63 protein-coding genes, 4 tRNA genes and 1 pseudogene (2 of these 68 running past the window's edge) are annotated in these 56,777 nt (G+C 40.8%); 63 read left to right on the forward strand and 5 right to left on the reverse strand.

From position 1 onward, the window contains the following. From N7E81_RS08435 to N7E81_RS08490, 12 genes are all read left to right on the forward strand, one after another. A protein-coding gene (locus N7E81_RS08435) for a SufE family protein (RefSeq protein ID WP_263052855.1) crosses the window boundary here: on the forward strand, positions 1-37 show its 3' portion. It extends 395 nt beyond the left edge of the window; the window shows 37 of its 432 coding nt (coding positions 396-432); its start codon lies beyond the left edge, outside the window; it ends in the stop codon at positions 35-37. Between the two features lie 3 nt (positions 38-40). Further along, positions 41-355: an iron-sulfur cluster assembly protein gene (locus N7E81_RS08440; protein ID WP_263052856.1), complete on the forward strand. Its 315-nt coding sequence runs from the start codon at positions 41-43 to the stop codon at positions 353-355. 85 nt (positions 356-440) lie between these two features. Beyond that, positions 441-857: a BrxA/BrxB family bacilliredoxin gene (locus tag N7E81_RS08445; RefSeq protein WP_263052857.1), complete on the forward strand. Its 417-nt coding sequence runs from the start codon at positions 441-443 to the stop codon at positions 855-857. An 86-nt stretch (positions 858-943) separates the two neighbouring features. Further along, entirely contained in the window at positions 944-1,501 is a 558-nt protein-coding gene (locus tag N7E81_RS08450; RefSeq protein ID WP_263052858.1) for a thioredoxin family protein, read from the forward strand. A 90-nt stretch (positions 1,502-1,591) separates the two neighbouring features. After that, positions 1,592-2,410, forward strand: coding sequence for a 3-methyl-2-oxobutanoate hydroxymethyltransferase (panB, locus tag N7E81_RS08455; protein WP_263052859.1), 819 nt, complete (start codon positions 1,592-1,594; stop codon positions 2,408-2,410). 364 nt (positions 2,411-2,774) lie between these two features. Beyond that, positions 2,775-4,997 carry an NADP-dependent isocitrate dehydrogenase gene (locus N7E81_RS08460; protein ID WP_263052860.1) on the forward strand — a complete coding sequence of 741 codons (2,223 nt, stop codon included), beginning with the start codon at positions 2,775-2,777 and terminating at the stop codon, positions 4,995-4,997. A gap of 204 nt (positions 4,998-5,201) precedes the next feature. Next, entirely contained in the window at positions 5,202-5,675 is a 474-nt protein-coding gene (locus tag N7E81_RS08465) for an NADH-quinone oxidoreductase subunit A (RefSeq protein WP_263052861.1), read from the forward strand. A 31-nt stretch (positions 5,676-5,706) separates the two neighbouring features. Next, complete coding sequence (locus N7E81_RS08470) at positions 5,707-6,228, forward strand: NADH-quinone oxidoreductase subunit B (RefSeq protein ID WP_263052862.1); 522 nt, start codon at positions 5,707-5,709, stop codon at positions 6,226-6,228. A gap of 2 nt (positions 6,229-6,230) precedes the next feature. Continuing rightward, a complete protein-coding gene (locus N7E81_RS08475; RefSeq protein ID WP_263052863.1) occupies positions 6,231-6,734 on the forward strand; it encodes an NADH-quinone oxidoreductase subunit C in 504 nt (167 codons plus the stop codon). Next, entirely contained in the window at positions 6,731-7,948 is a 1,218-nt protein-coding gene (locus N7E81_RS08480; RefSeq protein WP_263052864.1) for an NADH-quinone oxidoreductase subunit D, read from the forward strand. Before N7E81_RS08475 ends, N7E81_RS08480 begins: the two co-directional genes overlap by 4 nt. A 53-nt stretch (positions 7,949-8,001) precedes the next feature. Continuing rightward, complete coding sequence (locus N7E81_RS08485; RefSeq protein ID WP_263052865.1) at positions 8,002-9,543, forward strand: NAD(P)H-hydrate dehydratase; 1,542 nt, start codon at positions 8,002-8,004, stop codon at positions 9,541-9,543. A 148-nt stretch (positions 9,544-9,691) separates the two neighbouring features. Then, positions 9,692-10,075, forward strand: coding sequence for a T9SS type A sorting domain-containing protein (locus N7E81_RS08490; RefSeq protein WP_263052866.1), 384 nt, complete (start codon positions 9,692-9,694; stop codon positions 10,073-10,075). Positions 10,076-10,159: 84 nt separating this feature from the next. Here N7E81_RS08490 and N7E81_RS08495 read toward each other — a convergent pair whose 3' ends face one another. After that, positions 10,160-13,105 (reverse strand): glycosyltransferase family 117 protein, encoded by a 2,946-nt coding sequence (locus N7E81_RS08495; protein WP_263052867.1) that lies wholly within the window; start codon positions 13,103-13,105, stop codon positions 10,160-10,162. Positions 13,106-13,210: 105 nt separating this feature from the next. On the opposite strand from N7E81_RS08495, the gene N7E81_RS08500 reads away from it, so the two are divergent. Continuing rightward, positions 13,211-15,700 (forward strand): M1 family metallopeptidase, encoded by a 2,490-nt coding sequence (locus N7E81_RS08500; RefSeq protein ID WP_263052868.1) that lies wholly within the window; start codon positions 13,211-13,213, stop codon positions 15,698-15,700. Between the two features lie 46 nt (positions 15,701-15,746). On the opposite strand, the gene N7E81_RS08505 is transcribed toward N7E81_RS08500, so the two are convergent. Continuing rightward, positions 15,747-17,645, reverse strand: a complete 1,899-nt coding sequence (locus tag N7E81_RS08505) for a M1 family metallopeptidase (protein ID WP_263052869.1) — start codon at positions 17,643-17,645, stop codon at positions 15,747-15,749. Between the two features lie 255 nt (positions 17,646-17,900). Between N7E81_RS08505 and N7E81_RS08510 the strand changes: the two genes are divergently transcribed. The 48 genes and pseudogenes from N7E81_RS08510 to eno all read left to right on the forward strand — a co-directional run bounded on the left by N7E81_RS08510 (position 17,901) and on the right by eno (position 51,085). Beyond that, positions 17,901-17,983, forward strand: a tRNA-Tyr gene (locus N7E81_RS08510). Between the two features lie 43 nt (positions 17,984-18,026). Then, positions 18,027-18,099, forward strand: a tRNA-Gly gene (locus N7E81_RS08515). Between the two features lie 13 nt (positions 18,100-18,112). Then, a tRNA-Thr gene (locus N7E81_RS08520) sits at positions 18,113-18,184 on the forward strand. A 123-nt stretch (positions 18,185-18,307) separates the two neighbouring features. Beyond that, complete coding sequence (gene tuf, locus N7E81_RS08525; protein WP_263052870.1) at positions 18,308-19,495, forward strand: elongation factor Tu; 1,188 nt, start codon at positions 18,308-18,310, stop codon at positions 19,493-19,495. A gap of 113 nt (positions 19,496-19,608) precedes the next feature. After that, positions 19,609-19,681: transfer RNA gene (locus tag N7E81_RS08530), tRNA-Trp, on the forward strand. Positions 19,682-19,708: 27 nt separating this feature from the next. Further along, on the forward strand, positions 19,709-19,897 hold the full coding sequence (gene secE / locus N7E81_RS19380; RefSeq protein WP_263052871.1) for a preprotein translocase subunit SecE: 189 nt from the start codon (positions 19,709-19,711) through the stop codon (positions 19,895-19,897). A gap of 21 nt (positions 19,898-19,918) precedes the next feature. Next, positions 19,919-20,476, forward strand: coding sequence for a transcription termination/antitermination protein NusG (nusG, locus tag N7E81_RS08540; RefSeq protein ID WP_263052872.1), 558 nt, complete (start codon positions 19,919-19,921; stop codon positions 20,474-20,476). Between the two features lie 2 nt (positions 20,477-20,478). Next, entirely contained in the window at positions 20,479-20,919 is a 441-nt protein-coding gene (gene rplK, locus N7E81_RS08545) for a 50S ribosomal protein L11 (RefSeq protein WP_263052873.1), read from the forward strand. A gap of 16 nt (positions 20,920-20,935) precedes the next feature. Beyond that, entirely contained in the window at positions 20,936-21,631 is a 696-nt protein-coding gene (gene rplA, locus N7E81_RS08550) for a 50S ribosomal protein L1 (protein ID WP_263052874.1), read from the forward strand. Between the two features lie 55 nt (positions 21,632-21,686). Then, entirely contained in the window at positions 21,687-22,217 is a 531-nt protein-coding gene (rplJ, locus tag N7E81_RS08555) for a 50S ribosomal protein L10 (RefSeq protein ID WP_263052875.1), read from the forward strand. Between the two features lie 40 nt (positions 22,218-22,257). Continuing rightward, the gene (gene rplL / locus N7E81_RS08560) at positions 22,258-22,635 is read left to right on the forward strand and encodes a 50S ribosomal protein L7/L12 (protein ID WP_263052876.1); all 378 of its coding nucleotides are present in this window, start codon (positions 22,258-22,260) and stop codon (positions 22,633-22,635) included. 145 nt (positions 22,636-22,780) lie between these two features. Continuing rightward, positions 22,781-26,653 carry a DNA-directed RNA polymerase subunit beta gene (gene rpoB / locus N7E81_RS08565; RefSeq protein ID WP_263052877.1) on the forward strand — a complete coding sequence of 1,291 codons (3,873 nt, stop codon included), beginning with the start codon at positions 22,781-22,783 and terminating at the stop codon, positions 26,651-26,653. A 48-nt stretch (positions 26,654-26,701) separates the two neighbouring features. Then, positions 26,702-31,015: a DNA-directed RNA polymerase subunit beta' gene (rpoC, locus tag N7E81_RS08570; protein WP_263052878.1), complete on the forward strand. Its 4,314-nt coding sequence runs from the start codon at positions 26,702-26,704 to the stop codon at positions 31,013-31,015. Next, on the forward strand, positions 31,005-31,343 hold the full coding sequence (locus N7E81_RS08575) for a DUF3467 domain-containing protein (protein WP_263052879.1): 339 nt from the start codon (positions 31,005-31,007) through the stop codon (positions 31,341-31,343). The genes rpoC and N7E81_RS08575 overlap by 11 nt, the downstream gene beginning before the upstream one ends. A 116-nt stretch (positions 31,344-31,459) precedes the next feature. After that, on the forward strand, positions 31,460-31,840 hold the full coding sequence (gene rpsL, locus N7E81_RS08580; RefSeq protein WP_084373612.1) for a 30S ribosomal protein S12: 381 nt from the start codon (positions 31,460-31,462) through the stop codon (positions 31,838-31,840). A gap of 15 nt (positions 31,841-31,855) precedes the next feature. Continuing rightward, positions 31,856-32,323 carry a 30S ribosomal protein S7 gene (gene rpsG, locus N7E81_RS08585; protein WP_263052880.1) on the forward strand — a complete coding sequence of 156 codons (468 nt, stop codon included), beginning with the start codon at positions 31,856-31,858 and terminating at the stop codon, positions 32,321-32,323. 12 nt (positions 32,324-32,335) lie between these two features. Further along, positions 32,336-34,441: an elongation factor G gene (fusA, locus tag N7E81_RS08590; RefSeq protein WP_263052881.1), complete on the forward strand. Its 2,106-nt coding sequence runs from the start codon at positions 32,336-32,338 to the stop codon at positions 34,439-34,441. A 12-nt stretch (positions 34,442-34,453) separates the two neighbouring features. Next, positions 34,454-34,759, forward strand: a complete 306-nt coding sequence (gene rpsJ / locus N7E81_RS08595) for a 30S ribosomal protein S10 (RefSeq protein ID WP_084373615.1) — start codon at positions 34,454-34,456, stop codon at positions 34,757-34,759. Positions 34,760-34,940: 181 nt separating this feature from the next. Further along, positions 34,941-35,573 (forward strand): 50S ribosomal protein L3, encoded by a 633-nt coding sequence (gene rplC, locus N7E81_RS08600; RefSeq protein ID WP_263052882.1) that lies wholly within the window; start codon positions 34,941-34,943, stop codon positions 35,571-35,573. Between the two features lie 2 nt (positions 35,574-35,575). Next, a complete protein-coding gene (gene rplD / locus N7E81_RS08605) occupies positions 35,576-36,205 on the forward strand; it encodes a 50S ribosomal protein L4 (protein ID WP_263052883.1) in 630 nt (209 codons plus the stop codon). Positions 36,206-36,209: 4 nt separating this feature from the next. Beyond that, positions 36,210-36,497, forward strand: a complete 288-nt coding sequence (gene rplW / locus N7E81_RS08610; protein ID WP_263052884.1) for a 50S ribosomal protein L23 — start codon at positions 36,210-36,212, stop codon at positions 36,495-36,497. Between the two features lie 11 nt (positions 36,498-36,508). Next, a pseudogene (rplB, locus tag N7E81_RS19385) lies at positions 36,509-37,334 on the forward strand (50S ribosomal protein L2). A 3-nt stretch (positions 37,335-37,337) separates the two neighbouring features. Beyond that, the gene (gene rpsS / locus N7E81_RS08620; RefSeq protein ID WP_263052885.1) at positions 37,338-37,613 is read left to right on the forward strand and encodes a 30S ribosomal protein S19; all 276 of its coding nucleotides are present in this window, start codon (positions 37,338-37,340) and stop codon (positions 37,611-37,613) included. A gap of 11 nt (positions 37,614-37,624) precedes the next feature. After that, positions 37,625-38,011 (forward strand): 50S ribosomal protein L22, encoded by a 387-nt coding sequence (gene rplV / locus N7E81_RS08625; RefSeq protein ID WP_263052886.1) that lies wholly within the window; start codon positions 37,625-37,627, stop codon positions 38,009-38,011. Between the two features lie 2 nt (positions 38,012-38,013). Next, the gene (rpsC, locus tag N7E81_RS08630) at positions 38,014-38,748 is read left to right on the forward strand and encodes a 30S ribosomal protein S3 (protein WP_263052887.1); all 735 of its coding nucleotides are present in this window, start codon (positions 38,014-38,016) and stop codon (positions 38,746-38,748) included. A gap of 33 nt (positions 38,749-38,781) precedes the next feature. Beyond that, entirely contained in the window at positions 38,782-39,207 is a 426-nt protein-coding gene (rplP, locus tag N7E81_RS08635; RefSeq protein WP_263052888.1) for a 50S ribosomal protein L16, read from the forward strand. 21 nt (positions 39,208-39,228) lie between these two features. Then, entirely contained in the window at positions 39,229-39,426 is a 198-nt protein-coding gene (gene rpmC, locus N7E81_RS08640) for a 50S ribosomal protein L29 (RefSeq protein ID WP_263052889.1), read from the forward strand. A gap of 11 nt (positions 39,427-39,437) precedes the next feature. Continuing rightward, a complete protein-coding gene (rpsQ, locus tag N7E81_RS08645) occupies positions 39,438-39,695 on the forward strand; it encodes a 30S ribosomal protein S17 (protein WP_084373624.1) in 258 nt (85 codons plus the stop codon). A gap of 3 nt (positions 39,696-39,698) precedes the next feature. Continuing rightward, positions 39,699-40,067, forward strand: a complete 369-nt coding sequence (rplN, locus tag N7E81_RS08650; protein ID WP_263052890.1) for a 50S ribosomal protein L14 — start codon at positions 39,699-39,701, stop codon at positions 40,065-40,067. 30 nt (positions 40,068-40,097) lie between these two features. Then, the gene (gene rplX / locus N7E81_RS08655) at positions 40,098-40,421 is read left to right on the forward strand and encodes a 50S ribosomal protein L24 (RefSeq protein ID WP_263052891.1); all 324 of its coding nucleotides are present in this window, start codon (positions 40,098-40,100) and stop codon (positions 40,419-40,421) included. Further along, positions 40,414-40,971, forward strand: a complete 558-nt coding sequence (gene rplE / locus N7E81_RS08660) for a 50S ribosomal protein L5 (RefSeq protein WP_263052892.1) — start codon at positions 40,414-40,416, stop codon at positions 40,969-40,971. The genes rplX and rplE overlap by 8 nt, the downstream gene beginning before the upstream one ends. A gap of 1 nt (position 40,972) precedes the next feature. Beyond that, a complete protein-coding gene (rpsN, locus tag N7E81_RS08665; protein WP_263052893.1) occupies positions 40,973-41,242 on the forward strand; it encodes a 30S ribosomal protein S14 in 270 nt (89 codons plus the stop codon). Positions 41,243-41,317: 75 nt separating this feature from the next. Continuing rightward, positions 41,318-41,713 (forward strand): 30S ribosomal protein S8, encoded by a 396-nt coding sequence (rpsH, locus tag N7E81_RS08670; RefSeq protein WP_263052894.1) that lies wholly within the window; start codon positions 41,318-41,320, stop codon positions 41,711-41,713. A gap of 10 nt (positions 41,714-41,723) precedes the next feature. Continuing rightward, complete coding sequence (rplF, locus tag N7E81_RS08675) at positions 41,724-42,275, forward strand: 50S ribosomal protein L6 (protein WP_263052895.1); 552 nt, start codon at positions 41,724-41,726, stop codon at positions 42,273-42,275. Positions 42,276-42,283: 8 nt separating this feature from the next. Then, the gene (gene rplR / locus N7E81_RS08680) at positions 42,284-42,631 is read left to right on the forward strand and encodes a 50S ribosomal protein L18 (RefSeq protein WP_263052896.1); all 348 of its coding nucleotides are present in this window, start codon (positions 42,284-42,286) and stop codon (positions 42,629-42,631) included. A 7-nt stretch (positions 42,632-42,638) separates the two neighbouring features. After that, positions 42,639-43,157 (forward strand): 30S ribosomal protein S5, encoded by a 519-nt coding sequence (gene rpsE / locus N7E81_RS08685; protein ID WP_263052897.1) that lies wholly within the window; start codon positions 42,639-42,641, stop codon positions 43,155-43,157. A 4-nt stretch (positions 43,158-43,161) separates the two neighbouring features. Next, positions 43,162-43,341, forward strand: a complete 180-nt coding sequence (gene rpmD, locus N7E81_RS08690; protein ID WP_263052898.1) for a 50S ribosomal protein L30 — start codon at positions 43,162-43,164, stop codon at positions 43,339-43,341. Between the two features lie 29 nt (positions 43,342-43,370). After that, positions 43,371-43,817: a 50S ribosomal protein L15 gene (rplO, locus tag N7E81_RS08695; RefSeq protein WP_263052899.1), complete on the forward strand. Its 447-nt coding sequence runs from the start codon at positions 43,371-43,373 to the stop codon at positions 43,815-43,817. A 3-nt stretch (positions 43,818-43,820) separates the two neighbouring features. Beyond that, positions 43,821-45,140, forward strand: a complete 1,320-nt coding sequence (secY, locus tag N7E81_RS08700) for a preprotein translocase subunit SecY (RefSeq protein WP_263052900.1) — start codon at positions 43,821-43,823, stop codon at positions 45,138-45,140. Between the two features lie 12 nt (positions 45,141-45,152). Continuing rightward, positions 45,153-45,371, forward strand: a complete 219-nt coding sequence (gene infA / locus N7E81_RS08705; protein WP_073122829.1) for a translation initiation factor IF-1 — start codon at positions 45,153-45,155, stop codon at positions 45,369-45,371. A gap of 56 nt (positions 45,372-45,427) precedes the next feature. Beyond that, entirely contained in the window at positions 45,428-45,544 is a 117-nt protein-coding gene (ykgO, locus tag N7E81_RS19390; RefSeq protein WP_073122828.1) for a type B 50S ribosomal protein L36, read from the forward strand. A gap of 2 nt (positions 45,545-45,546) precedes the next feature. Then, the gene (rpsM, locus tag N7E81_RS08715; RefSeq protein WP_263052901.1) at positions 45,547-45,924 is read left to right on the forward strand and encodes a 30S ribosomal protein S13; all 378 of its coding nucleotides are present in this window, start codon (positions 45,547-45,549) and stop codon (positions 45,922-45,924) included. 9 nt (positions 45,925-45,933) lie between these two features. Further along, positions 45,934-46,326: a 30S ribosomal protein S11 gene (gene rpsK / locus N7E81_RS08720; protein ID WP_263052902.1), complete on the forward strand. Its 393-nt coding sequence runs from the start codon at positions 45,934-45,936 to the stop codon at positions 46,324-46,326. Between the two features lie 23 nt (positions 46,327-46,349). Continuing rightward, entirely contained in the window at positions 46,350-46,955 is a 606-nt protein-coding gene (rpsD, locus tag N7E81_RS08725; RefSeq protein WP_263052903.1) for a 30S ribosomal protein S4, read from the forward strand. Positions 46,956-46,990: 35 nt separating this feature from the next. Continuing rightward, the gene (locus N7E81_RS08730) at positions 46,991-47,980 is read left to right on the forward strand and encodes a DNA-directed RNA polymerase subunit alpha (RefSeq protein WP_263052904.1); all 990 of its coding nucleotides are present in this window, start codon (positions 46,991-46,993) and stop codon (positions 47,978-47,980) included. 1 nt (position 47,981) lies between these two features. Further along, positions 47,982-48,575: a 50S ribosomal protein L17 gene (gene rplQ / locus N7E81_RS08735; protein ID WP_263052905.1), complete on the forward strand. Its 594-nt coding sequence runs from the start codon at positions 47,982-47,984 to the stop codon at positions 48,573-48,575. 120 nt (positions 48,576-48,695) lie between these two features. Next, positions 48,696-49,808, forward strand: coding sequence for a glutamine-hydrolyzing carbamoyl-phosphate synthase small subunit (gene carA / locus N7E81_RS08740; RefSeq protein WP_263052906.1), 1,113 nt, complete (start codon positions 48,696-48,698; stop codon positions 49,806-49,808). Further along, the gene (gene eno / locus N7E81_RS08745) at positions 49,805-51,085 is read left to right on the forward strand and encodes a phosphopyruvate hydratase (protein ID WP_263052907.1); all 1,281 of its coding nucleotides are present in this window, start codon (positions 49,805-49,807) and stop codon (positions 51,083-51,085) included. The genes carA and eno overlap by 4 nt, the downstream gene beginning before the upstream one ends. Positions 51,086-51,129: 44 nt before the next feature. Here the strand turns inward: eno and N7E81_RS08750 are convergent, their stop codons facing one another. Both N7E81_RS08750 and lysS read right to left on the reverse strand, forming a co-directional pair. Further along, positions 51,130-52,137 (reverse strand): alpha/beta hydrolase, encoded by a 1,008-nt coding sequence (locus N7E81_RS08750; protein ID WP_263052908.1) that lies wholly within the window; start codon positions 52,135-52,137, stop codon positions 51,130-51,132. A 199-nt stretch (positions 52,138-52,336) separates the two neighbouring features. Beyond that, complete coding sequence (lysS, locus tag N7E81_RS08755) at positions 52,337-54,079, reverse strand: lysine--tRNA ligase (protein ID WP_263052909.1); 1,743 nt, start codon at positions 54,077-54,079, stop codon at positions 52,337-52,339. A 219-nt stretch (positions 54,080-54,298) separates the two neighbouring features. Here lysS and N7E81_RS08760 point away from each other — a divergent pair, with 219 nt between their 5' ends. Beyond that, the gene (locus N7E81_RS08760) at positions 54,299-54,781 is read left to right on the forward strand and encodes an Mpo1 family 2-hydroxy fatty acid dioxygenase (RefSeq protein ID WP_263052910.1); all 483 of its coding nucleotides are present in this window, start codon (positions 54,299-54,301) and stop codon (positions 54,779-54,781) included. Positions 54,782-54,820: 39 nt separating this feature from the next. Beyond that, entirely contained in the window at positions 54,821-55,363 is a 543-nt protein-coding gene (locus N7E81_RS08765; protein ID WP_263052911.1) for a DUF1697 domain-containing protein, read from the forward strand. 21 nt (positions 55,364-55,384) lie between these two features. On the opposite strand, the gene N7E81_RS08770 is transcribed toward N7E81_RS08765, so the two are convergent. Continuing rightward, positions 55,385-56,777, reverse strand: the 3' portion of a protein-coding gene (locus tag N7E81_RS08770; protein ID WP_263052912.1) for a VRR-NUC domain-containing protein. It continues 290 nt past the right edge of the window; the window shows 1,393 of its 1,683 coding nt (coding positions 291-1,683); the start codon falls outside the window, past its right edge; it ends in the stop codon at positions 55,385-55,387.

Below are 56,777 nucleotides of genomic sequence, written 5' to 3' on the forward strand. Positions count from 1 at the left end.
TTACGCATTAGCCATGAAGGCAAAAATTAATCAATAAGTTATGGCAGAAGTAAACAACTTAAGAGAAAAAGTACTAGCAGCAATCAAGACGGTCTACGATCCTGAGATTCCTGTAGATGTATATGAGTTGGGTTTGATCTATGAGATCAATGTTTTCCCAGTCAATAATGTCTATGTGCTGATGACTTTGACTTCGCCAGCTTGCCCTTCTGCAGAGGCTATTCCTGACGAAATCAAACAGAAAATAGAGCAGGTAGAAGGTGTGGGAAAAGTGGATGTGGAAGTCACTTTCGACCCTCCCTATGAGACCGAAATGATGTCTGAAGCAGCCAAGTTGGAACTTGGGTTTTTATAAAACATTCCTCTTCAATCCATCGTCTGTGGGTTGTAAGTTTGCTTGAGAAGATTTAATAAGATTAAAAGATTTTAATAATACACATATGTATCCAGAAGAACTAGTAGCCCCAATGCGAGAAGATTTGACTTCTGTGGGCTTTGAAGAATTGAAAACAGCTGACGCAGTGCAGCAGCATTTGTCAGATCACAGCGGCACCACTTTGTTGGTGGTCAACTCAGTATGTGGGTGTGCAGCAGGAGCGGCTCGCCCTGGTGTGAAAATGGCCGTAGCCAACAGCGATAAGAAGCCCACACATTTAGCTACAGTATTTGCGGGAGTGGATGCAGATGCTGTGCAAAAGGCGAGAGAGTTTACTTTGCCTTACCCTCCATCATCTCCGTCTATTGCTTTATTCAAAGATGGTGAATTGGCACACTTTATCGAAAGACACCACATCGAGGGACGTAGTGCAGAAATGATCGCTGATCACCTTACACAGGTGTTTGACGAATTTTGTTGAAATAAATAATAATTTATAGTGAAGAATGAATAGTTTCTGAGACCAAACTCATTATTCATTCTTCACTATTTTTTTATCATTAAAAAATGCCTCAATCCAAATCAACCATGATGCCGTTGGGCACTGTAGCTCCGGCATTTTCACTTCCTGATACTGTTTCTGGCAACACACTTTCTCTTTCAGATGTAAAATCTGAAAAAGGGACGGTCGTCATGTTCATTTGTAATCATTGTCCATATGTGATTTATGTACAGGATAAGGTAGTTGAGTTGGCTTGTGATTTTCAAAACAAAGGCGTTGGTTTTGTAGCGATAAGCGCTAATGATGTAGAGAACTACCCAGAAGATGCTCCTGATTTGATGAAAGAGCATGCAGAAAAGCACAATTTTCCTTTTCCATACCTCTATGATGAATCCCAGCAAGTAGCTAAAGCTTTTGATGCAGCTTGTACGCCTGATTTTTTTGTATTCGATAGCCAGGGTAAGTGCGTTTATCGTGGGCGAATGGACGGCGCCACACCAGGTAACAATGTCCCAGTTACAGGTGAAGAATTAAAAATGGCACTGAACTATTTGGTGGAAGGCCTTCCTATAGATACCGAACAGCATTCGAGTATAGGATGTGGGATCAAATGGAAGAAATAATTAACCAATAGTATTTGTGTTTCGTGAGAGTAGCTGTAAAATTGTAAAGCAACTGATACACAAAAACACTTCTTACGAAAATACTCAAAAATGTCCGTCCACCAGTCCAATATCAAGCGAGTTACTACGCACCAACTTCAAGAAATGAAAAATCGTGGAGAGAAGATCTCCATGCTTACCGCTTATGATTATTCAATGGCTCGGATATTGGATCAGGCGGGTATAGATGTACTACTCGTAGGAGATTCAGCATCCAATGTGATGGCTGGTAACGAGACGACTTTACCAATCACTTTGGATCAAATGATTTATCATGCGCAAGGTGTAGTAAGAGGGATCAGTAGGGCTTTCGTAGTAGTCGATTTGCCATTTGGTAGTTATCAAGGCAATTCATCTGAAGCCTTAAGATCAGCAATAAAAATCATGAAAGAATCTGGTGCACATTCGGTGAAGCTGGAAGGTGGTGCAGAGATTCAAGAAAGTATTGTAAGAATCTTGAGTGCAGGAGTACCTGTGATGGGGCATCTAGGATTGACTCCTCAATCCATTTACAAATTTGGCACCTATACAGTAAGAGCACGAGAAGAAGCTGAAGCAGACAAGTTGATTGCTGATGCTAAGCTCTTAGAAGAAACGGGTTGTTATGCCATTGTATTGGAGAAAATCCCAAGCAAGCTGGCCAAACTGGTCGCCGAGACCGTGAGTATTCCGATCATCGGAATCGGAGCAGGACCCCATGTAGATGGTCAAGTGCTCGTCACACACGATATGCTCGGTATCACACAAGAATTTCAGCCCAGATTCTTGCGTCAATACACCAATATCAGCCAAATCATGACAGAGGCCGTGCAAGGCTACATCAAGGATGTAAAAGCTAAAGGCTTTCCTAGTGAGAAGGAGAGTTATTAGAGCATGACTGGTGGAGTGGTTTTTTCAAGGTGGGCTAATGATCTAAGAAAAAACAATCGTGCCTTATTGAAAGGAGGGGAAGGGTCAAGTTATCAAAATTTTGACAAATCCTATATTGCCAATTTCTAGCCCTTGTTGGCCTTGTCATCAACAAGTTCCCAGCTAAATAGTTTACATAAAAAAACATTCCCTCCAGCTATTAACCAACCAATCCATCCCCCTTTCTGTAAAGATTTATTAAATTCGCCCCTTAAAACAACAGAGTCTAAAATTTGGGCAACTTCAGACTCCTGACCCCTCCAGTCTTCGGGCTGACTATTATCAAAATAAATGTTGGGTATTATTTAATTGAAGGAACAGAAAAATGGCACAAACAGCTAAGATCATTTACACAAAAACTGACGAAGCGCCCGCGCTCGCCACTTATTCATTTTTGCCTATCGTACAGGCATTCACCAAAGCAGCAGGAGTAGAAGTTGAGACTAGAGACATCTCTTTGGCCGGCCGAATCATTGCTAATCTATCGGATTATCTCACGGATGATCAGAAGATCGGTGATGCACTAGCTGAATTGGGGCAATTGGCTACCCAGCCAGAAGCCAACATTATTAAGTTGCCAAACATCAGTGCTTCGATTCCTCAATTGCAAGCAGCAATTAAAGAATTGCAAGCGCAGGGATACAAATTGCCAGACTACCCTGCCAACCCTAGCAATGACGAAGAAAAGAAAATCAAAGCGGCTTACGCTAAAGTATTGGGTAGCGCAGTAAACCCAGTCTTGAGAGAAGGGAATTCGGACAGAAGAGCACCTAAGGCAGTTAAGAACTTTGCCAAGAAAAACCCACATTCGATGGGTGCTTGGTCTGCAGACTCTAAATCTCATGTGGCTAGTATGTCAGCAGGCGATTTTTATGGAAGTGAAAAATCAGTGACCGTAGCCGAGCCTACTGATGTGAAGATCGAATTTGTAGGTGCTGATGGGTCTTCTCAAGTATTGAAGGAAAAAACAAGTCTTTTGGCAGGCGAAGTCATAGATGCTTCTGTGTTGAGCATGTCTGCGCTAAAGTCATTTGTTGGAAAAGAGATTGCTGATGCTAAGGCAAACGGCGTGTTGTTTTCTTTGCATATGAAAGCGACCATGATGAAGGTATCTGATCCTATTATTTTTGGTGCTGTAGTAGAAGTATTCTATGCAGAAGTATTCGAAAAGTATGCAGACCTATTCGCAGAATTAGGCGTAACAGCCACCAATGGACTAGGAGATGTGTACACTAAAATCGCTGGACATGCCAAAGAAGCTGAAATAAAAGCAGCGATCGAAGCAGTATATAAAAACAGCCCAGATCTAGCCATGGTGAATTCAGACAAAGGAATCACCAACCTACATGTACCGAGTGATGTGATTATCGATGCTTCTATGCCAGCGATGATCCGTACGTCAGGTCAAATGTGGAATGCAGCAGGCAATCAACAAGACACCAAAGCGGTGATTCCAGACAGATGCTATGCTGGCGTCTACCAAGAAACTATAGACTTCTGTAAAAAGCACGGTGCATTCGACCCGACTACGATGGGTAGCGTATCAAACGTTGGTTTGATGGCTCAGAAGGCAGAAGAATATGGCTCACACGACAAGACTTTCCAGTTGAATGCCGCTGGGACAGTTAAAGTCACAGATACTGCAGGCCATGTATTGATCGAGCAGTCAGTAGGTGAAGGAGACCTTTTCAGAATGTGTCAGGTGAAAGATGCACCGATCCAAGATTGGGTAAAGTTGGCGGTATCTAGAGCGAGAGCTACGGGCAACCCTGCTGTTTTTTGGTTGGACGAAAATAGAGCACATGATGCGCAGTTGATCACTAAAGTGAATGCTTACTTGAAAGATCATGATACTAATGGATTGGAAATATTGATCCAGTCGCCAGTAGAGGCTACGAAATTTTCTTTGGAAAGAATCAAAGAAGGAAAAGATACCATCTCTGTAACAGGCAACGTACTGAGAGATTATTTGACAGATTTGTTTCCTATTTTGGAATTGGGAACCAGTGCAAAAATGCTTTCTATCGTACCATTGATGAATGGCGGAGGTTTGTTTGAGACAGGCGCCGGAGGATCTGCTCCTAAGCACGTGCAGCAGTTCAACGAAGAAGGTCACTTGAGATGGGATTCTTTGGGTGAGTTCTTAGCCTTAGCAGTTTCGCTAGAGCACTTGAGCCAAACCACCGACAACGCCAAAGCACAAGTACTAGCTGATGCTTTGGACGAAGCGACTGGCAAATTCTTGGACTTGGGTAAATCTCCATCAAGAAAAGTGAACGAAATTGATAATAGAGGGTCTCACTTCTATTTGATGACTTATTGGGCAGAGGCTTTGGCTGCACAAGACAAAGACGCTGATTTAAAAGCTAAATTCACGGAAGTGTCTAAGGCTTTGGCTGCCAATGAAGATAAAATCAACGAAGAGCTTTTGGCTGCACAAGGAACAGAAGTAAACATCGGAGGTTATTATCAACCAAACGAAGCTTTGGCATCTGAAGCTATGCGTCCAAGTGCCACATTGAACGGCCTTTTAGCAACAATCATTTAATTTGAAATGATAAAAGCTTACAACATACTAACCCTTGATATTTTTGCAGCAAACGCTATTTGTTGTTGTAGTGGGTATAGGTGATATTGTAAGACGCTAGATATAGAAATTATAAACCTCGTCTTATGGCGAGGTTTTTTTGTTTATGGTAACTTAGTAATTAAAGAGGTTACTTCAAGTAACCTCTTTAATTAATTCTATAATATGGAACTAACCAATTATCAAATCTTATTATTGTTTTCCGTTGGAGGACTGATGGCCATTATAGGCCCGTTGGTGATCAGTAGCCTACTTAGGCCCAGCCGACCCAATGAAGAGAAGCTCACTACTTACGAATGTGGAGAGGACCCAACAGGCACAGCATGGGGTAAGTTCAATATTCGATTTTATGTGATTGCACTCGTATTTGTACTGTTCGAAACAGAATTGCTCTTCCTGTTTCCATGGGCCATAGTTTTTGGCAACGAACAGTTGAATGCAGAAACTGCAGGCAACTGGGGCATGCTTGCCATGGTAGAAATGGGCTTGTTTATCCTAATTCTAGTATTGGGTTTGGTCTATGTCTGGGGCAAAGGTTACCTAGAGTGGGAAAAACCAGATGTGAATATATTGGATGCAGATAGCACAGTACCCGATGCTATGTACGATTCTCTAAATACCAAATACAAGTCATCTTGACTTTTGAGTTTTAAATCTTGAATCTAAAAAAATGAAAGGCCTACTCGACCAACAATTCAGCAACGGAGGAGTGATACTTAGCAACCTCGAAGACCTTACTAATTGGGCTAGAATGTCCAGTATTTGGCCTATGGGCTTTGGCTTAGCTTGCTGTGCCATAGAGATGATGGGATCAATGGCTTCTGGCTATGATTTGGATCGTTTTGGGGTAGTACCCAGAGCCAGTCCTCGGATGTCCGATGTCATGATCGTGGCTGGCACCGTCACCTACAAGATGGCCGATCGAGTGCGTAGGCTTTATGAGCAAATGGCTGAGCCACGATATGTCATATCGATGGGTAGTTGTGCCAACTGCGGAGGACCCTATTGGGAACATGGCTATCATGTGGTAAAGGGGGTTGATAAAATAATTCCTGTAGATGTGTATGTGCCAGGTTGCCCGCCGAGACCAGAGGCTTTGATAGGGGGAATTATCAAGCTTCGTGAAAAAATAGAAAATGAGACCTTGGTAGCCCCAGAGGGATTTAAAGAGATTTTGGAAAAACAAGCCTAATCATGACTACAGAAGATTTCAAGCATTTAATTGATTTAAATCTAGGGGAAGGTACGGTACTTTCCATAGATGAGAATGCCACACCTAAGGCAGTTGTTATTGCGCCAACGCAAATAGTAGCGGTCTGTGAACTGCTCAAAGACAACGACCAAACGTACTTTGATTTGCTTTCTTGTCTGACAGCCATCGACAATGGACCAGAAGTCAATACCATGGAAGTTATCTACAACTTGTATTCCATTCCATTGGAGCATTCACTAATGATCAAAACGGTGTTAGACAGAGCGTCTCCTGCTATTGATACAGTAAGTCATTTGTGGAAAACAGCCGATTGGCACGAAAGAGAAGCTTTTGATCTATTTGGTATCAGCTTCAATAGCCACCCAGATTTGAGAAGAATATTGATGCCCGCCGATTGGGAGGGGTATCCCATGAGAAAAGATTATGAGGAACCAGCCACTTATCGTGGAATGAAAACGATCAGAGAGGAGGAAGACCCGTCATGAGCCAAGCCATAGAATATAAATACCGTCCAGAAAACCTCAACGAATCGGCACCTAATGTGCATTCAGAATCGACCTTGTCTCGCGACGAGATGGTTATCAATATTGGGCCACAGCATCCATCTACGCACGGTGTGCTCAGGCTGGAAGTGGTAACAGACGGAGAGATCGTAGTAGATGTAGTGCCACATTTGGGATACTTGCATAGATGCTTCGAAAAGCATGCAGAATCTGTAGCTATGAATGGTGTGATTCCTTTTGTGGATCGCATGGATTATGTAGGCGCGATGAATTCCGAACATGCTTATGCCATGGGTGTAGAGCGTATGCTTGGCATAGGTGAAAAAATCCCCAAACGAGTAGAATACATTAGAGTGCTGGTAGCGGAGCTCAATAGAATTGCTTCACATTTTGTAGCTATTGGAACATACGGATTAGATATTGGTGCTTTCACCCCATTTCTCTGGGTAATGCGCGACAGAGAGCACATACTCAGACTGCTCGAATGGGTGAGTGGTGCTCGAATGCTTTACAACTACATCTGGATTGGAGGTTTGTATTATGATTTGCCAGCAGGCTTCGAAGAAAAATGCACAGAGTTTATCAATTATCTCAAGCCCAAACTAGTGGAACTCGATGAGGTATTGATGAACAACACAATATTCATTGAGCGTACGGCCAATGTAGGAATGATCCCAAGAAACTTAGCCATCAATTATGGTGTGACAGGCCCCATCTTGCGTGGGTCAGGTCTTCGCTTGGATTATCGCAGAGTAGATGGGTATTCCGTCTATCCAGAGTTGGATTTTGATGTGCCGATCGGTACGGGAGCTATGGGGCAAACGGGGGATTGCTGGGACCGTACTTGGGTACGTGTGCAGGAAGTCAAAGAATCTGTGAAGATCATAGAGCAGTGTTTGACACAATTGAAAGGAGATCATAAGCGGACACGGGATTTCGATCCTCGAGAATTGGTACCGAAAAAAATTAGACCCAAAGCACAAGATTTGTACGTGCGAGCAGAAAATCCGAAAGGTGAATTAGGCTTCTTTTTCCGAACGGACGGCCGATCAGATATCGCTGTGAGATGCAAAGCGCGTGGGTGTAGTTTTTCTAACCTGTCCATTCTACCTGCCATCTCCAAAGGCTATATGGTAGCCGACCTTATTGCTATCGTAGGCTCGCTGGACTTTGTAATGGGAGAAGTGGATCGATAACCCCACTTCCTATTCAAAAATCATTAAATTTAATTACCTAATGATTTTTGGATATGGATCTCAATTTATGCCTTAAAGTACTGGACGCAGAGCAAATTCGCCAAGCCGATCAGTTTACCATTAAAAATGAACCGATACATTCGATTGACTTGATGGAGCGCGCCTCCGAGGTGTTCGTTCGCTGGTTTATACATACGTTTGATGAGGACTCGCCTATAGTAGTTTTTTGTGGTGTGGGAAACAATGGTGGAGATGGCTTAGTCATCTGCCGTTTGCTCAACGATGCAGGTTATACAGTTTCTCTCTTTTGTGTTGGTGATCCTGATTCGGGTTCAAGAGATTTTAAAATCAATTATGACATAATCCAAAATTATGATATTCCACAGACCGTCATAGATGAGACCAATCTTCCGTCTATGGGAAAGGATGTGATTATTATTGACGCTATTTTTGGCTCGGGGCTCAGTCGTCCTGTTGATGGTCTCATCGCGCGTACCATAGAGCATCTCAATGCCGAACCTTGCAGATTTCGAGTGGCAGTAGATATAGCTTCAGGCTTAGGTTGCAGCCAGCGTTTTGAGGGAGGGCCTATCATGAAGGCAACCCATACAGTTTCCTTTCAGGTGCCTAAGCTTTCTCTTTTACTGCCGCAGAATGAAAAATATAGTGGAGAGCTGGTGATCAAAAGTATTGGTTTGACCGAGGAATATTTACAATCCTTATCTTCCAATTACCACTATGCCACGCTCGCGTTTATTCAATCTTTCATAAAACCCAGAAGAAAATTCACGCACAAAGGAGATGTGGGGAAAAATCTGTTGGTTGTGGGTAGCCATGGTAAGATGGGTGCTGCAGTATTGGCTGGTCGTGCCTGTTTGCGATCAGGAGCTGGCTTGCTTACCATTCATGCACCAGCTTGTGGGCTAGATATCTTGCAGAGTACTGTGTCTGAGGCCATGGTATCTGTTGATGCTCAGGAGCAGTTGATCTCCAGAGTGGTGGGCTTGTCGCAATTTGATGTAATAGGTGTAGGGCCTGGGATAGGAACAGATAAGCTTACAACAGACGCACTTCATACCTTGTTAGAAAATTTTGATCATCCGATGGTGTTAGACGCAGACGCACTCAATATTCTAGCAGATCATAAGGACTGGATCGAACTGATTCCTGCAGGATCTGTACTGACCCCGCACCCAGGAGAGTTCAGTCGGTTGATCGGTTCATCGAAAGATGATTATGACCGATTGGACAATCAAAAAAAATTTTGCATGAAACATGGGGTAACGGTGTTATTGAAAGGGGCACATTCGAGTATATGTAGTCCTAAAGGTACTGTGGTATTTAATGCGACTGGGAATCCAGGCATGGCAACTGGCGGAAGTGGAGATGTCCTGACAGGTATCATTACCGCATTGCTTGGACAAGGGTATACGGGATTCGAAAGTGCTACGCTAGGAGCTTTTCTTCATGGACTAGCGGGAGATTTGTTTATCAGAAAGCAGGCGAAAGAGTCTTTGATTGCCTCGGATCTGATTGGGTATTTGCCTAAAGCGTTTAAGAAAATTATGAGAACGAAGCGAAAGAAAAGAATTTGATAGTGGAAATTGGTCGATGATTTCGTTACCGTTGGTAGAAAAGTGATTTATTTCGGATAGACTTAACAATAAATTAATTATATTCATAGAAACTATAATACGGCTATAGACGTATTTTGTAGAGCAGTGATTGGGGGAACAGAACTATATGCAAAAAATAAAAGTCATCGGATCTATGATCTTGCTGCTTGCAGCATCATCAGCTTGGGCACAAGATAGCACCAATACCACGGCTTTTATTGCAGAGACATTAGTTTTTGATAATGCCTCACTTGACTTTTCTAATCAAATCGAAGTTTATCCTAACCCATCTGTAGATTATATTATTGTCAATATTAAGAATTCAACTTTGCGAGATGTCTCTTTTGAACTGCACAGTATCATAGGCAATACCGTAGAAGTGGATGCGGAGAGTGTAGGGCGAGACAAGTATCGGATTAATATAAAAAATCATAACCCAGGCTATTATTTTGTGGTGGTCAAAGATGACTTTTCACACTTTAAAGAAGCCTATAAGTTTTTAAAGAAGTAGTATAATAGAAGCAAGGAGCGAAAAAGGAAAGGCCTCGAATATTCGAGGCCTTTCCTTTTTCGCTATATGACATGATTACTTGTCTTACTGGACAATGTCATAGTGCTTTCTAAACATTTCTTCATATTTCTGAGCCAACTCTAGATCGTCCGACCCTCTGAAGGTTCTGGCGAGCTCACTTAGTGAGATTAAGTTTTTCTGTAATTCAAATCTGTCCATTTTGCCCGTATCATAGAGATAGGTCAGCATTTCGTCCGATCGTTGAGAAACGATAGCTGCCATTTCTTTGGCCTTGTCTTCTTCTCCTACGAGCATAAGGTACCCTACTTGTTGTACACTGAAGTGATCATAAGGGATTGAATTGTCTGGCATGATAGTGAGGCATTTGAGTACAGCTTCTCTAGCTTTTTCAATTTCACCTTCAGCCAATAGGCTTTCTATCAATGTATTGAAACTAGCTCTGTGGTTTAGTACAAAGTTTCTATAATCTTCAGAGTAATACACAGAAGGGTTGTCAAGTTCTCTCCAGTAAAAGTTGTTCATCATGTTGTCAAACATCTTGTTCGTATCCACAAACATTTCTCCCGCTTCTTTGTTTTTGATTGGCAGCAATCGGAAGGCATTACCCTCTTGTACCATGTAGTCCTTCAGGTTGAAGTTGACACTGGAAGCAGAAGTGTTGTTGAAGTAAATAGGGCGTTCCCAATTGTTGTTTACGATCAAGTCCAAAATGGCCAGATCCTTTTTCTCTAACCCACGACCTTTCATACTCCAAGCCATTTTATCAGAAAGCCTATCTGCAAACTGCTCAGGGATGATGCCCATTTTCATTACCATAGCTGAATCTACGGGTAGATAGAAGTTTTTCGCTGGGACGGAATTATAACTGCTGATAGAAGTAGGTACAGCAAGTGCAGGGTGTTCTTCTTTGATCAGTTTGATGAATTGAGCCGCATTCATGGTACCGCCTTTTATATTTTGTCTTTCGACCAATGGTAAATAGTCATTCAAACCACCCTGTTTGTAGTTGTCAAGTGTCAGTCCAAAAGGTAGTGGTTTAGATTCGTAAGCGTCACGCATCATCTGAGCGATATACCAGTCGGTATTGAAGTAACTCAACACGATAACCCTTACATCGGTTCTGAAACCTTCTACTTCTTGCACATACCAGAGCGGGAATGTATCGTTGTCACCGCCAGTGAATATGATCGCGTTAGGTGCACACGAAGCCAAGAAGTTTTTAGCAGAATCTACAGAAAAGTATCTGTTTGACCTGTCGTGATCGTCCCACCCTTCGGTGGCCATTAAAACAGGAGCACTCAAGCAGATAATAAAAGCAATAGCGGCTGCTGGAATACCTTTTTTGATCACGGCCATCAGTCCATTGAAAATGGCAATAAAGCCTAATCCTATCCAAAAAGCATAGGCATAATAGGATCCAGCATAGATGTAATCTCTTTCTCTTGGTTCGGTAGGTGGAGAGTTTAGATAAAGCACGACAGCCGCGCCAGTCAAGAAAAACAACATGCCTACAAATGCAAAGTTTCTAGGATCTTTATAGTATTGAAAGGTCAATCCTATGATTCCTAAGATCAACGGGATCATGTAGAAGATATTTCTTCCTTTATTTTCTTCTAGCATAGAAGGCACTTTATCAAAAGCGTCGTTGAGTCCTACCCAGTCGGCTCCTTGAATATCAGAGGCACGACCTGCAAAATTCCACATAAAGTAGCGGAAATACATGGTGCCTAGTTGGTGTTTAAACATATAGGCGAGGTTGTCACCAAAGCTTGGTTTTTCTCCATTTTTCAATCCTAAAATTTCTCGATATCGCTGTACATGACCTGGCTGGTTGCTATAAGCCCTTGGGAGAATAGAGGTATGCTCAGGGTTGTAGATATACTCTAATTTGTAATCAGAAATTTCATACTTGTCTTTTCCTTTGGTGTATACAGGTGCGCCTTTCTTTTGATCTACAATGTCAGCCGTAAAAAGTTGGCCATGTAGCAACGGACGGCTACCGTATTGCTCTCTTTTTAAATAAGAGACATAGCTAAGGACATCTTCAGGGTTGTTTTCATCGATAGGAGGGTTGTAATTGGATCTGATGAGTACGATTGCATAGGAAGAATAGCCAATCACGATAAAGGCAAAACTTACCAGTATAGTGTTGAGCGTAGCATTGCTCGACTGGATCGAATAGTAAATGCCATAAATCAATCCTCCTAAAAATAAAGCGACGAAGAATATGATGCCTGAACCAAATGGCAGTCCCAAGTTATTCACGAAGAAGATCTCCATTTTGCCAGCAAAGCTGGGTAAACCAGGGATCACACCTTCCATAATAATTAGAACAATTGCACCACTGGCGATCATCGTGGTGAAGATGCCTCGGGTGCTGAGTTTTTTTCTTTTTTTGAAATAATATATAAGAGCTAATGCAGGTACAGTTACTAGGTTTAATAAGTGAACCCCAATAGAAAGTCCAACCATATAGGCAATCAAAATCATCCATCTGTTTTCGTCAGATGGATCTTTGATGTTTTCCCACTTGAGCATGGCCCATACTACAAATGCAGTAAAGAATGACGACATACCATATACTTCTGCTTCTACTGCAGAAAACCAGAAAGAATCTGAAAAGGTATAAGCCAAAGCACCGATCATGCCGCTGCCTATCACTACTAGGTTGGTATATTCGGTGTCTGCCGTTACTAGTTTTTTAGCCAAATGAGTGATCGACCAAAAGAGAAACAGTACGGTAAACCCACTGCTGATCACACTGAGCATATTGATCCAAAAGGCTACCTCAAGCACATCTCCCATGGCCAAAAAGGAGAACAATCGACCAAGTAAAAGAAAGAAGGGAGCCCCTGGAGGATGGGGTACTTCTAGTTTGTAAGACACGGCTATAAATTCGCCACAATCCCAAAAACTGGCTGTAGGCTCTACGGTGAGGGTGTATACGGTAGTGGCTAGAATGAAAATGATCCAGCCAGTTATGTTATTTAGTTTGTTGTAGTCGCTCATAAAAAATGGAAATTTAACTGGCGAAAATAGTCATATTTGGTCAAACCAAAACGTTAATAAAGGTTAACTTGGGGCGCTGAAAATGAAACGATTAAATCAGGTAGTATGAATATTTTGAAAAGTATTTTTTTGATTATTGGACTCGCAGTGGCTTTGCCACGGAGTGTTTTTTCACAATCTAATACCGAGCGAGCTACGGTTTCCGAAGAACTGATGGAATCGGAAGTGCTTCAATACCGAGGATCTACTTCTCGTAGTTGGGACCTACTTCATACCGAATTGTCTGTTTCGTTCGATTGGGACAACAGGTATTTGAATGGCATAGCAGTGTTAGATTTGAAGCCCTATTTTTATGAGCAGGAGCTATTGGTGCTCGATGCTAAAGGTATGGAGATCAAAGCCGTGGCTATTGCGGGGAGTACCGTGCCTTTCGAATACGATGGCTCGATCATCGAAATCACATTGGAGCAAGCCGCAAAACGAAAAGATACATTGCAAGTTACGATTGACTACGTGGCGAAACCCTACGAAAGAGAAGTAGGTGGTAGCGAGGCGATAGAAGAAAATAGAGGGGTATATTTTATCAATGCCGATGGTGCTGATGCATCTAAACCCAAACAAATATGGACGCAAGGAGAGACTGAGGCCAGCTCAGGCTGGTTTCCTACGATAGATGCACCAAATGAACGATGTACGCAGGTGATGAAAATCACAGTGCAAGACCAATTCAAAACATTGTCGAATGGATTGCTTAAAGAACAATACAAGCGAGAACATGGGCTGCGTACAGATGTATGGGTGATGGATCAACCTCATGCACCTTATCTATTTATGATGGCTATAGGAGAATTTGAGGTGGTAAAAGATGTGTGGCATGGGATGCCTGTTGCTTATTGGATGGAGAAAGGCTATGGTCAGTACGCCAAAGATATTTTTGGTCATACGCCTGAGATGATCACTTTTTTTTCAGAGATGTTGGGTTATTCATTCCCATGGAAAAAATACGACCAGGTAGTCGTGCGGGATTTTGTGTCAGGTGCGATGGAAAATACGACCGCTTCAGTTTTTTATGAAGCACTCAATGTGAATCGTCGGGCTTTGATCGATGAAAACTGGGATGATATTATTGCTCACGAATTGATGCATCAGTGGTTTGGTGATTTAGTGACCTGCGAGTCCTGGTCTAACCTGACTCTCAATGAAGGGTTTGCTAGTTATGCGGAGTATCTGTGGAATCAGTATAAGTATGGGCAAGACCAAGCCGATTATACATTTTTGGTAGAGCAAGAAACTTATTTTGATGAAGCTATTGAGAATCCTAAAAACCTGATTCGGTATTATTATGAAGATCAAGAGGAGATGTTTGATGCCCACTCCTATAACAAAGGAGCAGCAGTATTGCATATGCTTAGAAGTTATTTGGGAGATGAGGCGTTTTTTGAGGGACTGAAAAATTATTTACATGACAATGCCTACACTTCCGTAGAGCTGTCGCAGTTGCGAATGGCATTTGAGGCAGTAACAGGGGAAGATTTAAATTGGTTCTTTGATCAATGGTATTTCTTTGCAGGGCATCCAGAGTTGGAAGTAAGGCATGAGTACAAAAACGATACATTGACGCTGACAGTGGCTCAAGTGCAAGCCGTGGATGAGACGCCGATTTTTCAATTGCCAGTATTTATAGATATATGGAAAGGGGAAGAGCTATTCAGTTTTCCTGTGGTGATCAACGAAGCGTACGAAACGTATGACTTTCCTATGGATGAAAAGCCAGATGTGGTCATCTTCGATAGTGAGCGACAGTTGCTCGCCATGATAGATCACCCGCAGTCGGAAGAAGAGTATGTGACTCAGTTTGTCAAAGATGGTAGTTTATATAGCCGCATTGAGACAATGGATAGTTTGTATAGTTTCAAAAACAAGAAATTAATAGACCAGATATTGAGATTGGCTTTTCAAGATTCGTTTGCGATGGTGCGTCAGTATGCTGTAGAGTATTTGATTGATGAAGAAGTAAAGCTTAAAAAGTACGAGCCAGAGGTTGTGAAACTACTCAAAGATACGAGCACGCACGTAAGGAGCTATGTTTTGGCTTACTTGGGAAGGGATGGGTTTGAAAAATATCGCTCGGTGTTTGATAGAGCATTGAATGATTCGTCTTATTTAGTGGCATCTGCAGCTATAGCCCAATTTACCAGAAATGGTGTAGACTTGCCTGCTAAATTCTTGGAGAGCCAAAAGCAGGAAACCAACCTTAATATGGTGGTGATGATGGCAGATTATTACAACCATCAAGAGCATAAGGACTCGTATGAATGGTTTCAGAAACGGATAAAAGGATTGGATGGCAATACACTCTTTTATTTCATACAAGCGTATGCCGAAAAATTGCTAGATGCTCCTGAGCAATACAGAAAAGCGGCTATTCCACAATTTGATAGATTGGCACGAAACCACACCAATTATATGGTCCGATTTTCGGCTTATCAGGCTTTGGTATTGATGTCGGATATGGAGGGGGTAGACACTATGCTGAAAAGTATTCGTGAAAACGAAAAAGACCCAAGGTTGCTAGATTTTTATGAAGAATTGTAAAACAAAGCCGATTGAGATAGCTCAATCGGCTTTGTTTTTTATCTATTTATAAGCCTAATAACGCATCAATCGAGCTGCTCGCCACAAAGTGATAATTAGGTCGAGCTTTTTGGTAAATGGCTTTTGCCATTTCTATGCCCTCGGGGGTTTTTACAAACTCCTTGTATAATGGCATCAAGAACTTTCTTCGGCCTGTGTGAATCAAGAAAGACTCCAGTCGACCATAGCCAGCTTCATATTGGTTGGCAATAATTAAAATACCCCAGACGTTGAAAATTTCACTGTTGCCTGTGGCTGTGAACCCGAAGGCTTGATCTAATGCTTGCATTTGATCTGTCGATAGAGTGTCTGGCAGGTTTCGTATAAATCGCAACCATTCATGCGTACTCCAGTCATCGCTGTGATATGATGCCTGCAATTCTTCTTTGCTTTGGTTTGCGAGCCAAGTCGTAAGGGCTTTGTCTACATTCTCAAATTTGTCGGAAACAGGGTTAGGGCAATCTGCTGGTAGCCCAGGTGTGTATATCCATGCTTCATATAGAGCAGGCTGTACATCCATGTCATAAGCGTCAAAAAGCTGCGTTTGTAGTATTTTGGTAAATTGCTCGGTGGTCATGGTTTTAAATGAATTACTGGTAAAGTAATCTTTCAAAAACCCGTCGAATTTTTCACGACCCACTTTTTCCTCTAGCATACGCAAAAAGAAATACCCTTTGTCGTAAGGGATGGAAGTCATACCGTCATCAGGGTTTCTGTTGGTCAAATCAAATTTGAGGCTTGTATCTTTAAATTGATCAGCAGCCTTCATCTCTTCTATTTCTGTTTTCAAATCTTGTAGAGACAATAGAGCGAGCATTTCAGAATATTCTCTACCATAAAGTGCTTCCATGATCCGGTATTCGAAATAAACAGTAAAGCCTTCGTTGAGCCAGAAATCGTTCCAATTGGCATTGGTCACCAAATTGCCAGACCAAGAGTGTGCCAGCTCATGTGCAACTAGTGAGGTGAGCGATTTATCGCCAGCCAAGATGGTAGGTGTAGCAAAAGTTAATCGTGGGTTTTCCATTCCTCCAAACGGAAAACTAGAAGGTAATACAATCAAGTCGTATCGATCCCAGCGGTATGGCCCATATAGTTTTTCAGCCGCGCTGATCATTTTTTCTAGGTCTTCAAATTCAGCCGTTGCTTGAGCTAATACAGATGGCTCGGCATAGACACCACTTCGCTTGCCCAAAGCACTAAACTGTACATCCCCCACAGCCAAGGCGAGTAAATAGGCAGGAATGGCTTGTTTCATTTCAAATGTATAAATGCCACTCTCATTTTTTTCCGTTGGGTTGGACGCGCTCATTAGAGCAAGTAATTCCTTGGGGACTTCTACTTGAGCATCGTAAGTGAATCGTATGCCTGGCGAATCTTGGATAGGAACCCACGAACGAGCCAATATCGCTTGAGATTGAGTAAATAGGAAAGGGTAGCTCTTATCTGTTGTTTGGCTTGGTTCTAACCACTGCAGTGCTTCTGCATTTTCAGAAGTTTCATAACTGACGAGCACATTTTTAGTCTTGGGTGTAATATTTATAGTCAGTGGTGCTCCTAAAAAAGGTTGTGTCTCTCCAATTGAAAAATTAAGTGCCTCATTATTACCATTTGTAATCGATTTGATGGTGAGGTCTTTGGTGTCGAGCACTAACTGTTTGGCATCAGCCGTAGATTTAATGGTCAGCGTAGCAGTGGCATCTATTTTTTTCAATTCAAAATTTACACGAGCGTGCCAGCTCAGGTGTGTTACAACAGCTTCTTCTGGGTGGGCAAAAGAATGGGTGTCGGATCTTTTCATATCAGTTTCTATTACGATAGGGTATTCTTTTCCAGGTGTGCAGCTAGACACTAGCAAAATAGCACACAAAGCATAGCAAAGACCAGAGGTCAATTTTTTTATCATGAGTTCATATTGTTAGTTAAATAGGTAAATCTAATCATCCTTTGAATGAATAAAATAAATGTTTGATTATAGATTAAAAACGGCTTTTAAACGGGGCTAAAAGCATGTGGATGAAAAAAAATAGATATTGTTGAAAATAAGTTTCCAAAAATTTGAATAAGAATCAAAAGCATATAATTTTGCACTTCCTTAAGAAAAACGGGAGCGAATGATGCTTCAATTTGATCAAGGAATGTTCTCAATTTTATTGAACAAGGGGGGATACCAAAGCGGCCAACTGGGACGGACTGTAACTCCGTTGACTTATGTCTTCACAGGTTCGAATCCTGTTCCCCCCACATTGGCCTGGTTTAATTATGATTAAATCAGTGAAAGGATTAAGCGGGAGTAGCTCAGTTGGTAGAGCGACAGCCTTCCAAGCTGTAGGTCGCGGGTTCGAGCCTCGTCTCCCGCTCTTAATTTTTCAAGCCGATGTAGCTCAGGGGTAGAGTGCTTCCTTGGTAAGGAAGAGGTCACGGGTTCAAATCCCGTCATTGGCTCATATCTCTGAAAGCCTTTTTGCTAAGAAGGCTAATACTGGTTTGAGTGATTGTGCTATATATTTATGTGTAGCCTTTTTTTATATTTAATTTAATATTTAACTAAAATAGGAATTTTCAAACATGGCTAAAGAAACCTTTGACCGTTCGAAACCTCACGTGAATATTGGTACAATTGGTCACGTGGATCACGGAAAGACAACTCTGACTGCTGCGATCTCTTCAGTTCTTGCGAACAAGGGTCTAGCAGAAATGAAAGACTTTTCTTCTATCGACAACGCTCCAGAAGAAAAAGAAAGAGGTATTACTATTAATACTTCGCACATCGAATACCAAACAGATTCTAGACACTACGCTCACGTAGATTGTCCTGGTCACGCCGATTATGTGAAAAACATGATTACTGGTGCTGCTCAGATGGACGGTGCTATCATCGTGGTAGCTGCTACTGATGGACCAATGCCACAAACAAGAGAGCACATCTTGCTTTCTCGTCAGGTTGGAGTTCCTGCTTTGGTTGTATTTATGAACAAAGTAGATTTGGTAGACGATCCTGAATTACTTGAGTTAGTAGAAATGGAAGTAAGAGAATTGCTTTCTGAGTACGACTTCCCAGGTGATGATATTCCAGTAATTGCTGGTTCTGCACTTGGTGCATTGAATGGAGAGCCTGAGTGGGTAGCTAAAGTTGAGGAATTGATGGATGCAGTTGACAACTACATTCCACTACCAGAAAGAGCTATTGACAAGGATTTCTTGATGCCAGTAGAGGATGTGTTCTCTATTACAGGTAGAGGTACTGTTGCTACAGGTAGAATCGAAAGAGGTGTTACTAACACTGGAGATGCTGTAGACATCATCGGTATGGGTGCTGAAGACATGAAGTCTACAATCACTGGTGTTGAGATGTTTAGAAAAATATTGGACAGAGGTGAAGCTGGTGACAACGTTGGTCTTTTGCTAAGAGGTATTGAAAAAGCCCAGATCAAAAGAGGAATGATTATCTGTAAGCCAGGTTCTGTAAACCCTCATGCTAAATTCAAAGCTGAAGTTTACGTACTGTCTAAAGAAGAAGGTGGACGTCACACTCCATTCTTTAACAAATACAGACCACAGTTCTACGTAAGAACAACTGACGTTACAGGTGAAATCATGCTTCCTGAAGGAGTAGAAATGGTTATGCCAGGTGATAACGTTACTATCGAAGTAACTTTGATCAACAAAATCGCAATGGAAAAAGGATTGAGATTTGCAATCAGAGAAGGTGGTAGAACAGTTGGATCTGGTCAGGTAACTGAAATTTTAGACTAAGGTCTAATACAGATATAGTAAGATTATCAAATGCGTTTCATTATTTAATGAAGCGCATTTGTTTATAATCAAAAATAATTCTAATTTTGCAGTCCTTTTGGGCTGAAGGATACACGGGTGTAGCTCAATTGGCAGAGTAGTGGTCTCCAAAACCATTGGTTGGGAGTTCGAGTCTCTCCACCCGTGCAAATGTTTAAAGCAAAGGTTTGAGTAATGGCAAAATTGATTGACTTTTTTAAAGAATCCTATGATGAGATGGTCCATAAGGTTACGTGGTCTAAGTATAGTGAACTTCAGAGTAGTTCAATTTTGGTATTGGTCGCTTCCCTGATCTTCGCAATATTCATTGGAATAATAGATTTCGGATTCGATAATCTATTAAAATGGTTTTATAATCTATAAATAGTTAAAAGTCCCGCTATTATGAGTGAACTTAAATGGTACGTTGTTCGTGCGGTCAGTGGACAGGAAAAAAAGGTGAAAGCCTACTTGGAAACTGAGATCGTAAGGATGGGCCTAGAAGAATACATTCCTCAAGTCATGATACCTGCAGAAAAGGTGTATGAGATGAGAAATGGGAAGAAGCGTGTGAGAGAAAGAAATTTCTTCCCAGGCTATATTCTGATTTCTGCGGACCTGAAATACGGTGAAGTACAGCATACCATCACTAAAATACCGGGAGTTATTGGCTTTTTAGGTGCCGACGATGGCGGACCTGCCAAAACACCAGTAGCGCTTAGACAAAATGAGGTAAACCGAATTTTGGGTAAAGTAGAAGAGGTTGATGAGTTTGAAGAAAAACTAGATACTCCTTTTATTGTAGGCGAAACTGTGAAAGTAATGGATGGGCCGTTCAGTGGATTTACAGGTGCAGTAGAAGAGGTTTTTGAAGAAAGAAAGAAGCTAAATGTAATGGTGAAAATCTTTGGAAGAAACACGCCTGTAGAACTTAATTATATACAAGTAGAAAAAACAGAGTAAAAATGGCTAAGGAAATTAGTGGTTACTTAAAATTACAGATAAAGGGTGGCGCAGCCAACCCTTCTCCTCCTGTAGGACCTGCACTTGGTAGTAAAGGTCTTAACATTATGGACTTCTGTAAGCAATTTAATGCTAGAACCCAGGAAAAAGCGGGACAGGTGTTGCCTGTACTTGTTACTATTTATACCGATAAGTCGTTTGATTTTGTTATAAAAACTCCTCCTGCGCCAGTATTGTTGTTGAACGCAGCAAAACTGAAAAAGGCTTCTTCGGAGCCTAATCGCGATAAGGTGGGTAGCGTAACTTGGGATCAAGTGAAAGAAATTGCTGAAACTAAAATGCCAGATTTGAACGCATTTACAATAGAGTCAGCAATGAAGCAGGTAGCTGGTACAGCTCGAAGCATGGGTATAAAAGTAAGTGGTCAAGCCCCTTGGGCCTAATTAATTTTAAATTAACATGGCGAAATTAACGAAAAATCAAAAGCTAGCTGCTGAGAAATATGATAAGACGAAGGATTATTCCATCGACGAAGCATCGCAACTAGTAAAGGACATCACTACAACTAAATTCGACGCCTCTGTGGATGTCGATATTAGGCTAGGAGTTGATCCAAGAAAGGCAGACCAAATGGTAAGAGGAGTAGCAACACTCCCTCATGGAACTGGTAAAGAAGTAAGAGTTCTTGTACTATGTACTCCAGATAAAGAGCAAGAAGCTAAAGATGCTGGAGCAGATCACGTAGGATTGGATGACTATATCGCGAAAATCGAGAAAGGTTGGACAGATATCGACGTAATCGTAACGATGCCAACGGTAATGGCTAAAGTAGGTAGAATAGGTAGAGTATTGGGCCCAAGAGGTTTGATGCCAAACCCTAAGTCTGGTACTGTGACATTGGACGTGGCTAAGGCAGTGCAAGAAGTGAAATCTGGTAAGATTGATTTTAAAGTAGATAAATTTGGTATTATTCACGCAAGTGTAGGAAAAGTTTCCTTTACAGCGGAGCAAATCAAAGAAAATGCTTTAGAGCTAATCAATGTGGTAAATAAATTGAAGCCATCTAGTGCAAAAGGAACTTATATGAGAAATATTAGTCTTTCTAGCACAATGAGTACTGGTATTTCAATTGATAAAGCCTCAACTGGAATTTAAAAGATCTTTTATAATCAATGTCGCTCTTGCGGCAAGATTCTAAATAAAGAATAAAATGACTAGAGCAGAAAAAGCCGTTGTTATTAAAGAACTTTCTGAGAAGTTTAAAGAAACTAGTAATTTCTATTTTACTGATGCTGCTGGATTGACAGTAGCAGAGATAAATGACTTCAGACAAAAGTGCTTCGATAATGGCGTAGAGTACAGAGTGGTGAAAAACACACTCATCAGAAAAGCTCTGGAAACTGTTGACGCTGATTTCACATCGTTGAATGATGAAGTATTAACAGGATTTTCAGGGGTGATGTTCACAGGAGCAGAAAATGCAAATGTACCTGCTAAGATCATCAAAGAATTTAAAAAATCTGACAAGGCAGATAGACCAAAACTAAAGGGAGCTTCCATCGATTACGATCTCTTTATTGGTGAGGAACACCTAAATACATTGTCTACACTTAAGTCGAAAAACGAACTTATTGGCGAAGTTATTGGGTTGTTGCAATCTCCTGCGAAGAATGTTGTTTCTGCTCTTCAGAGCGGAGGTCAAACACTTTCAGGATTGGTCAAGACGTTGTCAGAACGTTAAAATTGGTTTCAAATTATTAAATATTAAATACTAAAATAAAATGGCAGATTTAAAAGCATTCGCTGATCAGTTGGTCGGACTAACTGTAAAGGAAGTAAATGAATTAGCTGAAATTTTGAAAGAAGAGCATGGTATCGAGCCTGCTGCTGCTGCTGCTCCAGTAATGGTAGCTGGTGCTGCTGGTGGTGGAGAAGAAGCTGCTGAAAAAGATTCTTTCGACGTTATCTTGAAATCTCCAGGAGGAGCTAAGTTGGCTATCGTTAAGTTGGTTAAAGAATTGACTGGACTTGGATTGAAAGAAGCTAAAGAACTAGTTGATGGCGCACCTAAAGCAATAAAAGAAGGTGTTGCTAAAGACGAAGCTGAAGGGCTTAAGAAGCAGCTTGAAGAAGCTGGAGCTGAAGTAGAGCTTAAGTAAAATTTGACAGTTTTTAGTAATAAAAACGTCTAAAAATTAGGCCTGTCCTGATTCCGATTGTTGTCGGAATCGGGATCAGGTCTTTTCCTGTTTCTGTAAAAAAGAGACAATTACTTACATTATTATCACATAAAATTGTACGGCCTTGGCTAGTAAAAATAAATCCGAAAGAATTAATTTTTCTTCGATTAAATCAGTGATTGATTATCCTGATTTTTTGAAAGTTCAATTACAATCTTTTGAAGATTTTTTTCAGTTGGAAACGCCCGCTGAAAAAAGAATTCAGGAAGGACTTTTTAAGGTTTTCTCAGAAAACTTTCCTATTTCTGATTCAAGAGAAAATTTTGTACTTGAATTTATCGATTACTTAGTAGATCCACCGAAATATAACGTGGACGAATGTATCGATAGAGGGTTGACATATTCTGTTCCTTTGAAGGCAAAATTGAAATTGTCTTGTAACGATGAGGACAACGATGATTTTGAAACCATCGAGCAAGAAGTGTTCTTGGGTAATATCCCATACATGACAGGCAAAGGGTCGTTCGTTATCAATGGAGCGGAGAGAGTAATTGTTTCTCAGCTACACAGATCTCCAGGTGTGTTTTTTGCACAAAGTAAGCATACCAATGGGACTAAATTATATTCAGCAAGAATTATCCCTTTCAAAGGTTCTTGGATTGAATTTGCTACAGACGTAAACAACGTCATGTATGCCTACATTGACCGTAAGAAAAAATTCCCTGTTACTACTCTTTTAAGATCTATCGGGTACGGTTCTGACAAGGATATCTTGGATTTGTTCGGATTGTCTGAGGAGATTCCGGCCAATGCCAAAGAACTTAAAAAGATAGTAGATAGAAAGTTAGCTGCGAGAGTTCTTCGAACTTGGACGGAAGATTTCGTGGACGAAGATACTGGTGAAGTAGTATCTATCGATAGAAACGAAGTGGTACTAGAAAGAGACTCAATCATTACTGAAGATGATATTGAGACCATCCTAGACTCTGGAGCTAAATCAATTATCCTACACAAGAAGGATGTAAATATTACAGACTACTCTATTATTTACAACACCCTACAAAAGGATAATTCAAACTCTGAAAAAGAAGCTGTAGAGCAAATCTATAGACAACTAAGAAACACTGAAGCACCTGATGAGCAAACGGCAAGGGATATCATCAACAACTTGTTCTTTAGTGATAAAAGATATGATTTAGGTGAAGTAGGTAGATACAGAATCAATCGTAAACTACAGCTTGACCTAAGCAACGACTCAAGAGTATTGACTACAGAGGATATTATCCTTATCGTAAAATACTTGATTGGTTTGATCAACTCTAAGGCAGTAGTGGATGATATCGATCACTTGAGCAATAGAAGAGTAAGAACAGTAGGAGAGCAGTTGTACGCTCAATTTGGCGTAGGACTTTCTAGAATGGCTCGTACCATTAAAGAAAGAATGAACGTTCGTGACAACGAAGAGTTTAAGCCAATTGACCTTATCAATGCTAGAACACTTTCTTCTGTCATTAACTCGTTCTTTGGAACGAATCAGCTGTCTCAGTTTATGGATCAAACGAATCCATTGGCAGAGGTCACTCACAAAAGAAGAATGTCAGCACTTGGGCCAGGTGGTCTTTCGAGAGAGAGAGCAGGGTTTGAGGTTCGGGATGTTCACTATACACACTATGGTCGTCTATGTACCATCGAAACGCCTGAAGGACCGAACATTGGTTTGATTTCTTCTTTGTGTGTACATGCTAAAGTAAATAGCATGGGATTTATCGAAACTCCATACCGAGAAGTAGAAGAAGGTGTAGTAAACATGACCAGCAATGTGAAATATCTGACTGCAGAAGAGGAAGATACTTACAATATTGCACAGGCAAACGCTCCGTTGAAGGACGACGGAAACTTTGTAAACGATACCGTAAAAGCAAGATACGAAGGTGACTTCCCTGTGGTAGGACCTAAGGATCTAAAATATATGGACGTAGCGCCAAACCAGATTGTATCTGTAGCAGCATCTATGATTCCTTTCCTAGAGCATGATGATGCGAACAGGGCTTTGATGGGATCCAACATGCAGCGCCAAGCAGTGCCATTGTTGAAGCCACAAGCACCAATCGTAGGTACAGGTCTAGAAAAAAGAGTTGCATTGGATTCTCGTTCACTGATCCTCGCTAGAGGAAAGGGAGAGGTAATAGAAGTAGATGCAAACAAGATTGTTGTTAAGTATGATATGTCTGATGACGAAAGCCTTGTGTCTTTCGACGAAGAGCACATCACTTATGATTTGATCAAGTTTAGAAGAACGAACCAAGATACTTGTATCAATTTGAAACCTATTGTATATAAAGGGGATCAAATAGAAGAAGGTCAAGCACTTTGTGAAGGTTTCGCAACAGAAGATGGTGAGTTGGCTTTGGGTAGAAACTTGACCGTGGCCTTTATGCCTTGGCAAGGTTATAACTTTGAGGATGCGATTGTAATCTCAGAAAAAGTTGTAAGAGATGATGTATTTACATCTATCCACATCGATGAGTTCGAACTAGAAGTAAGAGATACGAAGAGAGGTGAAGAAGAATTGACCTCTGAAATTCCAAACGTAAGTGAGGAAGCTGTTAAAAATCTTGATGAAAATGGTATCATCAGAGTTGGTGCAGAAATCAAAGAAGGTGACATCTTAATTGGTAAAATCACCCCTAAAGGAGAGACAGATCCTACACCAGAAGAAAAACTACTTCGTGCCATCTTTGGAGACAAAGCTGGTGATGTGAAAGATGCTTCACTGAAAGCTTCCCCATCATTAAGAGGTGTGGTTATCGATACTAAATTGTTTTCTAGACCAAAGAAAGACAAGGATCTAAGAGCTAAGACCAAAAGAGAAGTTGAAATTTTGAAAAACAACTACTCTCAAGAATTGAAAGAATTGAGAGGAGTAATGATTTCTAAATTGGTTGAATTGCTAGGTGGCAAGACTTGTCAAGGGGTGAAACACAAATTTGGGGATGAGATCATGTCTAAAGGGGTGAAATTCAATGCTAAAAACATAGAAGAGAACCTTTTCCCAGAAAAGAATATCTATAGAGATGAGTCTAACTACAATGTACAAGAAGAAGTAAACCTAATTGGTGACTTGTTGTTGGACAACTGGACAACTGACGAGAAAGTGAATAAAATGGTTTTTGAGTTAGTCAAAAACTTTGGCAAAAGAAGACACGATATTGGAGGTATCTTCAAACGTGAGAAATTTACTTTGGAAGTAGGAGATGAGTTGCCAGCAGGCATTGTACAATTGGCTAAAGTATACGTGGCTAAGAAACGTAAACTGAAAGTTGGTGATAAGATGGCGGGTCGTCACGGTAACAAAGGGGTTGTAGCCAAAATCGTAAGAGAGGAAGATATGCCTTTCTTGGAAGACGGGACACCAGTTGATATCTGTTTGAACCCTCTTGGTGTACCATCAAGGATGAACATTGGTCAGATCTACGAAACAGTTCTTGGTTGGGCTGGATTGAAGTTGGGTAGAAAATATGCTACACCGATCTTCGATGGAGCTAGCATGGAGCAAGTAGCTGCTGAGTTGAAAGAAGCAGGCTTGCCAGAATACGGTAGAACTTATCTGTTCGATGGTTTATCTGGAAACAGATTTGATCAGCCAGTTACAGTAGGTGTGATTTACATGCTGAAACTAGGTCACTTGGTAGATGACAAAATGCACGCAAGGTCAATCGGACCATATTCTCTCATTACTCAGCAGCCGCTGGGTGGTAAGGCTCAGTTTGGTGGACAGCGTTTTGGAGAGATGGAAGTATGGGCATTGGAAGCATTTGGTGCAGCCAACGTACTTCAGGAAATCTTGACTATCAAATCTGATGATGTCATCGGTAGAGCAAAAGCATATGAAGCCATTGTAAAAGGCGAAAATATGAACAAACCAAATATTCCAGAGTCGTTCAACGTACTCGTTCACGAATTAAGAGGTTTGGCTCTTGAAATTACTTTAGACTAATTAATTGATCATAAGACCTTCGGGTCATTAACATATAAGATTGTAATTATGGCATTCAGAAAAAGCAAAAAGCTAAGCAGCAACTTCTCGAGAGTTACAGTAAGTTTGGCTTCTCCCGAATCTATTCTGGAAAGCTCACATGGTGAGGTTACACAGCCTGAAACTATCAATTATAGAACTTACAAGCCTGAAATGGGTGGTTTGTTCTGTGAACGTATTTTCGGGCCAGTAAAAGATTGGGAATGTCATTGTGGAAAATATAAGAGAATCAGATATAAGGGAATTATCTGTGATAGATGTGGGGTAGAAGTTACCGAGAAGAAGGTACGTCGCGAACGCATGGGTCACATAGAATTGGTCGTTCCTGTAGCACATATCTGGTACTTCAAATCATTGCCTAACAAAATCGGTTACCTCTTAGGAATTCCTACTAAGAAATTGGATCAGATCATCTACTACGAGCGTTACTTGGTTATTCAGCCAGGGGCAAAAGAAGAAGATGGTATTGCTCGTCACGACTTCTTAACTGAAGATGAGTACTTAGATATCTTGGATAAATTACCAAGAGAAAACCAATTGTTGGACGATGACGATCCAAACAAATTCATTGCGAAGATGGGAGCAGAGGCGTTAGAGATGTCTTTGTCTAGAATCGAGTTGGATGATTTGTCTTACGAATTGCGCCACCAGGCAGCCACTGATACTTCTCAGCAGAGAAAAGCGGAGGCACTGAAAAGATTGAAAGTAGTAGAAGCATTTAGAGATGCTAAAACTCGTATCGAAAACAGACCTGAGTGGATGATTATCAAAATGGTACCAGTTATTCCTCCAGAATTGCGTCCATTGGTGCCATTGGATGGTGGTAGATTCGCTACTTCGGATTTGAATGATCTATACAGAAGAGTGATCATCAGAAACAATCGATTGAAACGATTGATCGATATCAAAGCACCAGAAGTGATTCTTAGAAATGAGAAGCGTATGCTTCAGGAAGCTGTAGATTCATTATTTGATAATTCAAGAAAAGTAAACGCCGTAAGATCTGATGGAAACAGAGCTTTAAAATCTTTGAGTGATATGCTTAAAGGTAAGCAAGGTCGATTCCGTCAAAACTTGCTAGGTAAGAGGGTAGATTACTCTGGCCGTTCTGTAATTGTAGTAGGGCCAGAATTGAAAATGCATGAATGTGGACTTCCAAAAGGAATGGCTGCCGAGCTTTTCAAACCTTTCGTTATCAGAAAATTGATAGAAAGAGGAATTGTTAAGACTGTGAAGTCGGCGAAGAAAATCGTTGACAGAAAGGATCCTGTGATTTGGGACATTCTGGAGAATGTACTGAAAGGACACCCTGTATTGCTTAACAGAGCTCCTACACTTCACCGTTTGGGTATTCAGGCTTTCCAGCCTAAAATGATTGAAGGTAAAGCGATTCAATTGCACCCATTGGCATGTACAGCATTCAACGCCGATTTTGATGGTGACCAAATGGCGGTTCACGTGCCTCTAGGGCACGAAGCTATCTTGGAAGCTTCAGTATTGATGTTGGCTTCGCACAACATCCTAAACCCTGCCAACGGAGCGCCGATTACAGTTCCTTCTCAAGATATGGTTTTGGGTCTGTATTACGTAACCAAAGGAAAACGTAGCACGGATAAAGAAAAGATTGCAGGCGAAGGCATGACATTCTATAGTGCAGAAGAAGTAGAAATTGCGATCAATGAAGGTCAGCTGTCTAAGCATGCTTACATCAAAGTAAGAACTAAAGTTCGTACCGCGAGTGGTGAGTTAGAAACTAAAATCATCGAAACAGTAGCTGGTAGAGTAATATTCAATCAGTTGGTGCCAGAGGCGGTTGGTTTTGTAGATGAATTGCTCTCTAAGAAGAAATTGCAACAAATTATTTCTACGGTATTTAAAATATCAGGAATGGCTAGAACGGCTCAGTTCCTTGATGATATCAAACATCTAGGATTCCAGTCTGCATACAAAGGCGGATTGTCAATGGGATTGGGAGATATCAATATACCTGCAGAAAAAGATAAGTTGGTCACTCAGGCTAAAGAGGAAGTAGAAGCTGTATGGCAAAACTACCAAATGGGTCTGATCACTGACAACGAGCGTTACAATCAAGTGATTGACATCTGGACTAGAATCAACTCTATGTTGACTGGTACATTGATGACACAGCTCGAAGAAGAAGATCAAGGGTTTAACTCGATCTATATGATGATGCACTCAGGTGCAAGGGGATCTAGAGAACAGATCCGTCAGTTGGGAGGAATGAGAGGATTGATGGCTAAGCCACAAAAGAACCTTCAAGGTTCGGTTGGGGAGATCATCGAAAACCCTATTCTATCTAACTTTAAAGAAGGGCTAGATGTAATCGAGTATTTTATTTCGACTCACGGTGCTCGTAAAGGTTTGGCTGATACAGCCTTGAAAACGGCCGATGCGGGTTACTTGACCAGACGTTTGGTTGATGTATCACAAGATGTGGTAGTCAATGAAGATGATTGTGGTACTTTGAGAGGATTGGATGTATCTGCCTTGAAAGACAACGAGGACATCGTTGAACCACTATCTGAAAGGATCTTGGGTAGAGTATCTGTACATGATGTGTATGATCCAATCACTGAGAAGCTGATGATCCCAGCTGGAATCGAAATTACTGAGGATTTGGCTGACGCTGTTGATGAAAGTGCAATAGAGACAGTTGAAATCAGATCAGTATTGACCTGTGAGTCTAAAAAAGGAGTTTGTGCGAAATGTTACGGACGTAACCTAGCCACAGGCGCTATGGCTCAGCAAGGTGAAGCTGTCGGTGTAATTGCTGCACAGTCGATCGGTGAGCCAGGTACACAGTTGACATTGAGAACTTTCCACGTTGGGGGTACAGCCTCTAATATTGCTGTAGATGCAACTATTTTGGCAAAGTTTGATGGTGTAGTAGAGATGGAAGGCTTGAGAGCTATCAAAACAACTAATGCTGACGGAGACGAAGTAGAAGTAGTAATGGGTAGAACTGGAGAAATCAGAATTGTAGATGCAGACTCTGGTAAAACATTGATTACTAACCACGTGCCTTACGGAGCATTCTTGGCTGTAAAAAACAAGAAGAAAGTAAAGAAAGGTGATAGGCTATGTCACTGGGATCCATATAACGCAGCAATTCTTTCAGCTGCTGATGGTGTTGTGAAATTTGATTCTATCGTTGAAGGGATTACTTACAAAGAAGAATCTGATGAACAGACAGGTCACAGAGAAAAAGTAATCATTGATACTAAGGATAAGACTAAAAACCCTGCCATCTTAGTAGAGTCTAAGGATGAAGAATATACGTTCAACATTCCAGTAGGAGCTCACTTGGCAGTGGATGAAGGAGATAAAATAAAGGCAGGTCAAATCTTGGTGAAAATACCAAGAACAATGGGTAAGTCTAGAGATATTACAGGGGGTCTGCCGAGAGTAACAGAATTGTTCGAGGCAAGAAACCCATCTAACCCAGCTGTAGTTTCAGAGATCGATGGTGTGGTCACATACGGTGGTATCAAAAGAGGTAACAGAGAGATATTTATTGAATCTAAAGATGGCGTGAAGAAGAGATACCTAGTATCCTTATCTAAACACATTCTGGTTCAAGACAATGACTTTGTGAAAGCTGGATATGCATTGTCTGATGGAGCGATTACACCTGCAGATATTCTTTCTATCAAAGGACCTACTGCTGTTCAGGAGTATTTGGTAAATGAGATTCAGGAAGTATACCGTTTGCAGGGTGTGAAAATCAATGATAAACACATTGAGACCATCGTAAGGCAGATGATGCAGAAGGTAAATATCCTAGACGCTGGAGACACGAGCTTCTTGCCAGGTCAGATAGTAGATAAACTATTGTTCATGGAAGAGAATGATTCGATTCTTGATATGAAAGTAGTGACAGATACAGGTGATTCTGGGAACTTGAAACAAGGACAAATCATCACTTCAAGACAATTGAGAGATGAAAATTCAAGCTTAAGACGAAAGGATTTGAAATTGGTAGTAGTGAGAAGTGCCGAGCCTGCAGTTTCTAAGCCTACCCTCCAAGGTATTACACAAGCGTCTTTGGGTACTCAGAGTTTTATCTCTGCGGCATCGTTTCAAGAGACCACCAAGGTATTGAGTGAAGCTTCTATTCGAGGTAAACGAGATACATTGAATGGCTTGAAAGAAAACGTAATTGTTGGACACTTGATACCAGCAGGTACAGGTCAAAGACAATTCCAAGACTTGATCGTAGGATCTCAAGAGGAATATGATTCATTAGTATCTTCGAAAGAAGAGTTTGAAAAATCAAAAGAGTATCAGACTAATGAGCAGTAATAAAGAAGAAAATCAAGACAAAGCTCAGCCAAGCAATCAAATAAATATTGAATTGTCTGAGGAAATAGCAGAGGGTGTATACGCCAATTTGGCCATGATTGCTCACTCTAATTCTGAATTTGTTATTGATTTTATTCGATTGATGCCAGGAGTGCCTAAAGCAAAAGTGAAATCTAGAGTGGTTATTACTCCAGAACATGCAAAAAGGCTTTTTGCAGCACTTCAGGACAACATCAATAAGTATGAACAGACATTTGGACCGATAAAACACGTCGATGATTCTCCTAAATTTCCAATGAATTTTGGGGGAGCAGTAGGCGAAGCCTAACGGTTTAGATTGATTATAAGATAATTAGGGGTTAAGATATTTTGTTGAGAAATACTTAATCCCTATTTTTGCGTTCCGAAATTTCGGAGGGAATTGAAATATATAAATTTTAAGTAATGCCTACTATACAACAATTAGTAAGAAAAGGCAGAAAGACATTGGTATCAAAATCAAAGTCTCCTGCATTGGATTCTTGCCCGCAAAGACGAGGTGTATGTACCAGGGTATATACGACCACGCCTAAGAAACCTAACTCTGCGATGAGAAAAGTTGCAAGGGTAAGGTTAACCAATGGCAAGGAAGTGAATGCTTACATTCCAGGTGAAGGTCACAATCTTCAAGAACACTCGATTGTATTAATCAGAGGTGGAAGGGTGAAAGATTTACCAGGTGTAAGATATCACATCATTAGAGGAGCTTTAGACACTGCCGGTGTTAGTGGCCGACTTCAGAGAAGATCTAAGTACGGAGCCAAGAAGCCAAAAGACAAAAAATAATAATTTAAAAGAAAGATGAGAAAATCGAAACCAAAGAAGAGATATATTCTTCCGGATCCGAAATTTCAAGATACGCTAGTATCTAAATTCGTGAACTACCTAATGGTGGACGGAAAGAAGAGTATTGCTTATTCGATCTTTTACGAAGCGGTAGCTTTAGTAGAAGAAAGAACCAGTGAGAATGGTCTTGAAACTTGGAAAAAAGCGCTTAACAACATCATGCCCTCAGTAGAGGTGAAAAGTAGACGTGTAGGTGGTGCAACTTTTCAGGTTCCTATAGAAGTAAGACCGAATAGGAAAACTTCCCTAGGAATCAAGTGGATGATTTCATACTCAAGAGCCAGAGGAGAAAAGACAATGAAGGAAAGATTGGCTGGTGAAATTATTGCTGCTGCTAAGGGTGAAGGAGCTGCTGTGAAGAAGAAAGACGATGTTCACAGAATGGCTGAAGCGAACAAAGCATTTTCACATTTTAGATTTTAATAGTAGAAGACAATGGCAAGAGATCTTAAATTGACTCGTAATATTGGTATCGCTGCTCACATTGACGCAGGTAAGACTACTACTACAGAGCGTATCCTGTACTATACAGGTATGAGTCATAAAATTGGAGAGGTTCATGATGGCGCTGCTACTATGGACTGGATGGAACAAGAGCAAGAAAGAGGCATTACAATTACTTCTGCTGCTACCACTGTTTTCTGGAAATATAAAGAAAAAGAATATCACATCAATATCATTGATACTCCTGGTCACGTGGACTTTACCGTAGAGGTAAACAGATCGTTGAGAGTATTGGATGGTTTGGTTTTCTTGTTTAGTGCGGTTGATGGTGTTGAGCCTCAGTCTGAAACTAACTGGAGATTGGCTGATAACTATAAAGTAGCCCGTTTAGGATTTGTCAATAAAATGGACAGATCTGGTGCTGACTTTTTGAAAGTTTGTGCTCAGGTGAAAGAAAGATTAGGAACTAAAGCAGTTCCGTTTCAGTTGCCAATCGGTGCTGAAGATACGTTCAAAGGAGTGGTCGATCTTGTAGAAAGAAAAGCCATGATCTGGAACGAAGAAGATATGGGTATGACTTTCGAGGAAATCGAAATCCCTGCCGATATGGTTGATGATGTGGATCAATATAGAGAAGAGTTATTGGAAGCTGTAGCTGAATATGATGAGTCTCTAATGGAGAAATATTTCGAAGACCCTAATTCTATTACAAAAGAAGAGATCATTGCTGCTTCTAGGCAAGCAACAATCAACTTGGATTTTGTACCAATGTTCTGTGGTTCTGCCTTTAAAAACAAAGGAGTTCAGACCATGTTGGATTATGTGATGGAATTGCTTCCATCTCCAATGGACAGAGAAGGTATCGAAGGCATCAATCCTGATACCGAAGAGCCAACGGTGAGAAAACCATCTGCAAGTGAGCCATTTGCAGCGCTAGCGTTTAAAATCGCAACAGACCCATTTGTAGGTCGCTTGTGTTTTGCTAGAGCATATTCTGGTACATTAGAGTCAGGTTCTTATGTGTGGAACACAAGAACAGATAAGAAAGAACGTATTTCTCGTATCTTCCAGATGCATGCTAACAAGCAGAATCAAATCGATCAATTCCATGCGGGTGATATTGCTGCTGTAGTTGGATTCAAAGACATTAAGACAGGAGATACACTTTGTGATGAAAAACACAAAATTGTACTTGAGTCAATGGTCTTTCCTGATCCAGTAATTGGATACGCAATTGAGCCTAAAACTCAGGCAGATTCTGATAAGCTAGGTATGGCGATAGCTAAGTTGGTAGAAGAAGATCCTACACTTGTAGTGAACACTGATCATGAAACTGGTCAGACGATCCTGCGAGGAATGGGAGAACTTCACTTGGACATCATCATCGATCGTTTGAAAAGAGAATTCAAAGTGGAAATCAACCAAGGAGCTCCTGAGGTAGCATATAAAGAGGCTATCCAGTCTTTGGTAGATCACAAAGAAGTATACAAAAAGCAGTCAGGTGGTAAAGGTAAATTTGCTGATATCGTATTCGAACTATCTCCAGTAGACGAAGATTTCGAAAAGACTGGTTTGCAGTTTGATAATAAGATTGTAGGTGGAGTGATTCCAAAAGAATTTATTCCTGCGATTGAGAAAGGATTTGCTTCGGCTATGAATAATGGACCACTTGCTGGATATCCTTTAGATAGCATGAAGGTGAAACTATATCACGGTTCATTCCATGATGTCGATTCAGATGCACTCTCGTTTGAGTTGGCAGCTAGAATGGGTTTCAAAGAAGCAGCTAAGAAAGCTAATCCAGTATTGTTAGAGCCGATTATGGCTGTTGAAATAGTTACTCCAGATGAGTACACAGGTTCTGTGACTGGCGATATGAACAGACGTAGAGGATTGATGAAAGGAATGGACGTGAAAGGAAATTCTCAAGTAGTGAAGGCTGATGTGCCATTGTCTGAGTTGTTTGGTTATATCACTGACCTTAGAACAATGACTTCAGGTAGAGCCACAGCTTCATTGACGTTCTCACATTATGATGCTGTTCCGAAGAACATTGCAGATGCAGTTATTAAAAAGGTAAAAGGAGAGTCCGTTTAAATCATATTGATTATGAATCAGAAAATTAGAATTAAGCTAAAATCTTACGACCATAATTTGGTAGACAAGTCTTCTGAGAAGATCGTAAGAGCAGTAAAGTCTACTGGAGCTGTAGTAAGCGGACCAATTCCACTTCCTACCGTAAAAGAAAAATTTACTGTATTGAAGTCACCCCACGTAAACAAGAAAGCTCGTGAGCAGTTCCAGCTATGTACATACAAGAGATTGGTAGATATCTTCTCTAATAGTGCAAAGACTGTAGATGCTTTAATGAAACTTGAATTACCAAGTGGAGTAGATGTAGAGATTAAAGTCTGATCTTAAGACTTTGAAAATATGAGAACCACGTGTGAGCGTGGTTCTTTTTTTGTGCCTTACGGAATTGTTACTATTTTGTTTAGGAATTGTTTGACTGCAATTTAATATTTGCTATCTTTGCACTCCTTTTCCGAGTAAGTGGACGAAAAGGCGATAATTATTAAAGAAATTTAATACTGAAATGTCAGGTATAATAGGAAAAAAAATTGGGATGACTAGCATCTTTGGTGCCGATGGACGAAATGTCGCATGCACATTGATTGAAGCTGGTCCTTGCGTGGTAACGCAAGTTAAGAACGAAGAGACTGACGGGTATACGGCAGTACAGCTCGGTTACGGCGAACGTAAAGAGAAGCGTACTACTAAAGCCTTGAAAGGTCATTTCGCGAAAGCGAAAACTACTCCTAAGCAGCACTTAATTGAGTTCAGGGATTTCCGAGTGGAGTTTGAAGGAGGTGTAGAATTGGGACAGCAATTGAGCGTTGCAGATGTTTTCCAAGTAGAAGATTTTGTGGATGTAATAGCCACTTCAAAAGGTAAAGGTTTTCAAGGTGTAGTAAAGAGACATGGCTTCGGCGGTGTAGGACAAGCTACTCACGGTCAGCACAACAGACTAAGAGCACCAGGATCTATTGGCGGAGCTTCATACCCTGCGAGAGTATTTAAGGGAATGAGAATGGCCGGCAGAACTGGTAATGACAGAGTCAAAGTGACTAACCTTCAAGTGTTGAAGATTATTCCTGAGAAGAATCTGATATTAGTAAGTGGTTCTGTACCAGGACCTAAAAATGGAACTGTAATTCTAGAGAAATAGTCATGAAAGTATCCGTAGTAAATAAAAACGGTGAGGATACCGGGAGAAAAGTTGATTTGGCTAAGGACGTTTTTGGCATTGAGCCAAACGATCATGCTATCTATTTAGATGTGAAGCAATTCTTAGCTAATCAGAGACAAGGTACTCACAAGTCGAAAGAAAGAGCAGAAATTGCTGGATCGACTAGGAAAATAAAGAAACAAAAAGGTACTGGTACCGCTCGTGCGGGAAGTATCAAATCGCCTTTGTTCAGAGGTGGAGGAAGAGTGTTTGGCCCAGAGCCAAGAGACTATTCTTTCAAGCTAAACAAGAAATTGAAAGCTTTGGCTAGAAAATCAGCATTGACTTATAAAGCAACTAACAAGAGCATTTCAGTTTTGGAAGATTTTAGCTTCGAAGCACCAAAGACTAAGGAATACAAAAACTTGTTGTCTAGCCTTGCATTGAATGGTAAGAAGACACTCCTAGTATTGGGAGAAGACAGCAAGAACATTGTGTTGTCGTCTAACAACCTTCAGAAAACCAAAGTAACTACTGCAGAGCAGATCAATACTTATGATCTACTAAACGCAGATAACTTGATACTTTGTGAAGGTTCAATTGAAAAGATTCAGAACTTATTAACTAAATAAGAAGATGAGTATACTAAGAAAACCACTAGTTACCGAGAAAGTATCTGCGCTTAATGAAAGTGGAAAATATGGCTTTATAGTAGATAAAGATGCTAATAAAGTCGAAATCAAAAAGGCAGTAGAAAAAACTTACGGAGTAACGGTTGAGCGAGTAAACACAATGGTTTACCAAGGTAATGCAAAAACCAAGTACACTAAATCGAAAGTAGTTTCTGGAAGAACTAATTCTTTTAAGAAAGCAATCGTGCAAGTGGCCGAAGGAGATATAATTGATTTTTACGGAGGAGTATAAATAGTTAGAAAATGGCTGTAAGAAAATTAAAACCGATGACGCCGGGTACCAGATATAGGGTTGCACCTGTATTTGATGAGATCACTAGCTCTACTCCGGAAAAATCTTTGACCAAATCTGTTCATAGAAACGGTGGACGTAACAATACTGGTAAAATGACTATCAGGAATGTAGGCGGAGGTCACAAGAGAAAATATAGAGAAATAGACTTCAAGAGAGAAAAGTTTGGAATACCAGCTACTGTGAAGACTATTGAGTATGATCCGATGAGAACAGCAAGAATTGCCTTGGTGTTTTATGCAGACGGAGAAAAAAGATACATCATCGCTCCAGCTGGAGTGAAAGTTGGAGATACATTGTTGTCAGGCCCTGGTATTGCGCCAGAGGTAGGTAATACTTTGTTGTTGTCTGAGATTCCTTTAGGTACCATCATCCACAACGTGGAAGTTGAAGCCTGGTAAAGGAGCTGCAATGGCGAGAAGCGCTGGCGCTTATGTCCAATTGATGGCAAGAGATGGTAAATATGCAACAGTGAAATTGCCATCTGGAGAAATGAGATTGGTGCTTGTTACTTGTTTAGCTACTATCGGAACCGTGTCTAATGCTGATCACATGAATGTGAGATTAGGTAAAGCAGGTCGAAATAGATGGTTGGGAAGAAGACCTAGAGTAAGAGGTGTAGCAATGAACCCTGTCGATCACCCAATGGGTGGTGGTGAAGGTAAGTCATCAGGAGGTCATCCAAGATCTCGTAATGGCATTTTTGCTAAAGGTCAAAAGACCAGAGCACCTAAGAAATATTCTAACAAGTTGATCATTGGTAAAAAGAAGAAATAAGCAATGGGAAGATCTTTAAAAAAAGGACCTTATATAGATTTCAGACTTGACAATAAAGTCGTAGCCATGAATGATTCAGGCAAGAAATCAGTGATCAAAACTTGGTCAAGAAGGTCGATGATATCTCCGGATTTCGTAGGACATACATTTGCAGTGCACAACGGAAATAAGTTTATCCCTGTGTTTGTAACTGAAAACATGGTTGGCCACAAGCTTGGCGAATTTTCTCCTACGAGAAATTTCAGAGGTCATATTAACAAAAAAGACAAAAGAAAATAATTAGCTGAACTATGGAAGCTGTAGCAAAACTAAAAAACGTACCTACCTCTCCTCGTAAGATGAGATTGGTTGCTGATTTGGTAAGAGGCCAAAGAGTAAACCATGCGTTAAACGTATTAAAGTTTGAGGCAAAGCAAGGTGCTGCTAGACTAGATAAATTACTATTATCTGCCATCTCTAACTGGGAAGCTAAAAACGAAGATGCCAAGCTTGAAGAAGCGGATCTATACGTGAAAGAAATTTTTGTAGATAGTGCAAGAATTTTGAAAAGGCTGAGACCTGCTCCGCAAGGACGAGCACACAGAATTAGAAAGAGATCTAATCATGTGACATTGGTTGTGGATAGTCACAACGCAGAGAGCGCAGAAAAGAATACTGAAACTTCAGAAAACAAATAACAATGGGACAGAAGGTAAACCCTACAGGACTAAGATTAGGAATTGTTAAAGGTTGGGATTCCAACTGGTACGGTGGCAAGACGTTTCCTGACAAATTGGTGGAAGACACCAAAATCAGAAAGTATATCAAAGCCAGAATTCCTAAAGGAGGTATTTCTAAAATTGTTGTAGAAAGAACGATTAAAAGAATCACTTTGACCATTCACACAGCAAGACCAGGTGTGGTAATTGGAAAAGGAGGATCTGAAGTTGATAAAATCAAAGAAGAACTGAAAGCATTTACTGGAAAGGATTTGCAGATCAATATCTTCGAGATCAAAAGACCTGAATTAGATGCTGCATTAGTGGGTGAGTCTATTGCTCAGCAGTTGAAAGCCAGAATCTCTTACAGACGAGCGATGAAGCAAGCGATTGCCTCTACTATGCGAGTAGGAGCAGAAGGAATCAAAATCAAAGTAGCTGGCCGACTAGGTGGTGCTGAGATGGCGAGAACTGAGCAGTATAAGGAAGGTAGAATTCCATTGCACACTTTGCGAGCTGATATTGATTATGCGATTTCTGAAGCGCATACTATCTATGGTAAGATCGGAATCAAAGTTTGGATTTTCAAAGGCGAAGTTTATGGAAAGAGAGATCTTTCTCCTAACATCGGCATGAGCAACCAAGGAACTGGTGGCGGTGGTAACCGTGGGCCAAGAGGTGGGAACGAAGGTCCTAGAAGAAAAAGAAGACAATAATCCCTCAGTTTAGAGGTACAAAATATTTAAGAGATGTTACAACCGAAAAGAACGAAGTTCAGGAAAAAACAAAAGGGTAGAGTAAAAGGACTTGCTCAGCGAGGACACACTTTAGCCTTCGGTACTTTTGGAATTAAGTCCCTAGAGCCAGGTTGGATTACTAGTCGTCAAATTGAGGCTGCCAGGATTGCCATGACCAGAGCTATGAAAAGGGAAGGTCAAGTTTGGATTAGAATATTTCCAGACAAGCCAGTGACTAAAAAGCCTGCTGAAGTAAGAATGGGTAAAGGTAAGGGTGCGCCAGAATATTGGGTAGCAGTCGTAAGACCTGGGACTATTTTGTTTGAAGCAGCTGGTGTGAGTAGAGAAGTGGCTCAGGAAGCTTTGAGGTTAGCGCAGCAAAAGTTGCCTAATAGAACAAAGTTCGTTGTTAGAAGAGATTTTCAAGCACAAGGGTAACCCCTTTAAATACAGGAAATTATGAATAATTCTGAAATCAAAGGCTTATCGCTTGATGAATTGAAAAGCAAGCTGACAGCTGAGAAAGAAAGTTTTGCAAAATTGAAATTTGCACACGCTATCACGCCGATCGAAAATCCAATGAGATTGAGAGAAGCTAAGAAATTGGTAGCAAGGTTAAACACTGAAATCAGGGCTAAACAAATCGCCCAACAATAAGTTAGTTCGAGATGGAAGCCAGAAATTTAAGAAAAGAGCGTGTCGGAAAAGTGGTTAGTGACAAAATGTCAAAAACAATCACTGTAGAGGTATTACGTAAAGTAAAGCACCCGATGTACGGAAAATTCATGATCAAGACAAAGAAATTTGCTGCTCATGATGAGAATAATGATTGCGGTATCGGTGATACAGTAAAAATCATGGAAACAAGACCTTTGTCTAAGAACAAAAGGTGGAGATTGGTTGAAATAATTGAAAGAGCTAAATAAGAGATGGTACAACAAGAATCAAGACTTAGTGTAGCGGACAACAGTGGTGCAAAAGAAGTGCTATGTATCCGCGTATTAGGAGGAACTGGCAAGAGATATGCTTCTGTTGGTGACAAAATTGTTGTAACTGTAAAATCAGCGATTTCATCTAGTAACCTGAAAAAGGGTACTGTTTCGAAAGCAGTTGTTGTTAGAACAAAGAAAGAAGTAAGACGGAAAGACGGTTCGTATATCAGGTTCGAAGATAATGCAGCAGTGTTGTTGTCTGAGAATGGTGAGCCAAGAGGAACTCGTATCTTCGGCCCTGTAGCTAGAGAACTGAGAGAAAAGCAGTTCATGAAAATTGTTTCGTTGGCTCCAGAGGTGCTGTAATTTTATCATAGCGTAGAAAAAGATTAGATCATGAAATTTCACATCAAAAAAGGAGATACCGTAAAAGTACTTTCAGGAAACTCGAAAGGAAAAACCGGAGCGGTACTTGAGATATTTCCAAGTAAATACAGAGCGATCGTAGAAGGATTGAATATGGTGACTAAGCACACCAAGCCATCTGCAGAGAGCCCTGAGGGAGGTATCAAAAAAGTTGAGGCTTCTATCCATATGAGCAATTTGATGCTCGTTGATGCTGCGACTGGCGAAGCTACTAGAGTAGGACGTAAGCTAGACGAAAACGGCAAATTGCAAAGATTTTCAAAGAAAACAGGGGAGGTAATCAATAATGGCTAATCCAAGATTAAAAGATATTTACGAGAAGGACGTAGTGCCTGCTCTAAAAGAAAAATTTCAGTACAAATCTGTAATGATGGTACCAAGACTAGAGAAGATTTCTGTCAACAAAGGTATTGGAGCAGCTGTATCGGACAAGAAATTGGTAGATGCTGGAGTTGACGAATTGACTCAGATCACTGGACAGAAAGCAGTACCAACATTGGCAAAGACTTCTATCTCTAACTTTAAGTTGAGAGAAGGAATGCCAATCGGAGCTAGAGTAACATTGAGAGGAGACAAGATGTACGAATTCTTAGATCGTTTAATGACTGTAGCGCTTCCTAGAGTTAGAGATTTTAGAGGGATCAAAGACAAAGGTTTTGATGGACGTGGAAATTACACTTTAGGTGTGAAGGAGCAAATCATCTTCCCTGAGATCAGTATCGATAAGATCAATAAGATTTCTGGAATGGACATCACATTTGTGACTACTGCTCAGACTGACGAAGAAAGTTATGAACTACTCAAGGCGTTTGGAATGCCTTTCGTAAAGAAAAATAATAATTGATATGGCAAGAGAAGCAATAAAAGCCAGAGAAAGAAAAAGAGAAAGATTGGTAGCTAAGTATGCCACTAAGAGAGCTGAATTAAAAGCTGCTGGTGACTACGAAGGTCTAGACAAACTTCCTCGAAACTCTTCTAAAGTTAGACTTCACAACAGATGTAAGTTGACTGGAAGGCCCAAAGGTTACATGAGAAAATTTGGAATTTCTAGAGTTACATTCAGAGAAATGGCTAGCGATGGAAAGATTCCAGGCGTGACTAAGTCAAGCTGGTAAAAAGAGTTTTTGAAAATATAAAATATTAACTAACTTTGCACCCCCGTAAAGAAATGGGGGAAAAAGTATACTGTAATGACAGATCCGATAGCAGATTATTTAACAAGATTGAGGAATGCCATCAAGGCAAATCATCGAATCGTAGAAGTGCCTGCCTCTAACATGAAGAAGGAGTTGACTAAGGTACTGAAAGACAAAGGGTTCATCAAGAATTTTAAATTCGATGAGGATGGTGTCCAGGGGAAAATCAGAATTGCATTGAAATACAATCCAGAGACGAAGGAGTCTGCGATTGTAAAATTAGAGCGGGTGAGTAAGCCAGGTCTAAGGAAATACGCAAAGTCTGACGCATTACCCAGGGTATTGAACGGTCTAGGAGTAGCTATATTATCTACATCCAAAGGCGTTATTACTGACAAAGAAGCCAGACAGCACAATGTGGGCGGCGAAGTATTGTGTTACGTTTATTAATTAGAATAAAATGTCAAGAATAGGAAAAAAGCCCATTGCTATACCATCAGGCGTTGAAGTAACTATCAACGGTGGATCGGTAACAGTAAAAGGAGCAAAAGGAACATTGGCTAGAGAAATCGATTCAGATTTTAAACTTGCTATCGAGGATGGTGTACTGACCGTACAGAGACCAACTGAACAAAAAAGACATAAAGCGCTTCACGGCTTGTACCGTTCTTTGTTGAACAACATGGTAGAAGGCGTGAGTGATGGATTTAAGAAGCAATTGGAACTTGTAGGTGTAGGTTATAAAGCTGCTATGCAAGGTCAAATTCTTGAATTGAATCTAGGGTATTCACACAACATCTTTATGGAGATTCCTAAAGAGGTAAGTGTAAGTGCTGAAACACAAAAAGGTAAAAACCCAATCGTATCATTGGAGTCTGCGGACAAAGAATTGATAGGAGAGGTTTGTGCTAAAATCAGATCGCTACGTAAAGTAGAACCTTACAAAGGAAAAGGTATCAGATTTGTTGGTGAAATTATTAGAAGAAAAGCTGGTAAAACTGCTGCTAAATAATAAGAGACATGGCAATTACTAAAGAACAAAGAAGGCTAAGAATAAGAAGAGGTATCAGAAATAAGATTACTGGTACAGCCGAAAGACCAAGATTGTCTGTCTTTAAAAGCAACAAGTGCATATACGTTCAATTGATTGATGATGTAAACGGTCATACTTTGACGGCTACTTCATCTGCTGAAATCGGAAAGGCCAATGCTAATATTGAAATTTCTAAAGAAGTAGGCAAGAAGTTGGCTGAAAAGGCGGCAAGTAGTGGCGTCTCTTCTGTTGTATTTGATAGAGGTGGATACCCATATCATGGAAAAGTTAAAGCTTTAGCTGATGGTGCTAGAGAAGGAGGCCTTAAATTTTAATTGAGTTATGTCTAAGCAAAATATAAGAGCAATCAAAGCAAGCGAAATTGAACTACAAGAAAAAGTAGTTGCTATTAAGAGAGTTGCTAAAGTTGTTAAAGGTGGTAGAAGATTTAGTTTCTCTGCTATCGTAGTAGTAGGCGATGGAAACGGTGTGGTAGGATATGGATTGGGTAAAGCCAATGAAGTAACCGACTCAATCACTAAGGGAATCGACGATGCTAAGAAAAATCTGGTAAGAGTACCTGTGTTTAAAGGAACTGTTCCTCACGATGCCATTGGCAAATTTGGTGGTGGACACGTGTTGTTGAAGCCTGCAGCTGCGGGTACTGGTGTAATAGCTGGTGGTGCTATGCGTGCAGTGTTGGAAAGTGCTGGAGTACATGATGTACTAGCTAAATCTAAAGGTTCTTCGAACCCACATAATGTGGTAAAGGCTACTTTCGATGCATTGAGCCAAATGAGAGATCCTTATGCTGTTGCTCGTCAAAGAGGAGTCGAATTGTCAAAAGTTTTTAACGGATAAGAAGATGGCTAAGGTAGTAATTACACAAAAAAGAAGTGTCATAAAAAGACCTAACGATCAGAAGCTAACGATCAAAGCTTTAGGATTGGGTAGAATCAACAGATCTGTTGAGAAAGAGTTGACGCCACAAATTGCAGGTATGATCAGAAAAATTGGTCATTTAGTATCTGTTGAGAATAAATAATTTTAGAACTATTCTGAAATCATAGAAAGATGAAATTAAATACACTACAGCCTGCAGAAGGATCTATAAAATCTGACAAGAGAATTGGTAGAGGTCAAGGATCTGGAAGAGGTGGGACGTCTACAAGAGGTCACAATGGTGCTAAATCTAGATCAGGTTATTCAAGAAAAGGTGGTTTTGAAGGCGGTCAAATGCCTTTATACAGACGTGTGCCTAAGTTTGGATTTACTAGCCCTAACAGAGTAGAGACGAAGCCTATCAATCTAGATACGCTACAAGCGTTGGCTGATAAAACAAAAGCAGCTACTATTACCATCGAAACTTTGATGGAAAATGGTCTGGCAGGCAAAAACGATATAGTTAAAGTATTGGGTAGAGGAGAGCTTTCAGCTAAGTTGGACGTTACAGTTCATCACTTCTCTAAAACAGCTATCGCTGCCATTGAAAAGGCAGGGGGCAAAGCTACAGCATTGTAATCTATGAAGAAGTTTTTTAGTACCATACGGAACATATTTACTATAGAAGATCTAAGGGTTAGAATCCTCAATACAGTTGGTTTTTTAATCATCTTTAGACTGGGTTCTTTTGTTGTTCTTCCTGGTATCGATCCTTCTAAATTAGACGACAACGTATCAGGGATATTAGGTATACTTGACACCATGCTAGGGGGCGCATTTAGTAATGCGTCTATCTTTGGCTTAGGTATTATGCCATATATTTCTGCATCTATTGTAATCCAGTTATTAACAATGGCTGTTCCTTATTTTCAGAAATTACAGAAAGAAGGAGACAGCGGTAGAAAGAAAATTAATCAAATCACTAGAGTGCTGACTATTGCGATCACATTCGCTCAAGGCAGTGCTTATTTGGCAGGAGCTATTCCTGCAGATGCGATTGTTTTAGAAAATAAATTTTTATTCACACTTTCTTCATTGACAATCCTTACGGCAGGTACCATCTTCTGTATGTGGTTGGGAGAGAGAATTACTGATAAAGGAATAGGAAATGGTATCTCCATGTTGATCATGATTGGTATTATTTCAAGATTCCCAGGTAGTTTAATGCAGGAAGCTGTGACTAGAGGAATGAGTGAAGCGCTATTCTTCTTGCTTGAAGTGTTAGGATTGTTCTTTGTCGTGATGGCAGTAGTCTTACTTACACAGGCAGTCAGAAGAATTCCAGTACAATATGCCAAACAAGTAGTAGGCAATAAAGTATATGGAGGACAGCGTCAATACATTCCTTTGAAAGTAAACTCAGCTGGTGTAATGCCTATTATTTTCGCGCAGTCATTGATGTTTTTACCATCTATGGTGGGGGGATACTTTGCTGAGACAAGCGATGTAGCGCAATATGTTGCAACTACATTTTCAAACTTCCAGTCTTGGGAGTATAACTTGACTTTCGCAACGATGATCATGTTGTTTACTTTCTTTTACACAGCCATCTCGGTTAATCCTAACCAGATTGCTGATGACATGAAGAGAAACGGAGGTTTTATCCCTGGTGTTAAACCAGGTAAAGCAACTTCCGAGTTTATTGATACAGTATTGACACGAGTAACATTCCCAGGATCATTATTCTTGGCTGTAGTCGCTATCATGCCAGCATTTGCACAGATGGCTGGTGTCAATTCAAACTTTGCTCAGTTTTTTGGAGGCACCTCACTACTTATCATGGTAGGTGTGATATTGGATACACTTCAGCAAATTGAAAGCTATTTATTAATGAGACACTACGAGGGCATGATGAAGTCTGGTAAATTGAAGGGTAGATCTCAAAATATAGCAGTAGCATAATCTAAATTAAGAATGGCAAAACAAGCTTCTATAGAGCAAGACGGTACAATCAAAGAGGCATTGTCTAACGCAATGTTCCGAGTTGAATTGGAAAATGGACACGAAGTTATTGCACATATCTCAGGTAAGATGAGAATGCATTACATTAAAATCTTACCAGGGGATAAAGTGAAGATGGAAATGTCTCCTTATGACTTGTCTAAAGGAAGAATAGTTTATCGCTATAAATAAGAATCGCTGATATGTCTCGATTTTGTCGAGATGTGTAGGTTTAAAATTAAATAGAAATGAAAGTTAAAGCATCCGTAAAAAAGAGGAGTGCCGACTGCAAAGTCATCCGCAGAAACGGTAAAGTTTACGTAATCAACAAGAAGAACCCTAGGTTCAAGCAAAGACAAGGATAATTATGGCTAGAATTGCAGGAGTAGATATTCCAGGAAACAAAAGAGGTGAGATTGCACTTACTTATATTTTTGGTTTGGGCCGTAGCTCAGCACAAAAAATATTGTCTGAAGCAGGCATAGACTGGAGCAAAAAAGTTGATGAATGGAGTGATGATGAAGCGGGTGCAGTAAGAACGCTTATCAGTGAAAACTTCAAAGTTGAAGGTGTACTTAAATCAGAAGTTCAGATGAACATCAAGCGTTTGCTTGATATTGGATGTTACAGAGGATTGAGACACAGAAAAGGTCTTCCAGTTAGAGGTCAGCATACCAAAAATAACGCTAGAACTAGAAAAGGAAAGAGAAAGACTGTTGCCAACAAAAAGAAGGCTACTAAATAATAATTGACGATGGCACAAAAAAGAAAAGATAAAGGAAGAAAAAGAGTTGTAGTAGTTGAGCCAATAGGCCAAGTACACATCAAAGCTTCGTTTAACAACATCATTATTTCAATGACCAACCTTACTGGTCAGGTAGTATCTTGGGCATCTGCAGGTAAAATGGGATTCAAGGGTTCTAAAAAGAACACACCTTATGCAGCTCAGGTTGCAGCTCAGGATTGCGCACAAGCGGCATACGATCAAGGGTTGAGAAAAGTAGAGGTTTTTGTAAAAGGACCGGGTGCGGGTAGAGAATCTGCCATTAGAACTATCCAAAATGTAGGAATCGAAGTGACGATGATCAAAGACGTTACACCGCTTCCTCACAACGGATGTCGACCACCTAAGAGAAGAAGAGTTTAATAATATTTTTGAATTAATATAAAATGGCAAGATATACCGGACCCAAGACGAAAATAGCTAGAAGGTTTAACGACCCTATCTTCGGCCCAGACAAGACTTTGCAAAAAAAGGCATATCCTCCGGGACAGCATGGCCGTGGTAGAAGAAGAAAACCTTCTGAATATGCCATCCAGCTTGCTGAAAAGCAAAAGGCGAAGTACACGTACGGGTTACTAGAGAAGCAATTCTCTAACTTGTTCGAAAAGGCTTCTAAAAAAGGTGGTATCACTGGTGAAGTGTTACTTCAGCTATTGGAATCAAGATTGGATAACGTAGTTTTCAGACTAGGTTTAGCACCTACAAGAAGCGCTGCTAGACAGCTTGTATTGCACAAGCATATCCTAGTCAATAGTGAGTTGGTAAACATACCTTCTTATTCTTTGAAAACTGGAGATTTGGTTGCTGTGAGAGAGAAGTCAAAATCACTTGAAGTGGTGACTGCAAGTTTGTCAAGAGGAGTAGTAAGCAAATATCCTTGGTTAGAATGGGATTCTAGCCAATTGACGGGAAAATTCGCCACTTTACCATCTAGGGAAGAAATTCCTGAAACAGTAAAAGAGCAATTGATCGTTGAATTGTACTCTAAATAATAAATTTCTATAAATTTTATATTAAAGAATTAACTATGTCAATACTAGCATTTCAAATGCCTGAAAAGGTGGTGATGGAGAAGGCTGATGACTTTCATGGCTTATTTACTTTCAAACCACTAGAGCAAGGCTACGGAGTTACCGTCGGTAATGCATTGAGAAGAATTTTATTGTCTTCACTAGAGGGATATGCCATTACAGGTATTAAAGTCCCTGGAGTATTGCATGAGTTTTCTACAATGGAAGGTATTGTAGAAGATTTGTCAGAAATCATTTTGAATCTCAAAATGGTGAGATTCAAAAAGATCGCTGATGTAGCTGAAAGCAAAATTGTTGTAAGCATATCAGGACAAAAAGAATTCAAAGGGAGTGATATAGGAGGTGCTACTTCAGCATTTGAGGTGCTAAATCCAGATCACGTGATCGCTCACTTAGACGAAAAAGTGAAGTTCGAAATAGAATTGACTATTGAAAAAGGTAGAGGCTATGTGACTGCAGAGGACAATAGACCAGGAGAGCAAATCTTCGGTTTTATTCCAATCGACGCCATCTTTACGCCTATCAAGAATGTGAAATATTCTGTAGAGAACACTAGGGTAGAGCAAAAAACTGACTATGAACAATTGATATTGGACATAGAAACAGATGGATCTATTCACCCAGAGAATGCTTTGAAAGGTGCCGCTAATATTTTGATACAGCACTTTATGTTATTCTCAGACCAGACTATGATCCTCGATACGCACGATGCGGGCGAGCCAGAGGCTGTAGATGAGGAATTACTACACATGAGAAAGTTGCTCAAGACTAATCTAAATGATCTTGATCTTTCAGTAAGAGCTTACAACTGTTTGAAAGCTGCTGATGTAAGGTCACTAGGAGACCTAGTAAGATTAGAGATTTCTGACATGATGAAGTTCAGAAACTTCGGTAAGAAATCTTTGGCAGAATTAGAGCAATTGGTAGCAGACAAGAACCTTACTTTTGGCATGGATTTGTCAAAGTATAAATTAGACGAAGAGTAAAATGAGACACGGGAAGAAATTTAATCATTTGAGCAGAACAGCATCGCATAGAAATGCAATGTTGTCCAATATGGCTTCTTCTTTGATTTTGCATAAAAGAATTACTACTACTGTAGCTAAAGCTAAAGCTTTGAGAAAGTATGTAGAGCCTTTGATCACTAGAGCCAAGGACGATACTACTCACTCTAGAAGAGTTGCTTTTTCTTACTTGCAAAACAAAGAATCTGTAACTACCCTATTCGGTGAGGTAGCTGAGAAAGTAGCTAGCAGACCGGGAGGATACACTAGAATTTTGAAAACTGGTGCTAGACTAGGTGATAACGCAGAAATGTGTATCATGGAGTTGGTAGACTACAATGAGTTGATGTTGAAAGATGCGGCTCCAGCTAAAGCTAAGACTAGAAGAAGCAGAAGAGGTAAAGGTGGAAGTGATTCTGCTGCACCTGCTGTAGAAGTTACTGAGGCTGTAGTGGTAGAAGAAACACCAGCAGCTGAGGCTACCGAAGAAGTGAAAGCAGAAGCTGCTGACGCTCCTGAAGTTGAGGCGAAAGAAGAAGATTCTGCTGACGATTCTAAGAAAGAAGACAAAGAATAAGTGAATAAAAGTTCATAAGATATATAAGCCATCTCGATAAGTTTCGGGATGGCTTTTTTTATGTCTAAAATTTATTAAAATTTGCGGTGATTTTAGCCCACAGTTTGCACCAAACGAATTATGAAAATACAAGAAAAGAAGAAGGCTTATTTATTACTGGCAGACGGCCAATGGTTTGAAGGAACATCGATTGGAAGTGAAGGCACGAGTGGCGGAGAGATCTGCTTTAACACGGGCATGACTGGTTATCAAGAAGTGTATACCGATCCATCTTATTATGGTCAAATCGTAGTTAATACCAATTCTCACATTGGGAACTATGGTGCCGTAGATAGAGAGCAAGAGTCTGATGGACCAAAAATCAAAGGATTAGTTATCAACGACTTTTCCTACATACATAGTAGATTCGAAGCTGATAGCTCACTCGATGAGTACCTTAAAAAATATAATATTGTTGGTATAGCTGACTTGGATACTAGAAAATTAGTGAAGAGTATCAGAAGCCAAGGAGCAATGAATGCCATTATTTCGTCAGAGTTTGCTGAAGTTGAAAAACTCAAAGCAGAGTTAGACCTGGTGCCAAGTATGGATCATCTAGAATTGTCCTCTAAAGTAACGACGAGCCAACCTTATATATTAGAAGCCAAAAACGCACATAGTAAAGTGGCGGTTTTGGATATTGGAGTTAAAAAGTCAATTTTAACTAATTTGACTGACAGAGGGGTAGAGTGTAAGGTGTTTCCAGCAAAGACCACTTTTGAGGAGCTGAAAGCTTACAATCCAGACGGCTACTTTATTTCAAATGGCCCTGGTGATCCTGCTAGTATGGAATATGCGGTAGAGACAGTAAAGAAAATATTGGAAGAAAATAGACCTGTATTTGGCATCTGTTTAGGACATCAAATTTTGGCTTTGGCCAACGGTGTGAAAACTTTTAAAATGCATCATGGGCATAGAGGGTTGAACCATCCAGTCAAAAACTTAATTACTGGTTTGAGTGAAGTAACTTCGCAGAACCATGGATTTGCTGTAGATAGAGAATCTGTAGAGAATTCTGAAACATTAGAACTGACACACATTAACTTGAATGATAACACAGTAGCTGGTATACGTGTGAAGGGAAAACCTGCCTTTTCAGTGCAGCACCACCCTGAAGCTTCTCCGGGGCCACACGATTCTAGATATTTATTCGATGACTTCATTCAATTAATTAATAAACACAAGAAAAAATGAGTTTGATAGAAAGTGTATTTGCTAGACAAATACTTGATTCAAGAGGAAACCCAACCATTGAGGTAGATGTAGTTACTGAAAGTGGCGTATTGGGTAGAGCGGCAGTTCCATCAGGAGCTTCTACGGGCGTAAACGAAGCTGTGGAATTAAGAGACGGCGACAAAAGCAAATACTTAGGTAAAGGAGTATTGAAAGCAGTGGACAATGTAAACGACATCATTCAAGAAGAATTGATCGGGTTGTCTGTGTTTGATCAAAGGTATATCGATCAGTTGATGATTAAATTGGATGGTACTGACACCAAATCTAAATTGGGAGCTAATGCCATCTTGGGCGTGTCTTTGGCTGTAGCTAGAGCTGCTGCTGAAGAGCTTGGCTTGCCACTATTCAGATACATCGGTGGTACTAACGCCCACACTTTGCCTGTGCCTATGATGAACATCATCAACGGTGGATCTCACTCTGATGCGACTATCGCATTCCAAGAGTTTATGATCAGACCTGTCGGCGCGGAGACTTTCTCTCAAGCGATGCAAATGGGGGCTGAGACTTTCCATGCGTTGGCTAAAATATTGAAAGCAAAAGGGTTGAGTACTGCAGTAGGTGACGAAGGAGGATTTGCTCCAGCTTTCACTGGGGGTACTGAAGAAGCTTTGGAGAGCGTATTGGATGCGATCAAAGCGGCTGGTTACAAGCCAGGGTCTGATATCACGATTGGTTTGGATTGTGCCTCTTCTGAATTCTTCGTTGATGGCAAATATGATTATGCTAAGTTCGAAGGACCTAACGGTAAAGTTAGAGACATGAATGAGCAAGTAGAGTATTTGGCTGAATTGGTAGAGAAATATCCAATTGACTCAATCGAAGACGGTTGTGCCGAAGAGGATTGGGCTGCTTGGGCTGCTTTGACTGCCAAAATCGGCGACAAGTGTCAGCTGGTAGGTGACGATCTATTCGTGACCAACGTGAAATTCTTGCAAAGAGGAATCGAAGAAAAATCTGCTAACTCTATCTTGATCAAAGTAAACCAAATCGGTACTTTGTCTGAGACTTTGGATGCGATCGAAATGGCGCACAAAGCAGGCTTCACAGCTGTGATCTCTCACAGATCAGGTGAGACTGAGGATTCTACTATTGCGGACATTGCAGTGGCAACTAACGCAGGTCAGATCAAAACAGGATCATTGTCTAGGTCAGACAGAATGGCTAAGTACAACCAATTGTTGAGAATCGAAGAAGAGCTAGGCGAAACGGCACGTTTTCCACAGGCTAAATAATACTCATCCGAACCCGTTCGGAAATCATTAAAAACCGCAGGGAATTATCCTTGCGGTTTTTGTTTGCCCTTTCTCTTAAATAACTGTTTGCTCTTTTCCAAAAATGAAGACCGGCCTGCTTGTAGAAAATTACAAACCACTTGAGCTAATTCGGGAGTCCTCAGGTAGCCAAACGACTTGTGTGCATTCTCTGTTACCCAATGTTTGTAATCGTTTTCTACGTGTGATTCTACAGGCTTCACACCCTTGGAGTTGGGTAGGTAGTAGTCTCCAAGATTGTAGAAGACGGCCAAGTTATCGTCATCATCTAGAAAGTCATACCAAGCATCCACACATTCTGGTGTAGGAGGGAAAGCCTCTTCTTCAAACGGAAGGTTGTGGTCTTTCATGATGTTTTCTCTGATCAGCGGTAAACCAAGGGGAGAGCCCATAGAGATCAAGGTGACACCATCAATTTTGTCTCCTAGTATATGGAGTACATCATAGGCGATAATCGACCCCATAGAATGCGCTAAAATCAGAATGTTTTTGTCTTTATGCTTAAGTAGAAAATCAATCATTCGAGACCTGATTTGCGCTTTTACAGGTTTGCTCGCCATTTGTTGATCCATGGGAATCTTTTCATTGAAATAGATGTCTAAGTCACGAAAGCCAGTTTTAACAATGAAGTTGAACGGCTTACGGAAATTATTCAAACCTATTTTACTCAAAAAAATTACCTCTTTCACATATTGTCCACTGTGCTTGACCCGCTGCCAAAAAGTGACAGGCTGTGTTCGCTTTATTTTGTCTCTAGATAAATAAGGGTCTTCAATAAAGAGGGGGTGATTTGGATCTTTCTCTTTAGAATTGAGTGGAATTTTATAGAGAATGTCTGCCCAATAGATCATTTTAAAATCAAAGGTAGTGGGCGAGTCCTTTAGGTCTCTCAGTCCTTCTTTTATGGCACTATGCCACCAGCGTTTCAGTTGATGTGCAGGTGGTTTGTTACTCAAACCATGGATACCTAGTATCAAGGTGCGACGCTTTCTTTTGAAAACTTTTTTAAGCATAGCAAATCTAATCTTAGGAGCTAAAAATAACTATAAGTAGCTAAGCCACCATATATGTTATTGGATTTGTAGGAATCGATTTTTTTATAAACTTGAATGTGTTATCCCAGTCTAATAAATAGAAATACTAAAGTAGCAGGTGTAAAAAAAGCCAGCATATTTTGTGCTGGCTTTTTGTCGGATTTAATGAACGTTTTTTTTAAACGCTAGCTTTTTCTATCCAGCCCTGTACGTCTTCCAATGCTGGGTTTTTCACGTCTTTGAGCTTTAGTTTTTTACGAGTGCCACATACGTCGTTGAAGAGTTTGCTGTCCTTGGCTTCTGCAAATTGCTCCTTGGTGAGCATACCTAGCTTTTGAAGAATCTGAATCAAATCCTTGGCTACTCCTAGGTCTTCGTACTGAGACTCGGTCAGGGCTTGTACTTTGCGCTCTGGCTTCATCTGAGGGAAGAACAACACATCTTGGATAGACTTGGAGTTGGTCATCATCATAGACAGACGATCGATACCCACACCTAGACCCGCCGTAGGCGGCATGCCATATTCCAGTGCTCTCAAGAAGTCTTCGTCGAGCACCATGGCCTCGTCGTCGCCTCTTTTGCCCAATTCTAGCTGTTCTTCGAACCTCTTGCGTTGGTCGATAGGATCGTTCAGTTCAGAGAAGGCATTACAGATTTCTTTGCCATTGGCGACAGCCTCAAATCTTTCTACCAACCCTGGCTTGGTTTTGTGCTTCTTAGCCAGTGGCGACATTTCTACTGGATATTCAGTAATGAAAGTAGGCTGGATTAGCTGGCCTTCGCACTTTTCTCCGAATATTTCGTCGATTAGTTTGGCCTTGCCCATTGATTTGTCTGTAGGGATATCTAGTTTTTTAGCCGTTTCTCTGAGTTCGTCTTCACCCATTTCTGAGATGTCGATTCCCGTGAAGTGCTCGATGGCTTCAAACATGGTGTATCGTTTCCAAGGGCGTTGGAAGTCGATCACGTTTTCGCCTACTTGTACTTTAGTAGTGCCATGTAGATCTATTGCTACTTTCTCTACCATGGCTTCGGTCAGTTCCATCATCCATTCGTAGTCTTTGTAGGCCACGTATAGTTCTACTTGTGTGAATTCTGGATTGTGGAAACGAGACATGCCTTCGTTTCTAAAATCTTTAGAAAATTCAAATACGCCGTCGTATCCACCTACGATGAGTCTTTTGAGGTACAATTCATTGGCTATACGCAAATACAGGGTCATGTCGAGCGTATTGTGGTGCGTTTTGAAAGGGCGAGCGGCAGCTCCACCATATAGCGGCTGAAGGATTGGCGTCTCTACTTCGAGATATCCTTTTTCGGCTAGGAAGTTTCTCATCGAATTCACCAATTGTGTTCTTTTGACGAAGGTCTCGCGTACTTCTGGATTTACAATCAGATCCACATAGCGCTGACGGTATCTCATTTCAGGGTCGGTGAAGGCATCATACGTTTTCATGTTGCCGTCTTCGTCTTTGGCTTCTTTCACTATGGGAAGCGGCTTCAGCGACTTCGTCAAGAGCGTCAGTTCATTTACATGAATAGAGATTTCTCCTACTTCTGTGGTGAATACATAGCCTTTGATGCCAATGATATCGCCAATGTCCATCATCTTTTTGAAGACTACATTGTAGTGGCTTTTGTCCTCACCAGAGCAAAGGTCATCACGTCTGAGGTAGATTTGGATTCTACCAGTGGAGTCTTGGAGTTCGGCAAACGAGGCCGATCCCATGATTCTACGGCTCATTAGTCGCCCTGCGATTGAAATAGCCTTATAGTCTGTCTTCTGTTTTTCGTAGTTCTCGTGAATATCTTTGGTAGTCACGTTTACCTCGAAGGTATCAGATGGATAAGGGTCAATGCCAGATTGGATCAGTTGTTCTCTGATTTGGCGTCTGTTAATTTCCTGTTCGCTTAGAATCATTTTGCAATTATTTAGAAGCCCTGTCAGCCGACAGGCGGGCGCAAAATTAAATCAAAATCAACGATTGGTGAAGGAATGGCATGGGATGTTTTAAGGTCACATTATTAATTTTGTCACTTTACTTTCCCTCTGGGGGGACTCTTATAAATTACAAATGGGATTGGAGGCCTTCAAATCAAAATTCATTAATATTATAAAACGAACAAAAACATCAGACCCATGAGAAAAATAGATCAGCTGCTTTCAGAATATGGCGAGAGTCATCAAAACCCTACCAACAAATTGATCCATTGGATCTGTGTGCCGGCTATTTTTTGGAGTATTGTCGGATTGTTTTGGTCTATACCTAGCGGCTTTTTGGTATCTGCTTTCCCGAATGTGGCGAGCCCATTTTTGAATTGGGCTACAATCGTTTTGGTGGCTGTGCTACTGTATTATTTCACGCTGTCCTTTTGGCTCTTTGTGGGAATGGCCATTGCAGTGATGGGCTTTTTGTACCTTACGCTTTTTGTAGAGCAGCTAGGAGTGGCGCCTGTGTGGCAAGTCAGCCTCGTGGTGTTTGTAGTAGCTTGGGTAGGACAATTCTATGGGCATAATGTGGAAGGGAAAAAACCATCCTTCATCAAAGACGTTCAGTTTCTGCTGGTAGGACCCGCTTGGCTCATGCACTTCATTTACATAAAAATAGGCATTCCTTATTAAATCGGTACAGCTATTCCTCAAAACTTTTCATCTGAAAATATGCCCAAATACATCGCTTTGCTTCGCGGGATCAACGTGAGCGGTCAAAAAATCATTAAAATGGATGCGCTTCGCACCTCACTTGCCAAGCTCGACTATGGGCATATCCAAGCTTACATTCAGAGTGGGAATGTGATTTTTGAGTCTGTGTGTATGGATCAAGTACAGCTACAGGACGAAATCCACCAAAACATATTAGACACTTTTGGTTTTGATGTACCCGTATTGGTGAGGTCGCAGCAGGAATGGAAACAGGCTTTCGAAAACAATCCTTTCATCAACGAGCGACAAGAAGCCATTGAAAAGTGCTATGTGACCTTGCTGTCGCAAGAACCTGATGAGGGAAATATGGAGGCATTGAAAAGTTTTCACAAAGGCCCAGAGGAATTCATCAAAGAAGGCTTGAACTTATATCTGCTATACCCGAATGGCGCTGGCCGGTCCAAGCTCGATCACAATGCCATTGAGCGGAAGCTCAAAGTAGCCGCCACGACTCGCAACTGGAAAACGATGACTAAGCTGATGCAGATGGTGATTGGTTAGTTGCTGAGTGCTCTCGTGTCGTTATTCTTTGCCCGTCCATTCTACTAATGCAATTTCAGCTTTGATACCCCAAGCATCGAAATGCTCTAGCCAAAAGAGCTGTTTTTCTGATAAGTGATCATTAGGAGATTTTACTTCATAGAAGGCGTAGTCTTTGTCTTTCCAGACGAATAAATCAGGGAAGCCTGTCGATCTATTTTTTGGGTCTATAGCGATGGTAGCGAGCAGGGCTTTAATCTGTTTCAACTGTGCGAATGCCAAAAACTGCCACATGCCTGCTATCATGTCTTCATTCCAATACACGAATGGATTGGCCACGCCATCGTGTGTCTGAATACTGCGATTGAGAATGGCTCGTAGTTGCGCTTTGCTTTTGGTACTGCTAAGTTTTGCTTCTATCGCCTCCTTACGTTTAGTGTAGAAGTCCTTGCCGTAGATGTCCGATGGTGAGCGCTGTAGTGGCTGGTGCAGACTGTTGTATTGTGGGTCGAATATCTCCTCCCAAAAGAACAGCCCAAATATATTTCTGCAGATGGTATTTTCGCTGTGATAGCCTGAGTAGCCTTGTGATTCGAAATAGGCTAAGACGCCTTGCTCGACTTGCTGTACGTAGCTGTAATCTACCAGAATCATCAGTCCTTCTTTCTGGCGAATGGTGGTTGTCTTTAGTTTTTTGTCGAGTTTATTTATCACGTCTTGCGCGATGTAGTATTCTTTATTGTCGTTCGGGTGATTGAGGATTTCTTGCGCAGTATTCAATGATAAGTCAAAGGCCTTTTGCTTGTTGTAGATTCTGATTCTGCGTTCTCGCATTGGAGAGGCAGTGGTCAGGTGGTAGAGGGTGAGTGCCTCGTCGTAGTGCTTGTGTTTTTCTAGGTGGTAGCCCACTTTGTGTATCAGTTTCTCTGTTTGTGGTCTGGCTTTGTCAAGTGCTAAAAAGTATTTGATTTCGATCTGAGCGAACCATTCATAGATGGCTAATGGTGTCAATGCTTCTTCGAGCAGGTAATATTCCTTGTGGAGCTGAGAGAGGTGCATGATCGCTTCGGCTTCTTCGCGTGAGTCGAATGAGCTGCCTAGTTGCGTTTCATCTACAGTTAGGAATTTGACATGGCCAATATCCCGAACTACAAAATCCGACATGTCGCCATGGTTGTGACCAAAGAAAAAGAGTTTGATCATATCCAGCTCCACCTGACCACCTTGGGCGATGATGTCGTCCGTGTAGAATGTGTCGTAGAGCTGATTTCCATCTACAATTTCTAGCAGAGTCAGAATCAACTCATCCTTTTTTAACCTTTTGTCTATAGACAAATCCAGTGGTTTGATGCGTTGGACGATCTCGGGCTTGTTATAGCTATTGATCAGTTGAAAACACTCGTCTATTTCTAGTGCGGTTTTCTTAACTATAAAT

This window comes from Reichenbachiella carrageenanivorans (assembly GCF_025639805.1).
Taxonomy (GTDB): domain Bacteria; phylum Bacteroidota; class Bacteroidia; order Cytophagales; family Cyclobacteriaceae; genus Reichenbachiella; species Reichenbachiella carrageenanivorans.

Coding starts and splice junctions, on each gene's coding strand:
- N7E81_RS08440 (WP_263052856.1), top strand. CDS start 41: ATGGCAGAAGTAAACAACTTAAGAGAAAAAGTACTAGCAGCAATCAAG.
- N7E81_RS08445 (WP_263052857.1), top strand. CDS start 441: ATGTATCCAGAAGAACTAGTAGCCCCAATGCGAGAAGATTTGACTTCT.
- N7E81_RS08450 (WP_263052858.1), top strand. CDS start 944: ATGCCTCAATCCAAATCAACCATGATGCCGTTGGGCACTGTAGCTCCG.
- panB (WP_263052859.1), top strand. CDS start 1,592: ATGTCCGTCCACCAGTCCAATATCAAGCGAGTTACTACGCACCAACTT.
- N7E81_RS08460 (WP_263052860.1), top strand. CDS start 2,775: ATGGCACAAACAGCTAAGATCATTTACACAAAAACTGACGAAGCGCCC.
- N7E81_RS08465 (WP_263052861.1), top strand. CDS start 5,202: ATGGAACTAACCAATTATCAAATCTTATTATTGTTTTCCGTTGGAGGA.
- N7E81_RS08470 (WP_263052862.1), top strand. CDS start 5,707: ATGAAAGGCCTACTCGACCAACAATTCAGCAACGGAGGAGTGATACTT.
- N7E81_RS08475 (WP_263052863.1), top strand. CDS start 6,231: ATGACTACAGAAGATTTCAAGCATTTAATTGATTTAAATCTAGGGGAA.
- N7E81_RS08480 (WP_263052864.1), top strand. CDS start 6,731: ATGAGCCAAGCCATAGAATATAAATACCGTCCAGAAAACCTCAACGAA.
- N7E81_RS08485 (WP_263052865.1), top strand. CDS start 8,002: ATGGATCTCAATTTATGCCTTAAAGTACTGGACGCAGAGCAAATTCGC.
- N7E81_RS08490 (WP_263052866.1), top strand. CDS start 9,692: ATGCAAAAAATAAAAGTCATCGGATCTATGATCTTGCTGCTTGCAGCA.
- N7E81_RS08495 (WP_263052867.1), bottom strand. CDS start 13,105: ATGAGCGACTACAACAAACTAAATAACATAACTGGCTGGATCATTTTC.
- N7E81_RS08500 (WP_263052868.1), top strand. CDS start 13,211: ATGAATATTTTGAAAAGTATTTTTTTGATTATTGGACTCGCAGTGGCT.
- N7E81_RS08505 (WP_263052869.1), bottom strand. CDS start 17,645: ATGATAAAAAAATTGACCTCTGGTCTTTGCTATGCTTTGTGTGCTATT.
- tuf (WP_263052870.1), top strand. CDS start 18,308: ATGGCTAAAGAAACCTTTGACCGTTCGAAACCTCACGTGAATATTGGT.
- secE (WP_263052871.1), top strand. CDS start 19,709: ATGGCAAAATTGATTGACTTTTTTAAAGAATCCTATGATGAGATGGTC.
- nusG (WP_263052872.1), top strand. CDS start 19,919: ATGAGTGAACTTAAATGGTACGTTGTTCGTGCGGTCAGTGGACAGGAA.
- rplK (WP_263052873.1), top strand. CDS start 20,479: ATGGCTAAGGAAATTAGTGGTTACTTAAAATTACAGATAAAGGGTGGC.
- rplA (WP_263052874.1), top strand. CDS start 20,936: ATGGCGAAATTAACGAAAAATCAAAAGCTAGCTGCTGAGAAATATGAT.
- rplJ (WP_263052875.1), top strand. CDS start 21,687: ATGACTAGAGCAGAAAAAGCCGTTGTTATTAAAGAACTTTCTGAGAAG.
- rplL (WP_263052876.1), top strand. CDS start 22,258: ATGGCAGATTTAAAAGCATTCGCTGATCAGTTGGTCGGACTAACTGTA.
- rpoC (WP_263052878.1), top strand. CDS start 26,702: ATGGCATTCAGAAAAAGCAAAAAGCTAAGCAGCAACTTCTCGAGAGTT.
- N7E81_RS08575 (WP_263052879.1), top strand. CDS start 31,005: ATGAGCAGTAATAAAGAAGAAAATCAAGACAAAGCTCAGCCAAGCAAT.
- rpsL (WP_084373612.1), top strand. CDS start 31,460: ATGCCTACTATACAACAATTAGTAAGAAAAGGCAGAAAGACATTGGTA.
- rpsG (WP_263052880.1), top strand. CDS start 31,856: ATGAGAAAATCGAAACCAAAGAAGAGATATATTCTTCCGGATCCGAAA.
- fusA (WP_263052881.1), top strand. CDS start 32,336: ATGGCAAGAGATCTTAAATTGACTCGTAATATTGGTATCGCTGCTCAC.
- rpsJ (WP_084373615.1), top strand. CDS start 34,454: ATGAATCAGAAAATTAGAATTAAGCTAAAATCTTACGACCATAATTTG.
- rplC (WP_263052882.1), top strand. CDS start 34,941: ATGTCAGGTATAATAGGAAAAAAAATTGGGATGACTAGCATCTTTGGT.
- rplD (WP_263052883.1), top strand. CDS start 35,576: ATGAAAGTATCCGTAGTAAATAAAAACGGTGAGGATACCGGGAGAAAA.
- rplW (WP_263052884.1), top strand. CDS start 36,210: ATGAGTATACTAAGAAAACCACTAGTTACCGAGAAAGTATCTGCGCTT.
- rpsS (WP_263052885.1), top strand. CDS start 37,338: ATGGGAAGATCTTTAAAAAAAGGACCTTATATAGATTTCAGACTTGAC.
- rplV (WP_263052886.1), top strand. CDS start 37,625: ATGGAAGCTGTAGCAAAACTAAAAAACGTACCTACCTCTCCTCGTAAG.
- rpsC (WP_263052887.1), top strand. CDS start 38,014: ATGGGACAGAAGGTAAACCCTACAGGACTAAGATTAGGAATTGTTAAA.
- rplP (WP_263052888.1), top strand. CDS start 38,782: ATGTTACAACCGAAAAGAACGAAGTTCAGGAAAAAACAAAAGGGTAGA.
- rpmC (WP_263052889.1), top strand. CDS start 39,229: ATGAATAATTCTGAAATCAAAGGCTTATCGCTTGATGAATTGAAAAGC.
- rpsQ (WP_084373624.1), top strand. CDS start 39,438: ATGGAAGCCAGAAATTTAAGAAAAGAGCGTGTCGGAAAAGTGGTTAGT.
- rplN (WP_263052890.1), top strand. CDS start 39,699: ATGGTACAACAAGAATCAAGACTTAGTGTAGCGGACAACAGTGGTGCA.
- rplX (WP_263052891.1), top strand. CDS start 40,098: ATGAAATTTCACATCAAAAAAGGAGATACCGTAAAAGTACTTTCAGGA.
- rplE (WP_263052892.1), top strand. CDS start 40,414: ATGGCTAATCCAAGATTAAAAGATATTTACGAGAAGGACGTAGTGCCT.
- rpsN (WP_263052893.1), top strand. CDS start 40,973: ATGGCAAGAGAAGCAATAAAAGCCAGAGAAAGAAAAAGAGAAAGATTG.
- rpsH (WP_263052894.1), top strand. CDS start 41,318: ATGACAGATCCGATAGCAGATTATTTAACAAGATTGAGGAATGCCATC.
- rplF (WP_263052895.1), top strand. CDS start 41,724: ATGTCAAGAATAGGAAAAAAGCCCATTGCTATACCATCAGGCGTTGAA.
- rplR (WP_263052896.1), top strand. CDS start 42,284: ATGGCAATTACTAAAGAACAAAGAAGGCTAAGAATAAGAAGAGGTATC.
- rpsE (WP_263052897.1), top strand. CDS start 42,639: ATGTCTAAGCAAAATATAAGAGCAATCAAAGCAAGCGAAATTGAACTA.
- rpmD (WP_263052898.1), top strand. CDS start 43,162: ATGGCTAAGGTAGTAATTACACAAAAAAGAAGTGTCATAAAAAGACCT.
- rplO (WP_263052899.1), top strand. CDS start 43,371: ATGAAATTAAATACACTACAGCCTGCAGAAGGATCTATAAAATCTGAC.
- secY (WP_263052900.1), top strand. CDS start 43,821: ATGAAGAAGTTTTTTAGTACCATACGGAACATATTTACTATAGAAGAT.
- infA (WP_073122829.1), top strand. CDS start 45,153: ATGGCAAAACAAGCTTCTATAGAGCAAGACGGTACAATCAAAGAGGCA.
- ykgO (WP_073122828.1), top strand. CDS start 45,428: ATGAAAGTTAAAGCATCCGTAAAAAAGAGGAGTGCCGACTGCAAAGTC.
- rpsM (WP_263052901.1), top strand. CDS start 45,547: ATGGCTAGAATTGCAGGAGTAGATATTCCAGGAAACAAAAGAGGTGAG.
- rpsK (WP_263052902.1), top strand. CDS start 45,934: ATGGCACAAAAAAGAAAAGATAAAGGAAGAAAAAGAGTTGTAGTAGTT.
- rpsD (WP_263052903.1), top strand. CDS start 46,350: ATGGCAAGATATACCGGACCCAAGACGAAAATAGCTAGAAGGTTTAAC.
- N7E81_RS08730 (WP_263052904.1), top strand. CDS start 46,991: ATGTCAATACTAGCATTTCAAATGCCTGAAAAGGTGGTGATGGAGAAG.
- rplQ (WP_263052905.1), top strand. CDS start 47,982: ATGAGACACGGGAAGAAATTTAATCATTTGAGCAGAACAGCATCGCAT.
- carA (WP_263052906.1), top strand. CDS start 48,696: ATGAAAATACAAGAAAAGAAGAAGGCTTATTTATTACTGGCAGACGGC.
- eno (WP_263052907.1), top strand. CDS start 49,805: ATGAGTTTGATAGAAAGTGTATTTGCTAGACAAATACTTGATTCAAGA.
- N7E81_RS08750 (WP_263052908.1), bottom strand. CDS start 52,137: ATGCTTAAAAAAGTTTTCAAAAGAAAGCGTCGCACCTTGATACTAGGT.
- lysS (WP_263052909.1), bottom strand. CDS start 54,079: ATGATTCTAAGCGAACAGGAAATTAACAGACGCCAAATCAGAGAACAA.
- N7E81_RS08760 (WP_263052910.1), top strand. CDS start 54,299: ATGAGAAAAATAGATCAGCTGCTTTCAGAATATGGCGAGAGTCATCAA.
- N7E81_RS08765 (WP_263052911.1), top strand. CDS start 54,821: ATGCCCAAATACATCGCTTTGCTTCGCGGGATCAACGTGAGCGGTCAA.